Genomic DNA, 57,671 nt, shown 5'->3' on the forward strand with positions numbered 1-57,671 from the left:
ACGACAATCATCAAGTTAGGAAAGTCTATGCTAGTCATCGGAGAGATGAGTTTCATGGGTGGTACTTTGATTCTCAATCTCTCCCGTTCCTTTGTCTAATTCACATTAGACGTCACTTGTAAAAAACTAATGATGAATGACGAATGACAAATAAACGATTGACTACTGACAAAGGACAAAAATGAATCTAGCTGAAGGCGTTCAGATTGTTTCGTTTGGCCTGCTGTCGCTGATGATGATTGGCTCAGCTTTAGGAGTGGTGCTGTTTACTAATATTGTCTACTCAGCCTTCTTACTGGGTGGAGTTTTTGTCAGCATCGCTGGGCTGTATCTTCTTCTCAATGCAGACTTTGTAGCGGCGGCGCAGGTTCTCATTTATGTTGGAGCGATTAACGTCCTGATTTTGTTTGCCATCATGCTGGTAAACAAGCGGGAAGATTTTGCACCCATTCGCAATCGCTGGATTCGCCAAGCATCAACGGCTTTGGTCTGTATCGGCTTGTTTGGGCTTCTGGGTACGATGGTGATCAGAACTCCCTGGACTTTAGCAGTCTTGACCACTCCCATTGAAAGTAGCATTGTGCAGATTGGTCTGCATTTCTTCAGTGACTTTTTGCTACCTTTTGAGTTGGCATCTGTGTTGTTGTTGATGGCAATGGTGGGCGCAATTGTTCTGGCACGTCGTGAGTATATTCCAGAAGAAATTTCACCTCAGCTAACTCAACCAACCTCTTTAACGTTGCCGGAACGTCCTCGCGAACTTTTGACGGTCGGCTCCGAAAGCGGTAAACTCCCCGCAGATACCAACACATAGAAACAAAGAAAACTCATGCACCTAGAACTTCAGTATTTTCTACTGCTAGCCGCTGCCCTCTTCTGCATCGGTATCTATGGCTTGATTACCAGCCGTAATGCTGTTCGCGTGCTGATGTCGATTGAATTGCTGCTGAATTCTGTCAACCTGAATTTAATGGCCTTTTCTAATTTTCTCGATCCTCAAGAAATTAAAGGTCAGGTTTTTTCCGTCTTTGTGATTACTGTTGCAGCCGCTGAAGCCGCTGTGGGTTTGGCGATTGTGCTATCAATCTATCGCAACCGCGAGACGGTGGACATGGAGCAGTTTAATCTGTTGAAGTGGTAATGGTTAATGGGTAATGGGTAATGAGTGTTTTGAGTTGAAGAAAGCTCTTGAATTCAAAATTTAGAGGCGATAATGGCGTCTCTAGAACTGAAAAGTTTTTACCTATACCAATTACCCATTATTCCTTACTCGCAACGTCAGAAAAATCAGTGATTAATATTTAGGGATATAAATGTAGATTGATGAATCTACGAGCGTTTTTAATATTTATATTTATCTTCAGATTTATCTCTAGTAACGTTGAACCCTTATTTTTAGTTTTGCCTGATAAATTTGAGTGGGTAAAATCGTGGAAAGGTTGAGACTAAAACATTTCACGTATCCACCCCACATCTATCCTTAGTATTAGTTGTCTGAAATACATTGTTATAGAATGACAGAGGGCTGGAGAAAATAGGCATTATCAAATAAAAGCGATCGCGTCTTTGCAAGGAAAGAGGAAAATAGCTATGGGGATGACTCTCACCGAAAAAATCTTGGCTCGTGCCTCTGGTCGGGCTATTGTCGAACCGGCGGAGAATATTTGGGTTAACGTTGATTTGTTAATGACCCATGACGTTTGTGGTCCCGGTACAATCGGGGTGTTCAAGCGCGAATTTGGCGCAGATGCCAAAGTCTGGGACAAAGAAAAAATTGTTTTGATTCCAGACCATTACATTTTTACTGCCGACGAACGCGCTAACCGCAACGTTGATATTCTGCGCGACTTTGCCAAAGAGCAAGACATTAAATATTTCTATGACATCACCGACCGAGCCGACTTTAAAGCCAATCCCGATTACAAAGGTGTTTGCCACATTGCCCTGGCACAAGAAGGTCACACCCGTCCTGGGGAAGTGCTGTTTGGTACCGATTCCCACACCTGCAACGCGGGCGCTTTTGGTCAGTTCGCCACCGGCATCGGCAACACGGACGCTGGCTTCATTATGGGAACCGGCAAGCTGCTGATCAAAGTCCCGGCGACGATGCGCTTTGTCTTTGAGGGCGAGATGCCAAATTACCTGTTGGCGAAAGACCTGATCTTGCAAATCATTGGAGATATTGGTGTTGCTGGAGCCACGTATCGGGCGCTGGAATTTGCCGGTACCACCATTAACGGTCTGTCGATGGAAGACCGGATGACGCTGTGTAATATGGCAATTGAGGCGGGTGGCAAAAATGGCACAGTCGCCCCGGATGAGACGACGTTTGAGTACGTCCGCGCCCGGACTGATAAGCCTTTTGAGCCAGTTTATACAGATGCTGATGCTCGTTTCTACTCGGATCGGCATTATGATGTCTCCAAGTTAGAGCCGGTCGTCGCGAAGCCCCATTCTCCAGATAATCGTGCCTTGGCGCGGGAATGCCGGGATGTCAAGATTGACCGAGTTTATATCGGCTCCTGCACTGGCGGCAAAACCTCAGATTTTATGTACGCTGCCCGCATTCTTAAGGGACAGCAGGTGAAGGTTCCTACTTATTTAGTACCGGCAACGCAGAAAGTCTACGAAGACTTGTTCACCCAGAAGTACGAAGGGCAAACTTTGTCTGAGATTTTCTTGGCGGCTGGTTGCATTGAGCCTGCGGCACCTTCCTGCGCGGCTTGTTTGGGTGGTCCCAAGGATACTTTCGGTCGTGTGAATGAGCCGGAAATTTGCGTTTCTACGACTAACCGCAATTTCCCCGGTCGCATGGGCAATAAAGAGGCGGGGATTTATCTAGCTTCACCTTATACGGCTGCGGCTTCGGCGTTGACTGGATATGTAACCGACCCCCGCGATTTTATGTAGAGCAGTAGGAGAGGGGAATTCGGAACCTCACCCCCAACCCCTCTCCGTGGACGGAGAGGGGCAATATTGAATGACTCGACATTCGTGGAGAGGGGCAATATTGAATGGCTCGACCTTTGTAGGAGGGGCAGGGGTGGGGCTATGTACTCCATCCCATAGAGAATTGCTAGAGTGCTAGAGGCTTCAACCCAGGCTGTTAATCAGGTCAATATAATTGATCCAACCTTGAAAGATGTCTTGAATAGTCCCGCTATTTTCCTCAACAAACTGGCTACCTTCTTCTGAAAAAGGCGATGATGCGATCGCATCATCCAATTCGCCTAAAAGATCCGTCAAGACACTTCCTCCGACGCAAGTAGCGGCTGCTTCATCGGCAAGTTCTTCCCATAACGGGGACTCAGCAGAGATATTCGCTTGCGTGTTAATGGTGCTTTCGTTCATAAAAAACCTCTGGGCATCAAAATTATCTGATATCAACTCCATACTAATTGGTTGTCGCGATCGCTCTTTCGAGACTCGCACGCTGAAAGCGATCGCTCCAACTCTCTCGCTATACTCGTAGTCTACGGAATTCAGCAGATGCGAGTATTATGGTGGATTGGTTATTGGTCTGGGGAGTTTCTCAAGCTGTCGGGGGTCTGGTGTACCCCATTGTGCAAGATTTGGCAAAGGAGGGAGCAAAAGACTTTGCTAAAGATTTCTTCAAAGATTCGCTGAAACACGTTGTACTACGGGAGAAAGACCCTCGTCAGGTTGCGGCTGGTAAGGCTATCAATGAATTTCTGCAACTGGTACAACAGGAATTAAAAGATACAGATGTTTCTGATGAGCAATTGCAGCAATATACCAAACCATTAAAGGAATTTCTTCAGAATAAATCGGTTAAAGAGATTTTGGGAAGCGCTTTTAAAGATGACTGTCAAGCTTTAGATACAAAAACCTTAGCTCAAACTTGGAATCAGCTTGATTTATCGCCTTTGCTACCCAAAGAATTTGATTGGGATTTGGTTGGCAAGCTGTACCGGAAGAAAGTTAAAGCGATTATTCGAGAATTGCCTGAATTACGGGTTATCTATGATTCAAAAAATATAGAAGCTATTCAAGAAAACACTAAAGAACTAGCTGGAATTCCTACTGAATTTGACTTAAGGCGATATCAGGAAGGGCTGCGAGAGCAATATAGCAATCTTAATTTAGATAGTTTAGATACGAGTGTTTACGACTATCGAGAAAAACTCAAGGTATGGCAAATTTTCGTAGCACAAGATGTGCGAGAATGCCAGGAATATTTACCCCAAGTTTACGAGATTCCTAAAGAGCATCAAAAACGGCTGAGGGAAAGTAACCAACTCGAAGCAGACGTTAACCCGGAGGAGTGGCAACGATACAAAGAAGTTTATTATCAACAGCCCGTTCGCTCAGTTTTAGATATTGTTAATGATTATCAAACCTATCCTTATGTTGTAATTTTGGGCGATCCGGGTTCGGGAAAGTCCACATTGTTGCAATACATCGCTTTGAATTGGGCAAGAACGCCTCTCAATACTGTCATTGAACAGTCGATTCCGTTGTTGATTGAATTGCGGACTTACATTCGCAATCGCGACTCTGGAGAGTGCAAAGATTTTCTGGAATTCTTCCACAAAGGCCGTGGAATTGTCTGTCGCCTCAATCAGCATGAACTCCACGAACTGCTAAAAGGTGGCAAGGTTTTGGTGATGTTTGATGGGTTGGATGAGGTGTTCGATCCAGGGAAACGTGAAGAGATTATTACTGATATTCATCGCTTTACAAATGATTATCCGAAGGTGCGGGTAATTGTCACCTCTCGCATTATTGGTTATAAACCACAACGGTTGCGAGATGCCCAGTTTCGTCACTTTATGCTGCAAGATTTAGAGACAGAACAAATTGAGGATTTTATCTACAGATGGCATGAATTAACGTTCACGGATGAGACGGATAAAATTAGAAATCGGGAGCGGCTGCAAAGGGCAATTGAGACTTCATCAGCAATTGGAGAACTGGCAAGAAATCCTCTGTTACTGACGATGATGGCAATTTTAAACCTCAATCAAGAATTGCCAAGAGATAGACCAGAACTCTATAACCAAGCCTCGCGGTTACTGCTGCATCAATGGGATGTGAAGCAGAAATTGCTGGAAAATTCGAGGATAGATTCGGTAACGATTGACTATAAAGATAAGCAGGCGATATTGCGTCAGGTTGCCTACCAGATGCAAGCTAGTGAAAAAGGTTTGGCTGGCAACTTGATTAGTGCAGATAATTTAGAAAAAGTATTGACTGGTTATGTGAAAACTATAGAAGTTGAGCAAGCGAGAACTGTTGCTAGGGTACTAATTGAGCAACTGCGACATCGTAACTTTATTTTGTGTTTTTTGGGCGCAGATTACTATGCTTTTGTGCATCGGACGTTTTTGGAGTATTTCTGTGCTAGTGAGTTTGTCTGGCAATTTGAGAAGGAACGCAATCTTTCACTGGAACAGTTGAAAACTGAGGTTTTTGGCAAGCATTGGCAGGATGAATCTTGGCATGAAGTTCTGCGGCTGATTGCGGGAATGATTAATACAAAATTTGCAGGCGAAATTTTAGATTATCTGATGGCGCAGAAGGGCGAGGATGAGAAGTTTATCAATCTATTTTTAGCAGCTGAGTGCCTTTCAGAAGTAAGGAACCGCTCGTCAATTGCAGCAATAACTGACCAACTCCTCAATCAGGTGAAGGGCTTAACTCAGTATGACCTACCTTACTCTTACAAATTCTATGAATATGAGGCAAACTTGGTTAGGGAAATTCGCACTCAAGCCGTTTCATCTGTCGCCACAACTTGGAAAGATGACCCGGATACCTTACCTTGGCTCAAACAACGGGCGCAAGCGGATGACGATTCGGATGTGCGAGAAGCGGCGGTGCAAGAATTAGCCCGTGGTTGGAAAGATGACCCGGATACCTTACCTTGGCTCAAACAACGGGCGCAAGCGGATGACGGTTTGGCTGTGCGATACGCGGCGGTGCGAGAATTAGCCTGTGGATGGAAAGATGACCCGGATACCTTACCTTGGCTCAAACAACGGGCGCAAGCGGATGACGATTGGAGAGTGCGATACGCGGCGGTGCAAGAATTAGCCCGTGGTTGGAAAGATGACCCAGATACCTTACCTATTCTCAAACAACGGGCGCAAGCGGATGACGATTGGAGAGTGCGATACGTGGCGGTGCAAGAATTAGCCCGTGGCTGGAAAGATGACCTGGATACTTTACCTATTCTCAAACAACAGGCGCAAGCAGATGACAATTCGGATGTGCGACAAGCGGCGGTGCAAGAATTAGCCCGTGGTTGGAAAGATGAACCTGGGATGTTTGAATTTTTGTGCAACTGCGCCCTTAAGGACTCATTTAAGCGTGAGTACGACTTTCAAACTAATCCTCGGACAATAGCACTTGAGACAATCATCAAAAATTATCCTGACCATCCCCAGACTCTACCGCTGTTGCGCGATCGCTCTCTTAATGACCCAGACCAGAAGGTGCGCGAGTTCGCAACAGAGAAACTAAAGAATTGGAGTAAAAGTTGCGAGTAAACCGCTCGCGCTGAGAAGGCGATCGCTATCTGATTGACAAATCTTTCCGTGTAGATTGGGTTTCGAGAGTTTTGGAGAGTCTTGCAAGTTTTGCTTCTTGAATTTTGTCAGTCAACCAACGGCTGACCAGTAAGCTTTAGCTTACTTTAGCTTTAAGCCGGAAATAAATTTCCCGGCTTTTTACTTGCTGCGATCGCTTCACAGGCACTTCATAGAAGCTTTACGATCGGGCGAGAATAACCGATTTATTTAAAGGATTGATAAAGATAGCCCTGATTTTATAGCACTTGTCCTTGGAGACTCCTTAAAGTGTAGGGGAGGGTAGTCTATAAGTATATTTACGGGGTTGTGAGAGGTTTGTTCACCATGCGGGTACTCTACTCAATTTAGGAAGCACCCATGAATCCACGAACAAGATCAAAATCAGAAAAGTCATCAGCGGGGCAGAATCTAGTCAAAGGTTTTGTTGGCATCGTTGGATTTCTAGGAATCTGTTATTTGGTCAGTATTCCAGTCATGTCCCAACTCAATCAAAACTCTACTCTCAAGGAAACTGCTTCTGAGGAGACTGGCACGGCTGGGCGTTCTTCACCCAAAAAGACCAAGGCAAAACAGTCTACAACGACCGCCGATCCGACAACCATGTTCGGAGTCTATACAACCCAGCCGGATGCTACAACCCAACCAAATCAGTCTCCCGCCCCCTTGGGTAATACAACCTTGCCAGATGGGACGATAACGGCTCCCGGCACCACCAGGTTGCCGAGTAGCTATCCCACCACTCCCAGTACAAGCAATTCTGGCGGGTTAATCACGACTCCCGGCACCACCAGCTTGCCGAGTAGCTATCCCATCACTCCCAGTACAAGCAATTCTGGCGGGTTAATCACGACTCCTGGCACCACCAGCTTGCCGAACACAGGATTTTCAACTACACCCAATCCAACGATCAACTATAGCGGGTTTTAAACGTTCAACTGGGTGTGTGTCGTCTGATATAGCAATCCTATTTGAGTTGCGTTTCGGCTCTTCAGATCCCCGACTTCTCTCTCGAAGTCGGGGATCTCGCCTTCACGAATCATTTACGACTGCGATACTTGAGGCAAAACTGAGACAAAACGCGATCGCGCTCTCAACCGAAAATACGATCGCCCTTAAACTTCCGGGCGAATTCTGCTACTGCCCAAACTGTTGTTTAGCTTGCTGATAAACTTCCACTGTTATTATTTTTTGCCCTGCTTCTTGTGCAAATTTTTCGATCTTTTTCCGAGCGGCGGGACGGACAAAAAAGGGAATTTCTTTCAACTTGGCTTCAGCTTCGGGTGTCCACTCTACGGCATTGGGTTGGTTCGCCACAGTTCTCTCCAAAAAATCCTTAAAACAGGAGTTTAACAGGGAAGCGATCGCGCTTTCCAGCGTCTCATCAAGAAGGCGATCGCATCCTGAGAGCGATCGCCTTTCCCAACCCTACCAACGAGCTACCACTTTTTATAGGAGAGGAACTTACCCGACATAATAATTTTTACGCGATCGCCTTTGGGATCTTCTTCTTTTTCCACATCCAGAGTAAAGTCAATCGCGCTCATAATCCCGTCCCCAAACTTATCGTGAATGACGCTTTTTAGCGGCATTCCATACACTTGCATGATTTCATAAAAGCGATAAATCAGAGGGTCAGTAGGAACAACTGCTCCCAATCCTTTTAACGGGCATTCTGTTAGTTCTTTAGCATATATCGGGTCAACTCCTAAGGCAAAGACTAGCTTACTTGCCTCGTCTTCAGAAGCACTTGCTTGACGATAAATTACTGCTGCAATCCAGACTTCGTCGCGTCCAACAACCTTTTCTAAATCAGCAAAACTTAGCCCTTTTTCTTTTTTAGCAGCCAAAAGTATTTGAGTAATTTCAGGAATAGTCATTAACAAACCTCAACAAAAAAGTAGCAACGAAATGTAACAACTGTAATGAATATTTGCTCAGTTTGAGAAACAGTTAAACTATCTCCTTTAACCGACAATCGATTCAGTTACATTCGCTACCTATCCGCTGCTACTTTTTAAGTTTCAGACGTTTTATGCAGGCATTTCCTACCCTAATTTTGCCTTTTGCCTTTTGCTTTTTTAGCGGTCTACAGAACCCATGATGATATCGATGCTACCCAAAATCACCACAATATCAGCGAGTTTTACACCCTTGAGAAGACTAGGGAGGATTTGCAGGTTGTTGAAATCGGCTGCACGAATCTTCCAACGCCAAGGGAAGACATTATCATCGCCAATAATATAGATTCCTAGCTCACCTTTCCCACTCTCGACACGGACGTAATGTTCGCCCTTAGGAATTTTAAAAGTGGGAGCGATTTTCTTACCAATGTACTGGTAGTCAAAGCCATTCCATTCGGACTTTGGCCCTTCTGCCATACGCTTGGCTTCCAAGTTCTCGTAGGGACCACCGGGAAGTGCTTTGATAGCTTGGTAAATAATTTTGACAGATTCGCGCATCTCCCGAATCCGCACCAAGTAACGGGCAAAACAATCACCGCCAGTTTCCGAATGCACTTGCCAGTCGAAGTCGTCGTAACATTCGTAGTGGTCAACTTTCCGCAAGTCCCACTTGACACCAGAACCCCGCAGCATCGGGCCAGAAAGTCCCCAGTTGATCGCTTCTTCGCGGCTGATGGTGCCCACGCCTTCCACGCGACGGCGGAAGATGGGGTTGTCTGTAATCAAGCGCTCGTATTCGTCAACTTTTGGCAGGAAGTAGTCGCAAAAGTCTAAGCACTTGTCAACCCACCCGTAAGGCAAATCAACAGCAACTCCCCCAATACGGAAGTAGTTGTTATTGACCATCCGATAACCAGTGGCGGCTTCCCACAGGTCATAAATCATCTCCCGTTCGCGGAAGATATAAAAGAAGGGAGTCTGAGCGCCCGTATCAGCCAAAAATGGTCCCAACCACAGCAGGTGATTGGCGATACGGTTCAATTCCAGCATGATGACGCGGATGTAGCTGGCGCGTTTGGGAACTGAGATACCGGCTAGTTTTTCCGGCGCATTAACGGTGACAGCCTCGTTAAACATTCCCGCTGCATAGTCCCACCGGCTGACGTAGGGGACGTACATGATGTTGGTGCGGTTTTCGGCAATTTTTTCCATGCCACGATGCAGGTAGCCGATCACGGGTTCGCAATCCACGACATCTTCCCCATCCAGGGTAACGATGAGTCGCAGCACTCCGTGCATAGAGGGATGGTGCGGACCCATGTTCAGCACCATCGGTTCTGTTCTAGTTTCTATCTTTGCCATAGTTCAGCCATCTCTCCTTGAAGCCGATTTGGGCAGCCGCACCTGAAATTTCGTAAACACGCCAAAATCACTCCGACTGGCACTGTCTGTTTACTACTGAGTGTTGATTTTTGTTTCGCTTCCTTAATTATATGGAGCTTTGTCCGAAGGATACGTCGGAATTCGAGCTGCATTTAACCAAGGGGAATTTTGGCACAACTTGCACAACTTAGAGAATCCGGCGTTGCTGAAATACGTCATGATTTCGGCAACGCCATCAAAGGTTACTGGTAAGCGTTCAGCGCCAAGTTGGATGGAGATGGCTTTGCACTTGGAAAAGGGTGTTGTGTCGCAAAAAGCTGTGCAACCATTTCCGTACGAGACGAAACCTCAAGCTTACGGAACATTCGCTTCAAAGCCTGCTTGACAGAATTCTCGGTAATCCAAAGTTCAGTTCCGATTTCTGTGTTGGTTCGACCCAGCGCCACCAAGTTGGCAATTTCCAACTCACGAGACGTTAAGCGATGGGTCTTTAAGGGTTGGTGCTGAGGTTCCAAAACAGTGCTTGGCGCGAATCGCACGCTGGCGATCCAAACCGATAGGTGTAAACAAATGGCACTCAAATCAGCGATATCTTGGGCATCAAAGGCAGGCATTGATTTGTCACGGGTGCAACCCACTGAGCCGATTAATTGACCCCGATCGATAATTGGTCCTGCCATCACGTGCCAATGATCGGGACGAGGACAAATGATTGCCCAGGCTTTTGGGGATGTCACTAATCCTTCATGGACAGGCGTATGGCGCTCTGCTATGTAACGCGCCACAGGATTATGTTCAATAGATAAGACAACATTCAGCACTTTTTGAAACTTGCGGTCGCCTAAAAGCTGGTCGAAGAAAAAAATTCCCGAACGCTTAGCAGCAAAGTACTCACCAATTTTTGGCATGAGTTGCGATCGCAGGTCTTGTTCATCTTTTACCTGACTAATGGCTTCAAATAAAAGCTGTAAGGAAATCATCTTGGATTGGGTGTTGTGCCTTAAAGAGTACTCAATCGAGGACTAGGCGCGGTGGGTTGCCATTCCTAGTATAAGGATAGATTTCATTGCAAGCCCTATTAGTAGGATTGATGTATGACGGACTCACAAAAGCAGATTATTGGTTTGGTTATCTATCCCGGCATGACCGCACTGGATATTGTGGGACCCCAGCAAGTTTTTAGTGCGCTTCCCAATGTCCAGATTCATCGAATCTGGAAAACGCTAGACCCGATCGAAACCGATGACGGCATGGTGATTTTGCCGGATACCACCTTTGACCATTGCCCGCCCCTGGATGTGCTCTGTGTCGGTGGCGGCTTAAAACAGATGGCAATCATAGACGATCCAGAGATCCTTGGATTTCTGCGTCGGCAAGGAAGCACTGCAAAGTTTATTACCTCTGTGTGTGGCGGCTCTATGTTTTTGGCGAAGGCAGGACTGCTGCAAGGCTATCGAGCTGCGACTCACTGGATGATGCGGGAACACCTAGCCGCGTTGGGGGTTGAAGTCGGAACAGAGCGAGTCGTGATTGACCGAAATCGCATGACAGGGGGAGGTGTGACAGCAGGCATTGATTTTGGTCTCGTGGTTGCTAAAGCGCTTTGTGGTGAGGAAGCCGCCAAGATAGCTCAACTCTTGATGGAGTACGATCCAGCCCCGCCCTTCGATGCCGGTTCACCCGAAAAAGCGGGGCCTGATTTAGTGAACAAGGCGACGTCATACGCGATGGGGACATTGGGTTTACAAGTAGAATAGGCAGCTTGACATGACTAGCCAATTCGGAAATTGACGGCGGTACAGCTTGGTTTTTCTGCGACTTCGATCGTCTTCAAAAAGAGCTTGATTACTCAGGTATTCAATTGAGAAGGCGATCGCTATCAATGCAGACCAGCTCCTTTCAGGGTGCGAGTTAATTGGCGCTTTTCTCAAACAAGGGCAAATCCAGGCGGCAAACGTTTACCAAAAGCGTGCCCAAAATCACTACCGGCTACTATTGAAAGCAAGGCAAGAGCGCTCGACAATTAGCAACGGCGATAAATTTTGACTCTGAATAAACTGGTTTCTGAAATCTAGCTTCCCGGTCAAAGTTATGCGCTGATCCTGAACGAGCGGAATGAGAAGCATGGGTACAACCAGAAAATCGGAAAAATTATAGGCAAAATAGAGGGTGCGCCTATTTATCGTCGCTAAGTTTTTTTGATGGATGAAATTGACAAGAGTTTGACGAATCAGACGGAAGCACCGGCATTTTTTCATCTGTCGGTACTGAGTCGGGAGTTAATTGCCGGGTTGGAAAGCCGTCCGGGGGGACACTACCTGGATGCGACGGTGGGGGGTGGCGGACACAGTCGGTTAATTCTGGAAGCGGCACCGGATGTTCGGGTGACGGCGATTGACCAGGATGAACAAGCGATCGCTGCGGCTAAAACCCAATTGCACAATTTTAGGGAACGCATCCAATTTTGGCATGGCAATTTCACCAAATATCAACCGAATGGTCTAATATTTGACGGAATTATTGCGGATTTAGGCGTGAGTTCTGCTCAGTTCGATGTTCCAGAGCGAGGCTTTAGTTTTCGCCACCAAGCTGACTTAGATATGCGAATGAATCAGCAGGAATCGCTGACTGCCGCAGAAGTCATTAATCACTGGAAAGAAGCGGAACTGGCGGATATTTTCTTTAAATACGGGGAAGAGCGGCTGTCGCGGCGAATTGCTAGAGCGATTGTGGAAAAGCGTCCGTTTCAGACAACAACCGAGTTAGCAGAGGCGATCGCCTATAGCGTTCCCCGTCAGTACCGCTACGGCAGAATTCACCCTGCCACACGGGTATTTCAAGCGCTACGAATTGTCGTCAACGATGAGTTAAAGTCTCTAGAAACCTTCCTGAATCAAGCCCCCACCTGGCTCAAACCAAGCGGTAGGATTGGCATCATCAGTTTTCACAGTTTAGAAGATCGCTTGGTAAAGCATGGTTTCAGAGAATCGCCGATATTGCAGGTGTTAACCAAAAAACCGATTACACCGCAAGACGATGAACTGGAAAATAATCCTCGCTCTCGCTCCGCTAAACTGCGAATCGCAGAACGAAAATGATAGCAAACGACTCGCCGCCTTAGCCGAAAGCTATAGCAGTGAGTCGTTCCTAAATAAATCATCGTAGATTGTTAAAGTTCAACAGATTAATTAACTTAAATTGACTGGTAACTGCTGTATCCTAATCAAGAATTTTGAGGCAAGTGCGATGTCTTGGTTGCGTCCTGATGGTCGGCAATTTTACCAACTGCGTCCGGTTCGGTTTGAACGAATGTTCACCCGATTTGCAGCGGGTTCGGTTTTAACGAGCTGCGGCGACACTCATGTTCTGTGTAGTGCGACGATTCAAAAAGGTGTCCCCAAGTTTTTAGAAGGCACCGGCAAAGGGTGGCTAACGGCTGAATATCGGATGCTACCGGGTGCGACACCCCAACGCCAAGCACGGGAATTTATGAAGCTGTCTGGACGCACTCAAGAGATTCAGCGATTGATTGGGCGCAGCTTGCGGGCGTCGCTAGATTTAGAGGTACTCGGAGAACGCACGATAACGATAGATGCCGATGTTTTACAAGCGGATGCGGGAACCCGCACAACCTCGATTTTCGGCGGGTTTGTGGCACTTGCAGACGCGATAGAAAAGCTGATACAGCAGGGAGAGTTAGAGCGATCGCCAATTCGCCATCAAATTGCCGCAGTTTCGGTAGGACTGTTGCAGGGAGAGCCAGTTTTAGATTTGAATTACGTTGAGGATGTGGCGGCTGAGGTGGATTTCAACGTAGTGATGGATGACCAATTGAACATCATTGAAGTTCAAGGAACGGCTGAGGAAGGCACCTTTAACCGGACTCAGCTCAATCAAATCTTAGATTTAGCCGAAAAAGGGATTCAAGAACTGCTAGATGCACAGCGCAAAGCATTGAGTTCCTCGACCCATTAAATAAAGGAATATCCCTAAAAATTAAGAATCGTTTCAGATCGACCAGAGTGCGATCGCTCTTATACCAGCCTGGATTATATAGATGAAGGGCATTCCAGGCACTTTTGCCAGTTCACCAGAACCCTAACTGCTCATGAGATCGGGGTTGGTGGATGTTTGAGACAATCTGAGACAATTAGCCTTTGAAATCAACTGTTTCAGCTCATTCCAGATAGATTGATAGTCATCAGCACGAAGGGAGAACTCTATGAAATTGGCTTACTGGATGTATGCAGGCCCCGCGCACATTGGTACTCTGCGGGTCTCCAGTTCCTTTAAGAACGTCCATGCGATCATGCACGCGCCAATTGGCGATGACTACTTCAACGTCATGCGCTCGATGCTAGAACGCGATCGCAACTTCACCCCAGTTACCATCAGTTCCGTTGACCGGAACGTTTTGGCGCGTGGTTCCCAAGAAAAGGTGGTGGACAATATCACCCGCAAAGACGTTGAGGAACATCCAGACCTAATTGTTTTAACTCCTACCTGTACCAGCAGCATTCTCCAAGAAGACCTGGAAAACTTTGTGGAACGAGCTTCCATAGAAACCAAGTCAGACGTAATGCTGGCGGACGTGAACCACTACCGCGTCAATGAACTGCAAGCAGCCGACATTACCCTGCGGCAAATTGTCCAGCTTTACATCGAGAAAGCCCGGAAAAAAGGCGATTTACCCGAAGGCAAAACTGAAAAGCCCTCGGTTAACATTCTCGGAATTTCCAGCCTCGGATTTCACAATCACCACGACTGCACCGAGTTGAAGCGGTTGATGGCTGACTTGGGGATTCAAGTCAATGAAGTAATTCCCGAAGGCGCATCAGTTCACAACCTCAAGAATTTGCCAAAGGCTTGGTTTAACCTGGTTCCTTACCGCGAAATCGGGCCAATGGCAGCTCAGTATCTGGAGAAAGAATTTGGGATGCCTTTTGTAGACATTACGCCGATGGGTGTGGTGGAAACTGCACGTTGCATCCGCAAAATTCAGGAAATCATTAATGCTCAAGGCGCAGATGTTAACTACGAAGACTACATCAACGAGCAAACCTTGCACGTTTCTCAAGCCGCTTGGTTCTCCCGTTCTATTGACTGCCAAAACTTGACAGGGAAGAAAGCTGTGGTGTTTGGCGACAGCACTCACGCCGCCGCCATCACAAAAATTCTGTCAAGAGAAATGGGGATTCACGTTGTTTGGGCGGGAACATACTGCAAGTACGACGCTGAGTGGTTCAAAGAGCAGGTAGGCGAATACTGCGATGAAGTGATCGTCACCGAAGACCACGGTCAAATTGGGGATGCGATCGCTCGTGTGGAACCTTCTGCCATTTTTGGCACCCAAATGGAACGTCACGTCGGTAAGCGTCTAAATATTCCCTGCGGCGTCATTGCAGCACCGATTCACGTTCAAAATTTCCCCATTGGTTACAAGCCGTTCTGCGGTTATGAAGGCACGAATCAAATTACAGATTTGATCTACAATTCCTTCACTTTGGGAATGGAAGATCACTTGTTAGAAATCTTTGGTGGTCACGATACTAAGGAAGTGATTACCAAGGGGATTTCTGCTGATTCTGACCTCGGTTGGAACAAGGAAGCGCAAGCAGAACTCAACAAAGTTCCCGGTTTTGTGCGCGGCAAAGTGAAGCGCAACACTGAGAAATTTGCACGCGATCGCGGTTTCAACGTCATCACTTTAGAAGTGATGTATGCAGCTAAAGAAGCAGTCGGCGCGTAATTCAGCAGTTAGCCATTAACATTTAGCCGTCAGCCCTAAAAGCTGGCTGCTAGTCTCAAAAATCGGGAGCGATCGCTCCCGATTTTAAATCAACAATAAACAGCTTATCTGCAACCGCTCTCGATGAATTGAGCGAGGCTTTATTAGACTTTTCGGATAAAACAGAGCTAGCGACTTGGCTAGCACAGCATCAAGCATAAACGTTTTGGAGTTTGAGAGCGATCGCGCTTCACTGGGATTAGTTTAGAAGTACTGTACACCGCTAAGGGAGTTGTCAGCGTGTAGATTAGCCCTTAACTGTCAGCGCCTAGTAAAAGAAGTGAGGAATGAAGGGAGGAGTATTCCTAATCTCATACTCCTCACTACTTTTTGTTGAAAAATGGCTGAAGTGCAATCGCAGTTCAGCCATTTTTCTCTAGGGTTCGCTTTGATGTTAGAAAGGAATATCAGGAAACTTGTAACCGTGACGAGCAATTTTCCGGACATCTGCCAGAGGTACAGGCAACCCGATAGTACAGTAGCCTTGATTTTGCACTGTTTTCTTTTCGAGTATCGCCAGATGTTCCAAAACTAACCACCTGAACTTTCCTGGTTCAACGACCAAAATCTCTTGTCTGGGAATTAAAAAAATCCAGAGGTCAGCTTGGGAAGTCAAACCCCAACCGATAATATTGCGATGCTCAACGGATACAATCTCGAAAAATAGGTTTCCAGTTTGCTTGGCTTTTAGATCAGTCTTGTATTCAGCCTTAGCAATAGAACTGTCCGGTCGAGTTAATAAACGGTCAATTCCAGCCTTCTGGTATTCTGGCACCTCTGAAACATCATTAATGCCATAACCAAGAAACTGTAGCCAATGATCTATAGCTAACTCTCCTGCCTTGCCCACTTTGTTTTGAGTGTTGAAGTCGTATCCTGTTGTTTGGGCGAATGGGCGTGAAGGCTGGATAAGTCCAGCCCCATTGTACTGAGTCTGATTCATAATGATTTGCCAACGATTTTACAAAATTGGCTTCCCTTGGTTCGTCAGAACTAGGGGATTTCTCTTAAGGCAAAGCACCCGGTCTGAAATTCCCGTTTGAGTTCTTGAACTATAGGAAAAACCTCGTAATTAAGGCTAAACAAAAATATACGCCAGCAATTAGGGCAGCAGAGAACGCTTATCTGTGTATGGATTGAAGTAAACTGCCGTAGTCTTCGCCCCAGAGAGCATTTCTAATTTTGTAGCAGTGTTTCTACAATTTTTATATGTTAGCCGTTTTGCAAAAGCGATTAACAAAAAAATGTTAGCCACTTCTACTTTGTTAGCCTTTTTGTCTCTGCTCTATTAACTGTTTACGTTTCTTTACAGATAAATTTGTCTTAGTATCATCAACATAACGATCGCCCTTCATAAGCCATGTGGCTACTTTCCGCCCTAGCTCAGTCAGTTTTACATATGTAGTGCGTTTGGGCGGAGGAGTCTCAATAGATGTCCGAGGTGTATTTTTGTGATTATTCCGGATAATTAAGCCGCGATTTTCTAACCTCTTGAGAGAGCGGGAAAAGTCAGCCCGGTCGGATGCTGTCCATTCTTTAGGCTTCTCGCCGCTTTTCTCATAAAACTTTGACGGACACCACCAGAGTCCCCATCTGTATATATCCGAATTATCGAAGTCGTCGTCTTCTAGCTCTTGTTCTAGTTGCATCCAAAACTCCCAAATCATTAAAATGCTTTTTTGTTGGGAACTGAGTTTTTGAGCAGCTTTTCTAAGTTCTGAAATTTCCAAATCTTTGTTTATTTCTTGGATACTCAGTGCAGATTCATCCCTCCTGTGAAAATGCCCTAGTGTGAATTCGGAGTATCGTTTATAAAGCAGTTTTGCTACCCCGCGGCCTAGGGCAGTGAACTTTACCGTTGTGGTACGTTTAGGCGCAGGTGTCTCAACAGACATCCGAGGTTCATGTTTATGGTTGTCCCGAATAATTAAGCCACGTTGTTCTAGCCTAGCGATTGACTTGGATAATGAAGCTCGCCTAGATGGTGTCCATTCTCCTCCAGGTGGCCAACAGAGTTTATTCTTACCTGGTGTCCAGGCAAATCCCCAAGGAAATTCAAGAATTCTTTGAGTAGATTCTTCCTGTGAATTCTCTGCTATCTGCATTAAATTTTCATAAGTCAGCAAAATAAAATTTTGCTGGGGACTAAGTTTTTGAGCAGCTATTTTTACTTCTGGACTTTCTGGATCAATCTTCCACTCATGTGTTTCCAAGGCAGATTTACCTCCATTTTGTCAGCGATGACAGAATTTATTTTCTCCAAGCTCGATATCATCATTGAAAACGTGAGCGCATTACATTGTCACTTTCACTAGCCGCACTCATAGGCTTTTGTATTCGTTTGGAATAAGCGTAGGAGAGGCGCAATCGATACTATGCTCTTAACTCACTAACCTCAAATTTAACATCATTATAAACATCTGATAATAGAATTTTAAATTGGAAAGAAGTTAAACATAGCATCATCTTTTTATTTTTATATTTAAAAAACTATCTTTTAGAAGCTTGGATAAATTTTCAAAATAGTTCCATATTAAAGAAAGAATCATAATTTTAAACATGAATATTTGAAACAAACATAATATCTAGATTTTTATTTTAAACTTCAGGATTTTTATAAATGATTAAATATTAATTAATTTAAAATTGGTAATTGTATTATTATAAGGTTATGAGCAAGCCCAAAATTAGAATTAAAATAGAGAATAAGGATTAAGGCGATTCCTGGGGATTAGTAAGCGCAAATTATTAATCAAAACTTCACGATTCTGTTTTTTGAAAGAAATGCTTAAGAATTCTCAAATTAAGTGCTAAGCAATTATGATTAGTAGAGAGACTTAGCAATGACAGGATATTACGATAGTAATATTCAATTTTATAGTTTGCCGCTTCCTGTAGTTACAAATATTATTCTGGTGGTAAGTAATAGCGCTGTTCCTAAGCTTGCATCTTTTGTGAGAGGATTTGCTTTTATACTAAATTCATAAATCTGTGAGTATGAAGGAAGCGATCGCTCGTGAATTTAGGAAAACTCCTGCAAGCGCATCAACCCTTAAGCTTAATTCTCACAGAACAAGTACGTGATGGAAGAGGAAATTTTTAACCAACAGATTGAGGCGGCACAACAGCGCCTGCACGAGCTGTGGCAGCGTACTAGGGAATCCTCATCCCTTCCGCATCCGCAGGAAACACTGACAATGGAGGCTTTGCAGGAACTCTCCACGGTTTTGGAAGAGTTGCAGGTGGCTACAGAGGAGTTACAGCAACGCAACGAACAACTTGCGATCGCCTGCGAGACTGTAAAAGCAGAACGCCAGCGCTACCAAGAGCTATTTGAGTTTGCCCCAGACGGGTACATCGTGACGAATACCTCTGGAATCGTTCAGGAGGCTAACCGCACGGCGGCGTCTTTGCTGAACCGATCCCAGAATTCTCTAATCGGCAAACCGATGGCGATTTTTGTGGCTAAGGAAGATCGCAAAACTTTTAGGGATATATTGACTGAATTGAATCACTTCCCGCAGTTGCACGACTGGGAAGTGCGCTTACAACCCTCAAAAGGTCAGCCGTTCCCAGCTGCACTGAACGTGGCTGCTATACGCGATCGCTGCGGCAATTTAATCGGTTTGCGCTGGCTAGTGCGTGACATCACCGAACGCCACAAACAGGCGGAACAAACCCGAAAAGCACTAGAACAAGAAAAAGAACTTAGCAATCTCAAATCTCGCTTCATCAGGGCTGCATCTCATGAATTCCGCACGCCGCTGACAATTATCTCTATGTCTGCTGAATTACTGGAACGCTACAAACACAAATTATCTGACGTACAAAAAGACTCGCATTTCCAGAAAATAAGAGCTGCTAGCAAACAAATGGCTCGGTTGTTAAACGACATCCTCCTTCTGGATAAAACAGAGGCTGGCAAGTTAGAGCTTAATCCCATACCAGTAGACTTAGTAGAGTTTAGCCGCGAGTTGGTGGAAGAATTGCAACTTAGCATAGGCTCCCAACACGCGATTACTTTTATTCATCAAGGGCAGTGTGCTAACGCCTACCTGGATAAAAAGCTGCTGCGACAAATTATTGACCATTTGCTTTCAAATGCAATTAAATATTCTCCTAGAGGTGGCAAAGTTCATTTTGAACTTATCTGTCAGGATCGTGAGGCAATCTTCCAAATTCAGGACGAGGGAATAGGAATCCCAAAAGAGGACCAACGACGCTTGTTTGAGCGATTCCATCGAGGAACGAATGTCGGCACAATCTCTGGTACAGGGCTGGGATTGACAATCGTTAAAGAGTGTGTTGATTTACACGATGGTGCGATCGCTGTCGAAAGTGAAGTTGGCAGCGGCACGACTTTTACTGTTAAGTTGCCGCTCAATCAACTGAATCAAAACCGATAAGTAAAGATTATTTGATGTGCTTCATCATCGATTTTTTATCCTATTAGCTTAATTAGTGTTTCCAGGTAGCTCTGGAGGCTCGTTTGGTAAAGACTGAGCCGTCGTATCAATTGTTTTTATCGTCTCATTTGTTTGAGAAGTTTCTTGTCGCTGCGTCGCCTCAGAAAACTTGTCTTTAGCAATCCCAGTCACCGTTTCAGTTGTGTCTTTGACTTGCTCAGCAATATTTTGAGCGCTGCGCTTTAGCGCTTCTAAATCATCCTGAGTTTTCTTATAGTCTTCTCTCAGTAACTCTGCGGCTTGACTCATTTTTTGATTAAGTCCCTGGGTGTACTGTTGCGGAGTTTGGACGATGGCATCCGCGACAAGCGCTCGTTTACTACCCGTGCTAGAAATAGCTTCTACCGGGAGCAAATAAACACCATTCAAAACACCACGCCAACCACTAGAAACAAATAAGTAATTAACAACAGCGCCGGTTTTAGGATTGAAGAGATAGTCTATAATTTTGCCAGCTTTGTTGCCAGCGTCAGTCCACACCTCATGTCCAATTAAAGAAATTTTCTGAATTGGCGTTTCGGGTTCAATAACTTCTGGAGTGTTGTTGACAATAATACTATCGGTGCCAATCGTAGTAATTTGCTCCCACCTAAACACCTGTTTCAGACTACCCAAAAATCCTGACTTGCAGCTAAACCCTACGACTTGGTGAGATTGAGAATTTAGCCACAATTGCTCTACCCGACCCACTTCTTCTGCTGTACTGCGATCGAGTACCAGCCGATTGAGTAAGTCACTTTGTCTAATTATCTGTGGTTGCGCGTTCATGACCAAAATCCTTAGAGATTCATTCAATTGGCAATATATGCTGCTTTAGATTAACAAGAGTCGGGAAGCGATCGCCTCAAACTTAGCTTTCTTGTAAACGTTTCCTAATCAAAGTGTGAGTTGAGGTTAAGCCAAGATAAACCAACTTAATAAAGCAAAAGTTGGGCGGAGCGTCAGCTCCACCCAACCTAAGATCATTCTTAACTAAGATCATTCTCAACTGAACGAGATTGTCACCAGAGCGATCGCTCTTTACGCTCTTCAGTGACCCAGCTAGTTTTCCCATGCCCCAACGGTCTCTACAGCCTTATCTCGCGGCAGCAGGCGGCAACGCTAAGCGTGGTGATGTTGGGGGATAAGTACGTGGCGTGTGACCGTTCTGGGAGGCTTTTGGGGGCGCATCCTGAAGTAAAACGTCCCGAATCAATCGCGCCGCCACTCGCTGCACCAAACCCCCGGCAATTTTTTGACCCATGCGCTGAGTTTCTGGCTTCATCAGCAATTGGGGAATCACGGGTAGCAGTTGCATCGCGTCAAATCCGCTCGTTTCCTGGAGAATATCCCAGATCCGTTTAATATGCTCCAGACTGGCGGGCGTTTCTGCCGACGGCGGTGCTTCATTCACTGTCATCCCCACCCGTTCGCGTAGCGAATACGTGACATTTTGGAAGGTGCGGCGTCCCAGCGAATCGATACCCTTCACAATTTCATCCGTTAGGTGTTCCCGGATAAATGCACCCCGCTCTGAGAACAGAAAATCTAGAGTCTGGTTCAGCACCTGAGTCAGGTCATAATCGTCACTGAAACGGGCATTTTTTAACAGATTTTCCAGACGATTCCAGCGGAAACTGCCGTCTTTGAACAGGAGGTCGCGCAGAGATGCCCGCAATTCCGGGGAAGGGTCTGTCAAGAGGCGCTTGGCAACGTAGGGATACGCTTTACTGAGAACTTTAAAATTGGGATCGACATTAATCGCAATCCCCTCTAACGTTACCAGAGACCGGATAATCAGCGCGTAGTAGGCTGGAACGCGGAAGGGATACTCATACATCAACGCCGACATATCATCGGTGATGCTCTTAAAGTTCATCTCCGCGACACTAGCTCCCAGCGCGTTGCTGAAGACCTTGGAAAGGGCTGGGATGATGGGAGCCAGGTCAGTGTCTGGGGTTAAAAACTCTAGATTCACGTAGTCGCGAGCTAAGCCCTCAAAGTCCCGGTTGACCATGTGAACCACGGCTTCAATTAAGCCATACCGCTGATAAGGTTTGACATCGCTCATCATGCCAAAATCCAGATAAGCAAGTTGACCGTCAGTCGTCGCTAACAAGTTACCTGGATGGGGGTCAGCGTGGAAAAAGCCATGTTCTAGCAATTGCCGCAACGAACACTGAACGCCAACCTCGATTAAATGAACGGCATCAATTCCCTGAGCGCGGAGTGCCTCTGGCTGGGTCAATTTGGTGCCGTTAATCCACTCCATTGTCAGGACGCGACGCTGGGTGTATTCCCAGTAAATCTTGGGAATGTAAATATCTTGTAAGTGACCGTATAGAGAGGCAAAGCGCTCGGCGTTGTGACCCTCTTGGGTATAGTCCATCTCTTCATAGATGCGGGTGCCAAATTCATCCATGATGGAGACGAGGTCGCTCCGCACCTGTTTGAGATTTCTCTGCGCCCACCCGGCAAGGGTACGCAGGATGTAAATATCTAGGGCAATGTTTTCTCTTAAGCCGGGACGCTGCACCTTCACAGCGACGGTTTCGCCAGTCTTGAGCTTGCCTTTGTAGACTTGTCCCAAGGAGGCAGCGGCTACCGGGGTGGGGGAGAGTTCGGCGTAAATTTGTTCGGGGCGATCGCCTAATTCTTCCTCAATAAACCGATAAGCTAATTCATTGGGAAAAGGTGGCAGTTGGTCTTGCAGGTGACTTAGTTCGTCTAAATAAGTCGTCGGAACTAAGTCTGGTCGGGTCGAGAGCGCTTGCCCCACCTTAATATAGGCGGGTCCCAGTCTCGTGATGATTGTCCGCAATCGAATTGCCCGTTTCCGCTCGTTCTTGGGAACGCTACCTGTTTGCTTGTCCCACCACAAACTCAGTCCAAAGCGGAGTATCGGCACCAGAATATTGAACAATCGCCCCCAAACTTGGAATGGACGCCTCCGGTAGTAATCGGTAATGGCGACGGGGTCGTAGCGCAGTTCTTCTGCTTGGATATAGGCGGTTTGGGCATCTACGGCTGCTGGATATTGCTCTGCTGTCGGCGTCAGCTCATACTCCACCACGACCGCCTCTCCTGGCGCGGCGGACGCTGTCTGGGCAGGTTTCATCACACCTGTTGTAGAAATGCGATCGCTTGCGTCTGTCCGATGTGACATAGGGGAGACTCTTTTAACATTCATAAGCTTGGGAACCGACTCAGAGCAACTCTGTTAAGTATTGTAACAATAAGTAGAGGAAGCGCCAGGACAAGGTATTCCGGCTCTAGCTGGGGACAATGCCAGTTAGGTCAATTTCCCGCTACCCTGAAAAAGTTTCGGGACTTAAAACTAAACACTAAACTAAGTTTGGTAGCCCAGTACCTTTTTTAAATAACTCGCACAGCATCAAATGCTTCGCACTTGCCATTGTTCATTGGGTTGCCACTGCCTGCCCTCTTCCCTCAAGGTGAATTTTGCTCCATGCTCCTGTCCCTACGGATTGAAAACTTTGCCTTGATTGACCATCTGGAGCTTGAATTTGGCTCTGGATTGAATGTTCTGACCGGCGAAACCGGCGCGGGAAAGTCGATTATCCTGGATGCGATTGACGCCGCCTTGGGCGGAAAAGTCAGCAAATGGTCGATTCGCACGGGTAGCGATCGCGCTTTGGTTGAAGCCACCTTCAAGGTTGACCGAGTTGTGACCGAGTGGCTCTCCGAACAAGAGATCGAGCTGCTGGATGATACAGCAGTGGTTTGTTGTCGGGAGATAGCCTGCCTGCAAGGAAGCCTCCGCAGCCGCTCTCGCGTCAATGGCGTTCTGGTCAACCGGCAATTAATGGATCGCCTGCGCGATCGCTTAGTAGAAATTACTGCCCAAGGTCAAACCGTGCAACTCGTGGCACCCGCGCTTCAGCGAGAGTTACTGGATGTCTATGGCGGCGAGGCGGTGCTACAGCAACGCTCAGTCGTTCAAGCTGCCTATCTCGACTGCCAACAAGCACGAGATCGCTTAGACAAACGCCGTCAGTCCGAGCAGCAACGCTTGCAACGGCTCGATTTGCTACAGTATCAAGCCCAAGAATTAACTGCCGCTAATTTGAGCGAACCGGATGAGCCAGAACAGCTCGAACAAGAACGCCAGCGCTTAAGTCATGTGGTGGAGTTACAACAGCTGAGTTATCAGGTTTATCAAGCTCTTTATCAAAATGATGCGGGGGAGTCAGCGGGTGCAGACTTATTAGGTCAAGCTGAAGCCACGCTGATTGATATGGTAACGTATGATGCCACGCTGCAACCCGTTCTGGATATGGTGAGTACGGCTCTGGCGCAAGTGGTGGAAGCCGGACAGCAAATTAATGCTTACGGTGCTTCTTTAGAAGCCGATCCCCAGCGACTGGCGGAAGTGGAAGAGCGCATCCGCACCCTGAAGCAGATTTGCCGTAAGTATGGCCCGACGTTAGGGGAAGCGATCGCCTACAGTCAGAGCATCCAAGCTGAACTCGCTCTCCTCACCGATAGCGGTCACTCCCTCGAAGAACTGGAAAAAATCTATTCTCAATGTCATGAAACTTTGACATCTACGGCTGACCAGTTGACCGCTTTGCGCGGCGTTGCTGCCAACAAACTAGAAAGCAGGCTCGTGGCAGAACTCAAGCCTTTAGCGATGGAAAAGGTGCAGTTTCAAGTCAAAATTACCCCTTGTCCCCCAACCGCAACAGGTGCCGACGCGATCGCCTTTTATTTTAGTCCCAACCCAGGCGAACCCCTGCAACCGCTGTCTGCTACTGCCTCTGGGGGGGAAATGAGCCGCTTCCTGCTGGCGCTGAAAGCTTGTTTCTCGCAACTGGAAGCTGCCGGAACCCTAATTTTTGACGAAATCGATGTCGGGGTGTCCGGACGGGTTGCCCAAGCGATCGCTGAGAAACTCCACCAACTTTCTCAGGGACATCAAGTTCTTTGCGTCACTCACCAACCCCTCGTCGCCGCAATGGCTGACCGCCATTTCCGCGTCGATAAACACGTCGTTGAAGGAAGCCAGAAGCCAGATCCCTCCAAGAAGGCTGGGAAAAAGGGCGAAGTCTCGACAACCAACGCCGAAGCAATTCATCCAACCCTCCCCTTAGAGAGAGCAATTCAAGGACTCCGGGAAGAAGACCCGACATCTTACATCCTTCAGGCTTCCGAACGCACGGTTGTCCGAGTCAGCGTGCTTGACAATCACCAGACTCGCCGCCAAGAATTAGCAACACTAGCTGGGGGACATTCTGCCAAAGATGCGATCGCTTTTGCAGAGTCCTTGCTAGCTCAAGCCGCAGTCAAACATAATGGACGCAAGACCAAGAACAACAAATAAATAACCTGCCCTCTATCCAACCCCAAAACAAAGAGTAAACTGTTGAGTAAGTAGTATGGCATTTGCTCACTAGGCACAAAAAGTTTGGCTGTTAAATTTGTAGGATAATTCCACCGCCTCGTACCTCGCTCAAATTCAGGCATCTGAAAAAATCTATGACACCTTCATCTACCAAAATGCATGGTTGGAACGATACAGACAGGGTGATTGATGTTGTTCCCCACGATGAAAATCAAACAGGAAATCAAATTCCCCAAACCCCTACAAATATTCCTACTGGTACGGGTGGTGCATTAGCCACAAAAGAAGGCAGTTTTACGGCACTTCTTGCCCCACTGAATAAGGAAACTTTCAAAGAAGTCGTCACAGGTGTCGAAGAAAAGCTCCAGGTAGTCAATCAAACCCTGTCGATGTTGACTGATAGTCAGGGGTTTGATGCCATTCTTCAAGAAATGTTGAATGCCATTACCTTAAAAACCGGAGAATTACTCGGCGCAGATCGCACAACCATCTATTTACTGGATGAAGAAAAGAACCAACTCTGGTCAATTCTTGCTGAAGGCGCTGAGGGGCGACCTTTAGAGTTGCGGATTCCGGCCGATAAAGGCATTGCCGGTGAGGTAGCAACCCATAAAAAAAGTATTAATATTCCCTTTGATTTTTACGAAGATCCGCGCTCTGCGTTCGCCAAAAAGAAAGACCAAGAAAATGGCTATCGCACCTATACGATGTTGACTTTACCTCTGGTAAACGAAGAGGGAAATTTAGTCGCTGTCGTTCAATTAATTAATAAATTAAATTTACCAAATCAGCCAGGAAAGCCGTTAGGGGAAAGAATCGATCTCAATGGTTTTACTTCAAAAGATGAAAGAATTTTTGCAGAATTTGCGCCTTCCATTCGCCTGATTCTAGAAAGTTCCCGCTCTTTTTACATGGCAACGCAGAGACAGCGGGCTTCTGATGCCTTGATGAAGGCGACTCGATCCTTAAGCCAAAGCAATCTCGACTTAGAAGATACCCTGAACCGGGTGATGCATGAAGCCCAGGAGCTGATGAATGCAGATCGTAGCACCCTGTGGCTGTTAGATAGCGATCGCCATGACTTGTGGACAAGAATCCCTCTTTCCGACGGTTCCATGCGAGAACTGCGAGTGCCAGTCGGAAAAGGTTATGTCGGGAAAGTTGCTGAATCCGGCAAACCCCTGAATATCTCCTTTGACCTCTATGCCGATCCAGATTCTGAAGTGTCTAAACAAGTCGATCAGGCAAATGGCTATCGTACTTGTAGCTTATTATGTATGCCAATCTTTAACGCTGACAAAGCGTTGATTGGTGTCACCCAACTTGTAAATAAGAAAAAACAGGGAGAATTTCCCCCTTATAATCCGGAAACTTGGCCCGAACCTCCCGAATGCTGGAAGGCAAGCTTTAATCAAAGTGATGAAGCTTTCATGGAAGCATTTAATATTCAAGCCGGTGTAGCGCTGCAAAATGCCAAATTGTTTGCTACGGTCAAACAGCAAGAACAAATGCAGCGTGACATTCTCCGCAGCCTGTCTAATGGAGTTCTCTCTACTGATAAATCCGGTCAGATTATTGCAGCAAATGAAAGCGCCAAGCGACTCTTAGGATTTAAAAATGAAGACCATATAGAAGGTAGAAAAATTGCCGATCTAATCCGCATCAAAGAAGGTGACTTTTCTAAATGGTTTAAAGCTGCGATAGACGCCGCTGAAGAAAAAAGCCGCCAGCAATACTACCCCGATCAAACTCTGCTCTCTACAGAAGAAGAACAACATAGCGTTCACCTGTCAATTAACTCCATTGCAGATGCCAGCGACAATAACAACGTCTACGGTGCCTTGGTAGTGATGGATGACATCTCTCAGGAGAAACGGCTCAAGAGTACGATGTACCGCTATATGACGCAAGAATTGGCAGAACAGTTAATCAATAGCGGTGATGCCAAACTAGGGGGCGATAAAAAAGAAGTTTCCATCTTGTTCTCAGATATTCGCAGCTACACCACCTTAACTGAAAGTATGAATGCAGAAGACGTGGTGCAGATGCTCAATGAATATTTTGAGTCGATGGTAGACGCTGTTTTTACACACAAAGGCACCCTCGATAAATATATTGGCGATGCCATTATGGCAGTCTTTGGTTCTCCCTTACCCTTGCCGGATCATGCCTGGATGTCGGTACAAACAGCCGTCGAAATGCGTCATCGTTTGACAGAATTTAATGCCTGTCGCCAAGACATCGGATTCCCAACGTTTAAGATTGGGATTGGGATTAATTCCGGTACGGTAATTAGCGGTAATATTGGCTCCAGTAAGCGCATGGAGTTCACCGCAATTGGTGACGAAGTGAATTTGGGATCTCGCTTAGAAGGTGCTAGCAAACAATATGGTTGCGATATTGTGATTAGCGAAAGCACTTATCAGCCTTGCAAGAATCTGATTTGGGCAAGAGAACTTGATTGTATTCGAGTCAAAGGTAAGACTACGCCAGTGAATATCTATGAACTGGTGGGACTGCGGGAAGAGAAAATCTCAGATCAAAAGCAAATGACGATCGAGCTTTACCATAAAGGACGCGAGTATTACCTAAATCGCAAGTTTACTCGCGCAATGGGTGAGTTTGGCACGATTCTGGAAGAAATTGACAAAAACGACAAAGCGGCTGCTTTGCACCTGAAACGCTGTCAGTTGTTTCTCCAAGAACCGCCTCCTGATAACTGGGATGGGGTTTTCACGTTGACGGAAAAGTAGGAATGGCTAATGGCTAATCTCAAGCCTCTATTTTTGCGATTAGCTATCAGCAAAATCACCCTGGAATCGGATAACTGTAACCGTCTTAAATGATTCCTGAAGGCGAGATCCCCGACTTCGAGAGAGAAGTTGGGGATGTGAACCAATGGCATCGTGTTGGTAACTAATTTTAACCAACAAGTATTCGCTACGCTAACACTTCTAGTTTGAGGGAGTGGAAATTAAATTTCAGTTGAACAATTTGAATTAATAAAATTGCCAACAATCTGGCGCAGTTGCTCAGCCTCAAAGGGTTTTGTCAAATATTCAGTTGCACCCGCCAGACGCCCTTGTACTTTATCAAAAACTCCGTCTCGCGCTGTCAGCATGATGATGGGTAGCTCGCTAAATTGCGGTAAACTCCGGACTGTGCGGCAGAGTTCTAAGCCGTCTACCCCTGGCATGGAAACATCCAGTAATAAAATTGAAATCTGCTGGTGGTAAATCACCGATAAGGCATCCACTGCATTATCTGCCACCAAAACTCTGTAGTCTCTTTCTAGGGCACGTTTGATCAGCGTCTGCATGACGCTACTATCATCCACTGCTAGGATAGTCGGTATATCACTTAAAGTTGAAGACATCTTCTTTACCCAATTTTTAGTATACAAAAACCTACAATCGTTGAATTTGGTTCAAAGGCGATTAAAAAGCCCAATCCAAATTATTTTAACGTCAGCCCCAGTAGCTAAGAGAGCATCGCTTTCCTTTGTCAGAATACATCTATCCTGTCCAGCTATTCTTAATTTAAGGCTTTTCTAGTTTCGTTGAGTTTTTTAGGACTCCTTATTAATAAATGTTTGTTCAATGTTTGTCTATCTCAAAATGCTTTACAAAAATTGAATTTTATTAAAATAAACATTCTACTATATGCACTATAGCTTGAGGATTATTGCTCAGTGAATAGAAGAATTACGGGAATATAGTTAAATAATTGTAACAAGAAAACAAACTGAAGCTGCATTTGTTTTGTAAAGATAAAAATACTAAAAGAGCGGATGGGGTGTTTGTTAATCAAAAAATATCAGTCTGTGATAGAAATATATCCTCGACGGGAATCCTAGATAGAGAAGGTTCTGCCAAGTTGCTCTAGAAAGGCTTCGTTAGCAGGCTGCAAGCAGAAGCGCGATCGCATTTCTGCTTGCAGCCAAAAACCTAGCTTTCCCTAAAGACGGATGGTGGCTTGGCAATTGCGGTGAAGAGGGTATTGCCTACCTAAACTTTACACTGTTGTTTCTTTTAGTCTGTGGCTGGCATCAACTAACCTAACTTGAGCGATGCAGTATCAAAGATTAAGTTCAGTAACTAAATAAGGGAACATCTACATCATATAACTTTCAATAAAGCTTCTCATAGAGGCAAAGGGAAAGTAAGTCTCAAAGAGTGCCTTCATCATCCGGTTTTAATAAAAGTAAACATTTATACAGCTAGCTCCTAAAAAGTGCAGCATTCGCAGAAAAGGGCGCTTAACATGAACGCAAGAATACTTGGAAACGGAGCAATCCCGCTCGATGCTCTGGGATGGTGTCCGCTACTCAACTCTATCCCCGATCGCATCAGCGTTACGGCTCCTCCGGAGCTAGCGTATCTTCAAATATCTGTAGCTGCTTTCGACGATGTGACCCGTTTAGCAGCCTATATTTGCCAGACAAAGATGGCTTTGCTCAGCTTTATGGATGGCAAACAACATTGGCTTCAGTCAAAATTGGGCATTTCCACCCCAGACACTGACGCCTATGTTGCTTTCTGCACTTATGCCATCCTGCAACCAGAAATCTGCGAATGCGAGTTGATGCTCGTTCGGGATACCCTGTCTGATAAACGGTTTGCTAGCCATGCCTTGGTGAAATCCGATCCAAAAATCCGATTTTATGCGGGTGTGCCCTTAGTCACGTCTGAGGGCGTGATGGTAGGGGTGCTATCTGCCCTCGATGATGTGCCGCGAGATTTAAGCAGGGAACAGCAGGAAGCAGTGGGGACATTAGGAAGGCAAGCGATCGCTCACTTACAACTGGGAAAAAACTTAACAAACCTCGAACAAATTATCATCAATCAACAGCAAACTGAAGCAGCACTTCAGGAGAAAGAAACCCGATTTCAGTTGGGACGAGCAGCTTCTGGCACTAACATTGAGGATTTTAATCTTTTGACAGGTGAAGGAATCGCTCCAACAGGATCTGATAATTTAGAGGGGCTATTGGGTTTAGTTCCGGGCACTGACGCAACTCAGGAATGCTTCCTAAAATGGGTTCATCCTGAAGATCGGGAACTTGTCGCTGGGGCGATCGCTGCCTCTATTCAGGGTAAAACAGACCACGAGATTGAATTCCGCATTGTCTGTCCTGATGGCAGTATCCGCTGGCTAGCGGGAAAAGGCAAAGTTCTTTACAGCGAAACGGCAACAACGGTTCGCACGATCGGCACAGTCATGGATATCACCAAACGTCAGCAAACTGAAGATGCCTTGCGTCGAGCCGCCGCAGAAAATCTGAAACTGGCACAAGCTGTAAAGTCAGTTTCAGATGGCGTTGTCATCGTCGATCCCCATCAACTAGATTGCCCGATTGTATACGCGAATCCAGCTTTCACCCGAATTACTGGGTATCAGCCAGCGGAAGCGATTGGTCGTAACTGCCGGTTTTTGCAAGGTGCCGATACCGATCCAGAAGCGATCGCAAAAATTAGGAATGCGATCGCTCAAGCGAAAGAAGTTAAAGTCACGCTGCTAAACTATCGCAAAGATGGTCAACCTTTCTGGAACCAATTAAAAATTTCGCCCGTGTTCTCAGATAATGGCGATTTACTTTACTTGGTTGGCATTCAGACAGACATCACGCTCTCCAAGCGAGCCGAGACAGCGCTTCTGAAGAGCAAAACTCGTCTTCAGTTGCTTAACAGCATCTCGACTAAAACCCGATCTGGTTTGTCGATAGAGCAAATAATTGAGCGCACGCTCAAACAAATTAGCGAATATTTCCCTTATCTGCGAATAGCTTACTCAACGATTAATCACCAAGGTATCTTGACGGTAATTTCCTCCATCGAGCCGCTAGGAATGCCGAAACTCTCAGGAGCGGTGGTTGACCTCACTGCGGCTCCGGAATATCTCAATGCCTTGCAGATGGGCGAATCATTCATCTGTAACGATGTTACCCAAGACTTCCGGCTAGCACCTCTCGCTGATGTCCTGCTGGCAGTCCAAACTCAGTCTATGCTTGACGTACCGTTTCCGTATTCCGACCAGTTAGTAGGCTTGCTGTGCTTTGACTCGCCGCAACCATACAAATGGAGCGAACATGAGCTAGCCACCTTAACTGATATTGCCGGATACTTGATGATTACCATCAAAGACGCTCATGCACAACAAGAGCGTCAGCGAGCTGAATTTGCACTGTCTGAATCTCTCAAAGAAGTGGCAGACATCAAGTTTGCACTCGCTCAATCTTCAATCGTGGCAGTTACTGACTCCACCGGAAAGATTAACTATGTAAACGATAAATTCTGCGAAATTTCTCAATACTCCAAAGAGGAACTGCTCGGACAAAATCACCGCATCGTCAATTCTGACTATCACCCCAAGGAATTTTTTCAGCAGATGTGGGCAACCATCAGTAGTGGCGGCGTCTGGCATGGCGAAATCAGAAATCGAGCCAAAGACGGAACTTGTTACTGGGTAGATACCACCATTGTGCCCGTCTTAAATTCCGATGGAAAACCCGTTGAATATGTAGCAATCCGTCAAGACATCACTGAGCGCAAAAGGGCAGAAGAATTACGACGGCAGAGCGAACAGCGCTTTCGCGCTTTAGCTGAAGTGATTCCGCAACAGGTATGGACGGCACAGCCAGATGGCGCACTCGATTATGTGAACCAGCGCGTTCTAGAATATTTCGGACGCACCTTCGAGGAAATGGTGGGCTGGGGATGGCAAGATGTGCTGCATCCGGAGGATGTGCCGGGGTGTATTGCCCGTTGGAGTCATTCTCTCTCTACGGGAGAGCCTTACGAAGTTGAATTTCGCCTGCTGAATGCGGCTGAGGGAAACTATCGCTGGCACTTGGGACGGGCGGTACCCGTGCATGATAACGAAGGTAAAATCGTTAGTTGGTTTGGGACGAACACGGATATCGACGAGCGCAAGCGGCAAGAGGAGGAGCGCATCCAGCTTTTGGCGAGAGAACAGGCGGCACGCGAGGCGGCTGTCAACAGCGAGAACCGCACTCGGAGCATTTTGGAAAGTATTACCGATGCTTTCTTTACTTTAGATACCGAGTGGCGATTCACCTATTTGAACTCGCGGGCAGAGCAGCTTTTATTTAGAAGCAAAGATGAGTTGATTAATCAGTGTATTTGGGATGAGTTTCCAGAAGCAGTCACTTCTAATTTTTATCAGGAGTACCAGCGGGCAGTTGCCAATCAAGTAACGGTTCACTTTGAGGTGTTCTACGAGCCGCTGGAGTCGTGGTTTGAAGTGCGGGGCTATCCCTATCAAGATGGTCTATCGGTTTATTTCCGGGATGTTACAGGTCGCAAACAGTCAGAAGCAGCACTGATGGAGCGATCGCGCCTCTCGACCCTAGAAGCAGAAATCGGTACTGCTTTGGGTGCGGCTGGGTCTTTATCGGAAAGTCTCAATCACTGTACGGAAGCAATGGTGCAGCATCTCGATGCAACTTTTGCTTGTATCTGGACATTTAACCAAAAACTCAATCGCTTGGAATTGCAAGCAACGACAAGGGTTGATCGAGACAGCGAATTGTATTGGCAAGATTTGTTGGCTCAGCGTCACCAGGTTCTAGACGGTACCCTCGTCGGCTTCGTCGCTCAAACTCGTCAACCCTACCTGACTCAGGATAGTAATTATCGGTCTGGGGGCGGGTTGGAAGCCCGCTTGTACGATGATTTTGTCGCTGAAAGCTGTTTGCGAATTCCCGAAAGCTATTTAGCAACCTATCCCCTGATTGTCGAAGAGCGACTGGTGGGCGTCATGGCTGTATGCAGCAGCCAACGTTTTACCGAAGCCGTTCATCAAGTCTTAGGGTGGGTCGTCAACGCGATCGCGATCGCCATCGATCGGTCTTGGGCGAAAGAAGCCCTCTCCGCACGTCGGGAAGCCTTGCTGTTTCGCTTAGCAAGCCAGATTCGAGATTCCCTCGACCTAGATACCATTCTGGGAACCGCCGTAAATGAGATTCGCGGTTTGTTGCAAGTTGACCAATGTCAGTATTTGTGGTGCTGGGCGCAGTCCAATCAGGCGAGTCTGACCGTAACTCACGAAGCGACAGCAGAAGACAGTAGACCGAGTTTGCTCTCCGAGTGTCCCCCAGAAAAACTCGATCCCCTAAGCGACAAAATCCGCAAACTTCAGACGTTGCGGGTTGACGATCTGACAAGCGATCGCAGCCTAAATGCCGAGGATGGAGAAATGCAAATCGCACCTCTACTGAGCAATTTGGGCGTTCGTTCGGTGCTGCTGCTACCTTTGAAAACCCACGCCGGTCATTTAGGCGCGATTGTCTGTAGTCATAGCAGTGGATCTCGTCCCTGGCTTGACAGCGAAATTGAGTTACTGCAAGGCGTCGTGGATCAGCTAGCGATCGCCATTGACCAAGCCGAACTCTACGCCCAAAGCCGTGCCGCCGCCCGTGCCGCGCAAACCCAGACGCAACAACTAGAGCAAGCATTGCACAATCTCAAACAAGCCCAATCTCAGCTGATTCAGACCGAAAAAATGTCCAGCTTGGGTCAAATGGTCGCTGGGATTGCTCACGAAATCAACAACCCAGTCAATTTCATCACCGGCAACCTCAGCCACACCAGCGACTACATTCAAGACCTACTCGATCTCGTACACCTCTATCAACAGCACTACACCAATCCCGTTCCCGCAATTCAAGCGCAAGAAGAAGAGATTGATTTAGAGTTCATCATTGATGACTTGCCCAAAATGCTATCTTCCATGCAAATGGGCGCTGACCGCATCCGTCAGATTGTCTTGTCATTGCGGAACTTCTCTCGTCTGGATGAAGCTGAAATGAAGCCGGTCGATATCCACGAGGGAATCGACAATAGTTTGCTAATTCTCCATAGCCGTCTGAAACCCAATGGCGCTTACGGCGGGATTCAAGTCTTGAAGGAGTACGGCAATCTTCCCTTAGTCGATTGCTACGCCGGTCAGCTCAATCAAGTGTTCATGAACATTCTCAGCAATGCGATTGATGCCCTCGACAGCCAACCCGAACCAAGGAAAATTACTATCGCCACCGAAATCCGTAATCGTCTAACGGGTAATGAGGAAGAGACTGGAAGCCCTAACACGTCGCTGACGCCAATCACCGAAGATCCATTACCAATGACCAAGAACCAAGTCGTTGTGATTCGGATTCGAGACAATGGCCCAGGAATGCCAGAGAACGTTATCAAGCGTCTGTTTGACCCCTTCTTTACCACCAAGCCAGTCGGCAAGGGAACTGGTTTGGGGCTATCCATTAGCTACCAAATTGTGGTGGAGAAACATGGCGGAATGCTCAAGTGCGTGTCAGAACCAGGACAGGGAGCAGAGTTTTGGATTGAAATTCCTATGATTCCTTGCCTGTAACCACTCAACACGACTAAGCGTTGCCCTTGCCGAGGAATGCATCTGCCGCTAAAGCGATCGCCCTCTTGTATTCAGTAAGCTATTTACTCGTCCTACCAGGGAAGTTTAATGAGAAGGAGATTCCGTGTCATTTCAAAGACAATTTAATGAAGCTCTCATACAGCGTTTTATACAACTCATTGGGACTCATACAGGCTTACAGATTCGTTTGCAAGAGCGAGAAGCTTTATGTGAAAAAATTTGCTTCCGGATGAACGTCATTTCTATCTATCTTCCTGAGGCTTATTACCAATTATTAGAAACCGATACTTATCAAAGTCAGGGCGAATGGCAAGAACTAGCGAATTTGTTAACAATTGGCGAAAGTTATTTCTTTCGAGATAAAGGTCAGTTTTCTCTATTAAGATATCAAATTTTACCGCGATTGATAGCCGCTAAGAAGGAAACGAAAACCCTGCGAATTTGGAGCGCGGGATGCTCAACTGGCGAAGAACCGTATTCTCTAGCTATTCTCCTCACCGAACTCATTCCAGATTGGGAAAGCTGGAATCTGTATATTTTAGGAACAGATATCAATCAAGAGTCTATCAATAAAGCAAAACAAGGAGTTTATAGTTCTTGGTCATTTCGATTGTTAGACCAGAAACTACAAAACTGCTACTTTGAGCCACATGGGACGGAATGGAAAATTAACAACAACATTCAAGACATAGTTGATTTCAAAACTGTCAATTTAATTAAAACGCCCTTTCCTAATTTATTGTTAGATGTTCAAAATATTGATTTAATTCTTTGTCGAAATGTCTTTGTTTATTTTGATAAACCTGCTATTTCACTTGTTGTCAATAAATTTTACAATACTTTACAAACAGAAGGATATCTTTTGACGGCTCATGCTGAACTTCAGGGGATAGATATCAGCTTATTTCACACGGAGTCGTTTCCCGAATCAACGATCTATCAACGCCCTAAAGAGACGGTTGGAGGGAAGCTTTCAAGGAAGAAAGCAAAAGTTTATTCTGACACTGAAGAACCAATACTTTGCCCATCTTCCCTAGCAGCAAATAAGGTGAAAATAGAACTAGCACACTTAGTTTCTAAAAATTATTCTCTGGTGCCAATAAAAGACAAAATTAGTAACGAAGTCAATGAATGCAGACGCTTATCCAATCTTGAAATCAGCGAGAAATCGGCGAATAATTCAAGCTTTCAGACATTTCTCTGTGAAGCTGAAACCCTTTTTAAACAGAAGTATTATCCCTCAGCAATTCAAAAAACAGAGCAAGCGATCGCTTTGGCACCTAAAAACTTTGACTCTTACTATCTGATGGCTCAAATATATGCCAACTTAGGTGAATATGGCAAGGCAGTTCACTACTGCCAACAAGCACTTAAAATCGATTCTCTTTCTGAAAAACCTTTATACCTACTCGCCCATATTGCGGAAGAACGAGGGGATGTTGAAGAAGCTAAAAGTTTATTAAAAAAAATCATTTACTTAGTGCCTTCCTCTATCTTGGCATATCTGGAAATTAGCGGCATTTACGAACTAGAAGGAAATCTTTCTAGAGCTTTAAAAATGCGAACAGTTGCTTTAGGAATTTTAAAAAAATTACCTCAAGAATCGATAGTTGAATCCCAAGAAAAAATGACCGTTGGAGAATTGATCGTACACATCCAAAAAATGTTCCAACCACAGTTATAATCTCTATGGAATATAAACAATATATTATTTTCAGCTTGAATGCTTCCCTTTATGGAGTAGAAGCATTTTCAGTACAAGAGATTTTCTTTCTCCCAGAGTTAACGCCAATCGTAGAAGCACCGCCTGAAATGGTAGGAGTGCTTAATCTCCGGGGTGAAATCTTACCAGTCATGGATCTTCATTTTCGCCTGGGGTACGGATTCCCAGAATATCGCCTTACGGATAGTGTAATTGTTCTGGTATGTCAGGGATTTAGATTTGGCATTATTGTCAATGAAGTTCATGACGTGCAGAAGATTTACACTAATGCGATCGCGGCAGATTTTTCCTATAAACGAAAAATCGCGAATCAACCCCATTTTGTTACGGGGATTGCCAATCTAGAGGCAGATATCGTGATGTTACTAAACCCGGAAAGGCTCCTCCAATCTACAGAACAAATTGAAACATTAATTACAGGAAAAACATCGCTAAATCCAGAAACAAAAGCTGATATTGCCTTTGGTTCTCCCAAAGAGAGACGCCTATTTTTCTCCAATAAAACCTCAGAAGAAATAGCGATTTTCCAGGAACGGGCAGAAAATTTAAGGCGACAAGCGGAGAACCAAGATTTTACGGGAAGCCGCCCGATGGCAGTGATTAATTTAAATGGTGAATATTTTGGGGTAGATTTGGGGAACGTGCGCGAATTTACTGATATTCGCAAAGTTACTCCGATTCCTTGTTGCCCAGCTTATATTGTCGGCAATATGAATTTGCGGGGTGAGATTTTGACATTAATCGATATTCGTGGGGTATTAAATTTACCATTGGGTAATTTAGAGAATACCGCGAAGGCGATGGTTGCTTGCATTGACGATCTGGTGGCTGGTTTGATAGTTGATGAGGTATTGGATGTGATGTATTTGCACCTAACGGAGATGATGCCAGTACCTGCCGCAGCCCGTTCTGTTAATGAAGAATACCTCCGAGGAACGGTTGCTTACGGCGAAAAGATGATAGCTATTTTAGATTTACCCAAAATCCTGATGCAAGCAGGGTTGATGGTTGATGAAGAAGTGTGATTAGTTGTTAAATTCCATTGCCCAGAAAGCTTTAATGCTGGCTGAGAAAGCAACCCAGGCGGCATCGCTAACATTAGAAGGGGCAGCGATGCTGAGAAGAGAAGAGCGAAAGCCGCTATCTAACAGGTTGTTGGAGCGCTGAAGGCTCCCAATCAGCAAGCCAAAGACACCGCTTGCGGCATTACTCAACTGATTGGCACTTAAAACCTCAACAAAGCTGCGTTGAGATTCAAGGCAGTCATTTGGTTAATCTGTACGCGGCTGGTTGGCAACGTGAATAAATATCATTTCTATATTTTAAGTTTTTTAAACTCTTAACACTCCTAGAGCAAAAGAGGGATTAATAATAAGAGCCGTTCTAACACAGGACTAAGTATGTATAGATTTTTAAAAAAATTCCAAAGAGTATTTTCTTGGTGGATTATAGAGATGTTAGGGGCAAGTTTGACTAAGAAATTTTACATTTCCTAAACAATCCTCTCTTTGGCAATTCAATTTTTTAGGAGAACCTACCCTAAGAAGAATTTATCGCCAGTATTTATACTAATCCTCTAGGTGTATTAAATTTAAAAACGAAAAGTCATAAAACGGGTAAATTAGCTACAGTATTTTGAGTTACTGGCTTTCTCTCACTCCTTGTATCGCCCTAAGCGATCGCTATCCAGCGAGTCATGGTGGCTTGACTGAGGAAACAAAAAAATACTAGTACGAGCAAAATCAAACTTAGCGACAAAATCTAAAGAAAGCTGACTTCAATCTTTACCCAATCATCGAATTTAATAATGCAGGATAAGTCTGATGTTTAAAAGTTTATCTTTACAATCTCGATTAATCGGCTCATTTTTACTAATGGGTCTAATTGTATTAGTGGTTGCTCTCGTAGGTTGGAGCGGAGCTACTCGGCTGGGCGACCATATTAATACACTGGGGAATAATACTTTGCCTAGCGTAACTGGATTGTGGAAAATCAATGAAGGACAGACCCAAATCCAGTCATCGGAACGAGCGCTACTCAATACATTTTTGAAAACCGAAAATCGCCAGTTTGAATTGAATAGAATTAAAAATGCTAAAGCGCAGATTGATGAAGGGTTTAAACAATATGAGTCAGTTTCACAGACTGCCGACGAAAAAAAGCTCTATCAAAAATTTCTTGGGGACTGGAAAAGGTGGCAGCAAGACCATGAAAGATTCCTGGGTATTTATCAACAATTTGCCAAACTGGGCGTCTTAGATCCTGCGAATCGGCTGGCTGAGCTTGTAAGTCAGGAGAGGCAGACTTCACCAGAATTTGCACGGGCAAAAGCGGCGGATGCCCTGCTGGACGAACTTAGCGAACTGGCAGCAAATGAAGAACTAAACTCATTTAACACAGCCACAGAATCGGTGCTAGCAGTTGTGGAATACAACCAGAACTTTGGGGAAGCAGCCCAGAAGGTAGCAGAAACAGATGTGGCTCAAACCTCTTTTTGGGTGTTTGTTGGGATGATTCTTGGCCCCCTGACTGCGATTATTTTTGGTGTTTTCTTCAGCATCACGATTGCTAAGCCGCTGGGTGCCAAAATATCTGGCATTGTCAACACGATTGTCACTTCTTCATCAGAAATCGCTGCCACGGTAGAGCAACAAGAACGCACGGCAGCTCAACAAGCGGCGTCTGTAAATCAAACCACGATCACGATGGATGAGTTGGGTGCTTCATCCCAGCAATCAGCAGAGCAAGCCGAGGCAGCAGCAACTGGATCGCGGCAAGTGCTGTCGCTGACGGAGGGTGGAAGCCAAGCCGTCGGGCGAACTTTGGAGGAAATGGCGCTGCTCAAGGATAGAGTGGGAGCGATCGCTTCTCAAATTCTCCGTCTATCCGAGCAAACGAATCAAATCGGTAATATCTCTGGCTTGGTGAGTGACTTAGCCAACCAGACGAATATGCTGGCACTGAATGCAGCCGTTGAAGCTGTTCGAGCTGGCGAACACGGCAAAGGCTTTGCGGTAGTGGCGGCAGAAATTCGCAAACTGGCAGAACAAAGTAAGAAATCTGCCGGAAAGATTAACGTCCTCGTTAGCGATATTCAAAACGCGATCAATGTCACGGTGATGGTGACGGATGAAGGGACGAAAACGGTGGAAGCTGGGGTGAAAACCGCTCAGGGCACAGCACAAGCATTCACCGGCGTAGCTGATGCCATCGAAAATATCGCCATAAACAGTCAACAAATTTCGCTTTCTGCCAAACAACAAGCGATCGCGATTCAACAAGTCGTTGATGCAATGAGCAGCCTTAATGTCGCAGCTAAAGAAAATGCCAGTGGCATTACTCAAACTAAAATCGGCATCCAAAGATTGAATGAAGCGGCTCTGAGCCTCAAGTCAGTGGTGTAGCGAATCCTATAGCAATCCGTGCAAGAGTCGTAAAATTATCTGCTCCTTTTTCTCTCTTACTTGGCGTCCTGATCTTCCCCCTGCTTTGCTAGAGCGTCTAAGCGCTAAGGCACAGGCTCCGCCAACGCGGTTCGTTAACAAAAGAAAATTTCACTATTCAATCAGGATTGCTATATTCGCTTAAAAATATCCCAAAAAATTACGGCTAATTATCTCTAAAACTAAGAATCGAAAGCTAAAAGCTTCTCAGTTAACCATGATGATAGAAGACGACGAACTCCGAGATTTATTCAAAATTGCCAGCGAAGAACATTTGCAGAAACTTGATGATGGGTTGCTGCATTTAGAAAAGTACCCCAACGACGAAGCTCGACTAGAAGAATTATTGCGGGAAGCCCACAGTCTCAAAGGTGATGCTCGAATGCTGGGCGTGCGCGATGTGGAAACTCTCACCCATCAGCTGGAACATATTTTGGGAGGTGTCAAACGTGGCGAGACACAACTGGTATCTGCAATATGCGATCGCCTCTATCAAGGCTTAGATGCCATTCGCAAACTGGTCTGCGAAGCCGTCACCGGGGAACCCACAGGTATCAACACCTTTCTCGTCCTCGCCCACATGATGGGAGCTGAATTTACAACTCCAGCGAATCAGAATAATCAGAATTATTTAGACCCAGAAGGCATTCAGCCAGAAGAGGAGGAAGCAGTTCAGCCAGAACATGAGGAAGCAATTGAGCAAGAAACCCTTTCCCCGGATATAACTTCCGAACTGCCCGAAACATCCGCCAACATAGAAGTATTACAGACAACCTTTCTCCAAACACCCGCATCCCTCACACCAGTGGAGGTGGGTGTCAAACCTGCCCCTGATGCTCCCAACAGTAAGGACAGTCCACCCAACTTTTCGCACAACGGCTCTCAACACCCAAACTCCCCCCCCGTTGCCCTCGGCGAACCCTACCGCATCGAAACGATTCGCGTCGAAACCCGCAATCTTGATGCATTGCTGACCCAAGCAGGCGAACTCACCGTTACCAAAATCCGCATTGCCCATCGACTCGCTGAAATTGAGGAAATCGTGACGCTATGGGAGGAGTCGAGCCGTCTAAGCGTGCAGAAAACTTCAGCCCTGGCCCTACACAAAGAAAAGATAACAGGTGACAGGCAAGCAGTAAGTGTCACCTCTGCCGCTCAGAACGGGCGGAGGAAGCCCATCTCTACAGCGTCGGTGGGGGGGCAATCCTACAGTATGAATGGAGGAAGCCAGCCTCTACAGGACTTCGATGAGCGCCTGGGAGTTCTGATCAACCAGTTAAGAGATGCCATCTATGAAGATACCGCCAGACTGGACACCATTGCCGGTGACTTGGAAGAAGGCATTCGCACTCTCCGCCTGTTGCCCCTATCCACCATTTTTCAGTTATTTCCCCGGATGGTACGGGATTTAGCCAGACAGCAAAATAAAGAAGTCAATCTGGTCATTGAAGGCGGCGAAACCAAAGCGGACAAGCGCATCTTGGAAGAAATGAAAGACCCCTTGATGCATATCCTTCGCAACTGCGTCGATCATGGTATTGAGACACCAGCAGAGCGGGAAGCGCAGGGAAAGCCGCGTACCGCTACTATTCAGATCAAAAGCTACCAAACTGCCACAAATATTGCGATCGCCATTAAGGATGATGGGCAAGGATTAGACATCGAAAAGATTAAGCAGACAGCTCTCAAACGCGGACTCTGCCGGGAAGAAGAACTTGCAGCCATGACACCGGCTCAAATTCACTCGTTGATTTTTGCCCCTGGTTTCTCAACGCGGACTTTTGTGACCGAGGTTTCAGGCAGAGGCGTAGGGTTAGACGTGGTTCGCACCAATGTAGAACGTCTCAAAGGCAGCATTGAGGTTGAATCAACACCTGGAAAAGGCTGCACGCTTCGGCTCTGTTTAGGCACGACCCTGGCAACCGCGCCGGTACTGATTGTGGAAGTGAGCGGAAAAGCTTACGCCCTTCCAGTGGAGTTTGTGCAAACAATGCGGTTGATTTCCCAGAATCAAATTTTTACGATTGAAGGCAGAGAAACCATTGTTGTGAATGGACACCCGGTTTCCGTCGCGCGACTGGCAGATTTGCTGGAATTTCCAGTCGCCAGTAGCAACGGACAACGAACGACTTCTACCGATTTAGAACAACTGCCCTGCATTATTTTGAAAGTGGGAGATGACCAACTGGGACTATTCGTTGATGGCTGGGTAGATCAACAGGATGTGGTACTCAAATCTCAAAGTAAATTGCTCAAACGAGTTCGCAATGTGATTGGCGCAACTATCCTCGGTACCGGGGAAGTTTGCATGATTTTAAATCCTTCAGATTTAATTAAATCTGTGCGAAAACGAAACCCGCTTGTGAAATCGTTTGCACCCATTACAGAAGAGACCAGAAAACCCGTAATCTTGTTGACAGAAGATTCCATTGCCATTCGCACTCAAGAAAAACGCATTCTGGAGGGTGCCGGTTATGAAGTGGTAACAGCAGTGGACGGATTGGACGGTTTCAACAAACTTAAAACTCGTTCTTTTGATGCGGTGGTTTCCGACGTGCAAATGCCGAATTTGGACGGTCTGAGTTTTGCTGCAAAGATTCGCCAGAATAAGGAATATAATGAAATTCCAATCATTCTGGTGACATCTCTGGCTTCAGATGAAGATAAACGCAGAGGTGCAGAAGCTGGTGCGAATGCTTACATTACCAAAGGCACTTTTAACCAAGAAATATTATTAGAAACCTTAAGAAGACTTGTGTAGTTAATCGCTAATCGCTAATGGCTTTTGAATAATTAGCAATTAGCAATGAACAAAATGCCAATTCGAGTTTTATTAGTAGACGATTCTGCGATCGCAATGGCAGTGCTGAAACGAATTCTGTCATCCTCACCAGAAATTGAAGTGGTGGGAATGGCTCAAACGGGTCGGGAAGCATTGGCATTGATTCCTTCTTGTTTGCCACAGGTGATTTGCACAGACCTACATATGCCACAGATGGACGGTCTGGAATTTATCTCTGAGGTTATGGCAACTTATCCTCGTCCGATTCTGGTGATTAGCACTTCGGTACAGGAAGAGGATAGGCAAAATGTTTTCCGGCTTTTAGAGGCGGGGGCAGTGGATATTTTTCCCAAGCCTCGTGGTGGTGCGGGATCGGATTATGAGTTGGTAAAACAGGAGTTAATTGGCAAGATTAAAATCCTCGCTGGCGTGAGTGTCTTTACCCAGTATCGAAAGAAGCCAGTTTTAGATTTTAAATTTTCGACGATAAATTCTCAAGGTAAAATCCCCCATCAAAAATCCAAAATCGTGGTGATTGGCGCGTCTACTGGAGGGCCGCAAGCTTTATACAACATTCTTATCCATCTGCCAGCGAATTTCCCCCTCCCAGTGATTTGTATTCAACACATCAGTGAGGGGTTTTTGCAAGGAATGGTGGATTGGTTAGGGTTGGAATGTCGTTTGCCGGTCAAAATTGCCCGTGCTGGGGAAATACCAAAAGCGAGAACGATTTATTTTCCACCGGAACGGCTGCATTTAGAATTGGATACTCAAGGCAGATTTTGTCATTCTGCCGCCCTGCCAGTGGGGGGACATCGCCCCTCTGTCACAGTCACTTTTAAGTCAGTGGCGAGTTTCTACGGTCAAGGAACGGTGGGGATATTGTTGACTGGGATGGGTAGAGACGGTGCGGAAGGCATGGAAACGATCGCTCGTGCCGGTGGCATTACCATTGCCCAAGATGAGAAAAGCTGTGTGGTGTTTGGAATGCCAAAAGAAGCGATCGCTCTCGGTGCAGCACAGTATGTTTTGCCCGTCACCGAGATCGCGCCCATGTTACTCGCCAGAATTATGGGTAGCGATTAATGATTTAATCGCTAATTAGAAATGAGACAAAAGTTTTAAGTAATGAGTTTTGAATTAAAAAACTCTCTGATAACTCAAAACTCACCACTCACTTTACAAACGGGGTTAGGTTGTAATCGCCGTTTTCAAACTCCGGCAAAACTCAGCGATCGCATCGAGTCCCTGTTCGGGTGTTCCTTCTGCCAAACGTTTCACCAAGGCACTCCCGACAATTGCAGCATCTGCCCCCCAGTCTTTCACCTGACGGGCGTGTTCTGGCTCGGAGATGCCAAACCCAATGCCGATGGGCTTATCCGTAACGCTTCGGATCTGCTTGAGGATATCTTGCACCCGCGAGTCCAGTCCAGAGCGCATTCCCGTTACGCCAGTGACACTCACCAAGTAAATGAATCCCTGAGACTGACGCGCGATCGCTTCTATTCGCTCTGGGGAACTGGTAGGCGCTACCAATAAAACTACATCAATTCCCATACTGGCAGCAGTTTGCAGCAGATTGGAAGACTCCTCCAAGGGCAAATCTGGCACGACCAATCCCCGCACCCCAGCATTCGCAATCTGCTTGAAGAACGGTTCAATGCCTCGGTTTAGAATCGGGTTGTAGTAGGTAAATAGGACGATAGGCGATCGCACCTCTTTGCTAACCCCGGATACCATCTCTATTACCTGTTCCAAGCGGGTTCCCCGTTGCAAGGCGCGAGTCGCGGCAGCTTGAATCGTGGGTCCATCTGCCAACGGATCTGAATAGGGAACGCCCAGTTCAATCATGTCAGCACCGGCGGCATCAAGAACTTTTAACGCCTTAGCCGTGGTCTCCAGATCCGGATCTCCCGCTGTGATAAAGGGAATTAAGGCACATTCAGAGCGACGCGCGAGAGACTCAAAGCACTCGGAAATTGAAGTCATTTGTCAAAAATCAGTGGTCAGTGGTCAGTGGCACTTCGGGCGTTAGCAATTCACGGATCAGCAGTCAGGGGCAAACAAGAAACTACAGGCTCTTATACGGGCACAGCATTACCGTGCCCCTACACACCTGACCGCTAACGGCTATCAGCTATTTTTTTAATTTGTTTTCCCGTTCGATTTCAGCTTGCAGCTGAGCCAGTTCTTCTGGCGTCAATTCTTCCAGTCGCTTTTGTAAAACGGCTTCTTCATAGTCTTTGAGCTGCTGGTTATAGGTCATCCGTTTCGTTCCGACTCGGAACAGGTAGGTCAGCAGCCAGCCAACCAACCCGCCCACTAGGAAAACTTGACTCCAAATCCCCGCTTCCAGGCTATCTAGCCCAGCCACCAGCAACAGCAAATACACAATTCCACCGGCGGCAAAGACGCCGATGCCAATTCCAATGATGTCAATTCGTCGCATTTAGCGCTTACCCAACGACAAACTTTAACTCTGAACTTGCCGCCGCTTGGGTCGAAAATTCAAAAATGGGCTGAGGAGCAACAAACCTGGGAAGAAAAAGAAAACCAGGAAATACATGAAACTCCGTTCAAAGGAGCTAGCCACATACCAACGCTGTTGCAGGTAGGCATACAGGGCGAAGGGAATCACTACCAGGTAGGCTCCACTCAAAACTAGATACAATATCGCAACCATCATAATTTTTTCTGGCGGTAGAAGAACGAGCGCGAGTACCGGCGTCCCGGCGCGGACATCAACACAAAAAGTCTCCCAACAGAGAACTATCCGTTTAGACACCCGACGAACTGTCCATATTTTACCGTTTGCTGGAATCAGCCGCTTAATTAGTGAGACTACTAAAGGAATAGTTGCATAAAGTCCCCATTTAATGGTGCAATAGACAATGAAGTTAGTTTTGTAGAAGATACGTAACGACACTTCTCCCCATCGGGGGGGCATGGCGGAATGGCAGACGCTACGGACTTAGAAAACTGAGCCTTGATGGAGAAATCTGTCAAGTGACGGCTCTCAAATTCAGGGAAACCTAAATCTGGCAACAGACATGGCAATCCTGAGCCAAGCCAAAGTCAGTGCTTGAAGATTGAAAACTGAGGACTGAGTGAATTTAAAACTCAAAACTCAAAAACCAAACTTCAAAACTCTTTGGAAGGTGCAGAGACTCGACGGGAGCTACCCTAACGTCAAGCCGAGGGTAAAGGGAGAGTCCAATTCTCAAAGTCGTAAAAGACAGTAGCGAAAGCTGCGAGAGAATGAAAATCCGTTGACCGTAAAAGGTCGTGAGGGTTCAAGTCCCTCTGCCCCCATTTCAATTCAAGCCAAAATCAATGCTATCTCCAGATCGGCAATCCGTTGCTGTCTGAGAGATAGCATTGTGGTGAGATAGGCATTTTACTGGCATTTTCGCTTATTGCTAGCTCAATACCTGTTTATAGCGTTTCTTAAGTTGAGTGGAAGATATCGCGGCTCTACGTTTTAACCGCGCCCATTAGGTAGGGGCTTTTTGATTGCCATGCCCCTACGGATGTATTCCATACAACCCTTGAATTGCGATGGTAAAGACCTAGGACAAAATCTTGGCAACCCTAGGGTGATTTTTTAGATTTACCAAGATTTTCCAAAGCAGCTACCAGCTTCACGTTTGGTTGATTCTTTTCATCTGGTTCAAGCGAACGGGCATCTATGAAAGTCTCTCTATCTCTAGATTTCTCTTCAGACTTTCGAGTGACCGATTGCTTACCTGCAACCGTATTTAGCCTTGCCTTAGTTTCTGCCGAGCCAATCCGAATTTGAATTTGGGGGCCGGAGCTGGCGAGGCGAATAATCATCCCATCGACCACCGGCACTTGGTCGATGCGTTTTCCATCAAGATAGGTGCCGTTGGCACCTAAACTAACAACTTCCCAATCGGAACCACTACGCCGAATCTCGACGTGGTGTCGAGAAACAACCGCACTGTAAAGAATGACATCATTCTCGGTTGACCGTCCAATCCGAATTACTACTGATTCGGGTTCAAAAGTCCAATTCTGAACTGGTATAGATTGGATAGGATGCAGCAGGGTCAGGGTAATCACCGATGTTACATATTCTAAAGATTTCCGTCTCTAGGCTTGGGACTCGTAACACTGTCAACTGACGTGACTTCCTCCATTCAATGAATTGAAATGAATCCCCCAATGACTGGAGTCAGACCGCGAATGGGTAGAACGTGGGTAGATGGAATTGTAAACCCTTTTGACCTCGTTCCACCTGGGTTTCGCGTTTTTAGTTCCAAGGCACCCACGGGTGTTACCAATGGCATCGTATCATGAGGGGGTCAAGTCGGTGTATCCCCCGAATTGATTCGCCGGGATTCCCAATTTCTCCCATCACAGGTTTATATAACTGTTGAATTTACATAAACCTGAGTCCGATGCCGAATTGTTTCCCTCAAGCCTATCACTTAAAAAAACAGTCTGCAATTGCCATGACCCCTCACCCCAAGAGGCGATGCAGCAGGCTTTTCAGGCTTTGCGATCGCATCGAACAGCCTCTGGGATTAAGAGAGTTGGAACAAGAAGGTCATCTTGTCGCCTTTGCCTAGGCCAATGCGATCGCCGGTTCTTAAACGGTGCCGATTGCCGCTAGGCAGGGGGTTATGGTTAATGTAGGTGCCATTCGCACTCCCAACGTCTTCTATGTAGAAGGCGTCTCCCTCCACGCGGATATCCGCATGAATCCGAGAAACAATCTCGGAATTGGGGAATCCTGAAACATCAATATCAGGTGGAATCTGGTCGTTTGGCTTGCCGATGTGAATCACCGACAGTTGTGCTGGCAATTCAATCATCGTATCCGTTTGGACGTGCAGCAAACGGGCATTCTGCTGCTGTAGCTGCGTTTTTGAGCTACCAGAAGTTGCTGCGGACGCGGGTGGAGTGCTGCTAGAAGCCGCCGGGGGGGTAACGCTTGCTTGCTCCTGTGCGGGTGGCTGACTGACCACTGTAGCTGGAACGGGTGCCACCGGAGCGGGTACATCCGGGCTAGAGCTGGGCATTGATGATTGAGGGCTAGCCACTAAAGGATCGGGTGCCACCAGCGGATCGGGTGCCATTAAGTCTGGTACGCCGGGGAACGGGTCTAGTCCTGTCGATGCCCCTACCTCACCTGGACTGCTCGGTCGCAGGTTAGAACCACACTGACCGCAGAAGGTAGCGTCGGTTTGGACGGGTGCGCCACAGTTGGGACAAGCGGTGGTGGCGGGTAAGGGGGTGTAGCAAGCCTCACACTGGGCTGCTCCATCAGGATTTTGGTGATTGCAATTCGGGCAGACAATCATAAAACCTCCTTGCAGGCTGTATCCCTCCTAGAGATGGGAGTGGAAGGTGGAAATTCAAATATAGTCTGAATGGCGAGGCGTCTTAACTTTTTAGTTTAAGACCGGCTAGTTCAAGACCGGCTTAATTCAAGACCGGCAGCCTCATCAAAAAGCCACCAAAGTTCGCCTTGGGGCTGGATTAACCGACTGGGATAGGTTTGGTCGTCAGCGGTAGGAGCAAAAACCTGAGCGAGAGCAGGTCGTTTACTCGCACCGGCAACCACAAATATGACACACCGAGCATGGTTAATTAGGGGTGCCGTGAAGGTGATCCGGGGTTGCCCATCTTTGTTGCCGACGGTAATCAGGCGATCGCGTACATTCAATGCTTCTGTGTGGGGAAACAGAGAAGCTGTGTGTCCGTCGTCTCCTATCCCTAACAAAATGAGATCGAACGCTGGAAATTCACCGGGTTGAACTTGAAAAAACTCCCTGATGTGTTGTTCGTGCTTATCCGCTGCAACAGATGGATCGGCTTCATCGGTTGGCATGGGGTGGATGTTGGCGGCTGGGATATTCACTTTATCCAGCCATGCACTCCGCGCCATCCCTTGGTTACTATCGGGATGGTCTGGCGGCACGTAGCGTTCGTCGCCCCAAAATATGTGAATTTTATCCCAAGGCAGATTTTGGATCGCGATCGCTTCATACAACGGCTTGGGGGTGCTACCACCGGACAAGGCGATAGTACAGAGCGATCGCTGTTCGATTGTGGCGTGAATTTGCTCGACGCACACTTGGAGCGATCGCTCAATCAGCGCCGTTTTATCTGGTAAGACTTCAACGATTTTGTTCATCTATGGGGATGAATTGATGATTTCCAGCTCTACCATACCGAAAATCTTACAGTTTCTTCTTCTTAGTACCCATTAATATATGTGTCTGGAACAATTTATTCGCTGTTCTCACACAGGAAGCGTTAAGTTGGACTAGCCGTAGCACCCGGAAATCCTTATCGTGGTTGATTAATATAGATTACTTTTAGCGCTGGGGGAATCCTTCAAGATGGGACGAATTTTTATTTCAGCCGGTCATGGTGCTGGAGAGCCAGGAGGGCAAGCAGGTGGCACCACAGAGGCTCAAGAGATGATTCTGCTGCGCGACCAGATTGTACCCGAACTTCGATCGCGGGGTTTTGAAGTTCTTTCTGTCCCAGACGATCAGAACTCAACGCAGTCGATTTCCTGGATCAACGCCCGCTCTCGGAGCGGCGACGTGGCGCTAGAAATCCATGCCGATGCCTATTCTAACCCGGCGACTCGTGGCGCTACGGTCTTCTACATTTCCAGCAACGAGGAACGCAAGCAGAATGCCGAACTGCTACTTTTGGCGCTTTTGCGCCGCGTTCCCCAGCTGCCCAGCCGGGGAGTCAAGCCAGACACCGCCACCGGCGTCGGACGTTTGAGCTTCTGCCGCGATACTTTTATTCCCTCCCTGCTGATGGAAGTTGGCTATCTCACCAATCCGGATGACCGATTCTTAATTCAGAATCGCCGCCGCGACATCGCGCTAGGAATTGCAGACGGCTTGGCATCTTGGAGCCGAGGCGGTACTCCCACCCCCGATCCTGGCACTTCCCCCACCTATCCTTCCATCAATATCAACATTAATAACCAGGTCTATGGGGAGAAGGGCGTTCTCATCAATAGCAACGCCTACATCCCTATTGACCTGGTGGACAGGCTCGCAATTGACTTGACAAATAACACCTCAGTCCGCCGCGTGTCCTACCGAGGTGTCGTCTATGTCAAAGCCATTGAACTTCGACCTTTTAATATCTCGGTTGGTTGGGATAGCGCCACCCGCACCCTGTCTTTGCGCTCCATTTTACCCATCTGTCCCGGTCAACTAGATCGGATTATGGGATATGGAAATACCTCTGAGGTACAGATGATTATGTTCCTCAAAGCCAATAACGAGAACGCCCTCGCCCAGTTTCCCGACTTACCCAAACTTTACCGGGAAGAAGCCACAATTGAGGGCGTCAACTATGACATTGCTTTCTGTCAAATGTGTGTAGAAACCGGCTTTTTGCGCTTTGGGGGTGACATTAAGCCCAGCCAAAATAATTTTGCCGCTTTGGGATCGATCGGCGGAGCTTCTGAGAGCGCGACCTTCCCCAGCGCCAGAATTGGTGTCCGCGCCCATATCCAACACTTGAAAGCTTACGCGAGTTTAGAGCCTTTGGTGCAGGAACTGGTCGATCCGCGCTTTCGCTTTGTGACGCGGGGCGTCGCGCCGCTGATTTCTCAGTTGAGCGGACGGTGGGCAGCAGATCCGCAGTACGGTACCAAGATTGAGGCAACTCTCAGAAGGCTGTATGAGTCAGCGGGATTCTTGTAAGGACTGAGTAAGGGAGAGGGGAGAGGACTGAGGACTGAGGGCTGAGGACTGAGGGCTGAGGAGGGGAGAGGCTCCAGTTCACAAAAAACCCCTAGATAAGGGCGTGAATGAGGGAGCTGAGGGCTGAGGTATTAACAAGGGATAAGGGAGAGACAACAAAACTCCAGATTCAACACTTTAGCCTTGGGCGCAATAAGTTAACTTCAACTCTCTTACTGTTTCATATCTCGCGTGCTTCTACTCGCCCTCAAACCTCTCCCCCTTCTCAGTCCTCACCCCTAGCCCTCAGCCCTCAGCCCTCAGTCCTCAGTCCTCAGCCCTCTCCCCTCTCTTCTGATTAGGCAGTTTTGAAAAAGCGGATAATTTCGCGGACGTGGTCGAGAAATTGCCCATCTGCGCTGAGTTGAGCGATCGCATTTTTCGCTTCTCTGGATAAGCGCTCGTGATCGGCTTGGTTTGTGGCTCGCAGTTCTTCGATTGTGGCATTCACACGAGCTAATTCTTTGCGAGTTTCATCGCCTGACCGCTGTTGAGTGGCGACAAAAGAATATGGATCTTCAGGATTCATTTGCGCTTCTAATTGCCTGACGGCATACTCTAAATTATCAAAGCGGCTACGCAGTTCCCAAATATCTTGGCGGGGATACTGAAATTCTTGGCGAATCATCGACAACCGGGCGGCTAAATATTCGTAGGTTCGCACGGCCGGACGCAAAGCCGTTAATAGTAAAGCGGCACCGGAACTGACGTATCCAACGGCACTGATGCCTGTTACAGCTAGAGTATAAAGACCGGCAGCGGAGAGAAAATGGAGCGCGATCGCTACCCAAAATGACCGATTTGCGATCGCTTTGGCATACTTAACTTGTTTCTCATCAATCGCAATTCCCTTTTCGGTTGACAGTGCTGCTTCTGCGATGACTTCTTTCGCGTCAAAGTGGATATTCCACGGAACTGTCACAATCACCAGCAGCCACCAAAAACTCGCCGCACCAATTACCCAATCGATAAAATTACCTGCTGGTACATTTAAGCCTTGCACTACACCAAAAGCGACCAGCACTAAAACCACTAATCCCACGCTGAAACCAATAAAGTTGAAATACATCTCAGTCATCTCTGCCTGAAGGAATTGCCTCAATCGTGGCTGGAGATAGCTGCGGTAATAGAGCGGTTTGTGATAGTTTGGCAACTTTCACATGAGTTGGATTTTTTAACCGCGAAGACGCAAAGAACGCGAAGGAAAGAAAATGAAGGATGAGATTGGTGAATTTGTGAAGTTTCAAGTAAATAAGCGGGACCGATTCGATGCCCTTTGTCGAGTTTTTTATGAGATTAAGAAAGACAAAGATGCAAATTTATGGCGCGATGACAAAGATTGGCTGACCTTTTTTGATGATGAAGCATTATCCCATTTTTGGTGGCCTACTGAAGACGAACGGGTTGAACATTACCGTCGCTGGTTTGCCACTCCTGTGGAACAGAGGTGGACTGACCCTAGCCTAGAAACTCCGTGGGATTTTGAGTCTATGATTTATGCCTTCAAAGATGGTGAGTACCAACTAACTGCCTGTCGGATGATTTCTGCGGATAAAGCTAGGCTTGAATTTTACTCTTACGCCTATCCCTATGGCAGTACAGGCTGTATGGAAGCGTTAATTGAAGCATTTGGTTTTTTTGTTATTGCAGAAAACGATGGGACCGGATAAACAGAAATTTATTAAATATTGATGGCTCAAAATCAGTTTATTGAATCAACCAAGTGCGCCAAGTCGGTTCAGTGTTTGTGCTAGTAGATTGGGGAATCGCCAGACGCCAAGTTTTACCTTCGATTTGGCGTTGCAAGTAGATATCAAAGTGGTTTTGTTGTTGAGTTACCTGATGGTTGGAACGTTGCAGGGTAAAGTTGTAGGTGCCTTGGATGTGGTAGGCAGGTAACTTTTGAATCAACAAAGGTTCCTCGTGAGTCACTCGTATTTGAGCAATTTCAAAGCTAGAGGGTTGCTGGAATAACTGCTGACTCAGCTGCTTTTGGGTTTGGCTGACTTGAAGCGCGATCGCTTTCTGTACCAGTTGACCACCTGGTGCGGGTACACCAATGCCGCAAGCTGTCAGCAGTCCCAGCAAAATCACTGTCAAAATAATTCGCAGCATGGCGTTTAACTTCTCCTCTATTTCCTACGTATCACAACCAGAACGATAGGATAGGCTGTGTGCGTTCTTCGAGTTCTAAATCCATCATGTCAAAAAAGGCCCTAGGGTTAGATGACCAGCTTTACGATTACCTACTTTCTTCATCCTTGCGAGAACCAGAGATTCTTCGCCGTCTGCGGGAAGAAACGGCAAATCATCCCTACGCCAGGATGCAGATTTCCCCAGAACAAGGGCAATTTATGGCGCTGTTGGTTCAGCTAATGGGGGCAAAGAAAACCCTGGAAGTGGGCGTATTTACTGGCTACAGTTCTTTGTGCGTAGCTTTTGCACTTCCCCCAGACGGCAAGATTATTGCTTGCGATGTCAGTGAAGAGTTTACCTCGGTAGCGCGGCGCTATTGGCAGGAAGCTGGGGTAGCGGACAAGATCGATCTGCGAATCGCACCGGCGCTGGAAACGCTGGATCGGCTATTGGCACAGGGGGAGGCACAAACGTTTGATTTTGCGTTCATCGATGCTGATAAGAGTAATTATGACGGGTATTATGAGCGATCGCTCCATCTGGTGCGTCCCGGTGGTTTAATTGCCATCGATAATGTCTTGTGGAGTGGACGAGTTGCCGCTCCTCAAGATCGGGATAACAGTACCCAGAATATCCGAGCTTTGAACGAAAAATTGCACCGCGACGAACGAGTTTCTATCAGTCTCGTCCCCATAGCAGATGGATTGACCTTAGCGGTTAAGCGATAACGAGATCGAAGATACTTCGCAAAAAGAACGCTTATGACAGATGAGAAACTGACTCCCCAAAATGAGCAAGCTAATCTAGATAACTCAACTCTGAAACCGGAAGAGAACGATAAACCTAAGCTGCTAGTCGAAGGTCAAAACGAAAATATCACCACTCCTCCTCCCGATATTGCCGAAGAACACGCCGCTGTTGCTCGTGCGACTCTAGATTTGACGATGGGAATTGAAGACGATTCATAACCGCCAGAAATAAATTCAGTTGGGGTGAGAGGGAGCGATCGCTTCCACCAAAAACCCCCAGCATTAGCTAGGGGTTGTGCAATATGTCGAGAAGATTTTCCTGGTGTGTTACTCTTTTTGTTTCGCTTTAAAAGCGCTTCCCCAGAAAATCTAGCTGGAAGATAAAAGTCCCCGGATTCAAATGTTTTGCTTTTCTTTAAAACATTGACTTATTGTTTCCATAGTACCTTTTTTCAACCCATTCCAGCATATCAACTTCACAACCAAAAGTTGCAGATCTGCCGCTAAAAGGATCGTAAACTTCCCACCAGATATTTCCAAAGCGGTCGGACTTCTTCCAAACTTTTATCTCTGGCTCTTGAGTCAAGAATGTAACTAAACGCTGCCAAACACTATTCAGAACAGAAAATACTTTAGTCTCCTGAACAGGCTTCTGCTCCTTTTGGGTGTAAATAGTTTCTAACCTTTTTTTTTCAAAACAATTCTCAGAAGTTTCCATAATAATTTTCTCCCGCTTCAAGATAGAATAAATTTCAGATTGTGCTGCAAAAAAGTAGGATAGACAAACTTATTTGCTTGCAGCAGTTATCAATATTGATTCCGCCGCAACTGATGAAGGTTAATTACAGAGTAAAGTTGAAGATTAGAAGTTTACTTCCTCCAGTAGAATCACCTGAATGGGTGATGTGGAACTAGAGAGGAGCTTGTAAAATCTCGACTAATTCAACCAAGAAATCTAGATTGCACAACCTAAATTCGCTGACAAATTCAATGTAACTTTTGGTTATTTGATAGACAAAGCAATATTTGTATAGCTAGTATGAATAAAATTCATATATAAAAGAAGAAATGATTTGACTGCGTTTGCGACAATGCATACACCGCTTGCATAACCGCCATGAATGAAATAAATAAAAGCCGGATGAAGCTTTCCCAGATTCGTGCTTTAGTCGCAGTGGCAGACTACGGCAACTTCAGCGAAGCCGCCTTGCAGTTGGAGGTATCGCAGTCAGCAATCAGTCATGCGATCGCAAGTTTTGAAGAAGAATTGGGAGTCGTCTTGCTGGCTCGCGGACGTTATGGAGCGCGTCTTACCCCGGTCGGAGAGCGGGTTACGGCTCATGCTCGTAAATTGCTACAGCTTTTGGAAGCAATGGAGAAGGAAGCCAATTTAGAAAAAGGCTTACAGGGTGGAAACGTGCGAGTTGCCTGTTTTCGGAGTGTGGCGACTCATATACTCCCGACAGCGATCGCTCGATTTCGCGCTTGCTTCCCGAATATCACTGTAAGCATCGTTGATGGTGATGATTACTCGCGTGTAGGAGATGCATTGCGAGCCGGTTATGCCGATATTGGGTTTATCTACTTACCCGCTGGTAATGAATTTGAAACTTGGGAAATTTTGCGGGATGATTACGTTCTCCTACTCCCGCCTACAACTAATTTAAGTAGTGCCAAAGTCACTTGGAAGCAGTTAGCCACTTATCCTTTGATTATTAGTTCCTGCATTCCCTGCAATGAGTGGATTCGCAAATACTTGGTAATCGCAGAATACGCGCTCAACATTGCTTATGAAATCAAAGAAGATTCAACTATCGTCAGCATGGTGGAACAGGGTTTAGGGGCAGCAATTCTCCCTCGTCTGGCTGCCGAACCTGTTCCCACTGGGGTGCGCGTGTGCAGCTTGCCAGCACCTCTAGAGCGAGTAATTGGGGTAGCGCTTCTCGCAAATGCCCTTCATACTCCAGCCGTCTATGCATTTCTAGATGCTATCCGGAATACAGGACGCTTTGCGGCTAAAGCAGCAGTTTGATTTAAGTTAAGGAGAGAGTGCGATCGCAAATCAGAAGGGCGCTCTTTTTGGTTGGAGATACGGTAATCACTGCATTCTCAGCTCCCTTACTGCCAAAAAATTTGGTCAAGATGAAAGTAGACTTACATTAAGGATGAACGCTATGTTTCCGTTTTGGGGTAGTACCTGTTGGGGATCTCAACCAGTTTCCGGTAGAGATTATCAGGAACGCAGACTTCGGTTCCTGAAATGGATGCGAAACGATCTAGAGGCGAGATTGGCAGGACTTAACGCTGCGATCGAAACGATTGAGCGCCAGATGGATCGGGAAAATACAACAATTTAGTCTATCGACTGCCGATCGCAAATTATTGTGGCTTCTGACAAAGTGATAGAACTGGGTTAAAGATTCCTCAGCTGAGAGCGCCTACTTCTGAAGTAGGCGCTATGTTTTTAGGGGTTAAACATAGCCTCAGACTTTATTAATCGAGCAATCTCCCTTTCTAAAACTACTTGTGTAATGGTGCGATCGCTATTTTCTGTTCAAGGCACTTCCCCACCAAATCCCTACCGAAGGCTAAACAGCACCGCCACTCCACCCAAGGCAACTAAAACACCTAAGATAGCTCGAAAACTGACAACATCGCCCATCCAAATCGCTAGGGGTAAGACAAACAACGGGCTAGTAGAACTTAGCGTTTGGGCAATTCCAGCGGGGGCGAATTTCAGAGAAATTTGTTGCAGCCAGATGCCGAGATAGGTGCTGAAAAAAGCGGTTATGGCAATGACTCCCACAATGTGCCAAGACTGCAACGGTTTAAGCCAGTCATTGGCTTGACGCCGCCCCAGCAACTTCCACAGCAGTAGCACCAGTACCCCCGCCCCCAAGCGCAACAAGGTACTCCACAAGGGGCTGATACTCGATTGGATGAGGGCTGTCCGCGAGAGGACGGCACCTGTTGCCTGTGCTACTGCTGCCAGTAAACCCCAACTAATTCCCCGCATCGTCAGATGCTTGCTTTCAGCGGTGGAATTAGGCACCCGTTCCGTCACCACCCAGACGACGCCCAGAATGGTTAATAAAATTCCGCACCAAGCAGCAGCCGTCAGTTGTTCTTGTAAAAAGACTAGCGCTAACACGGCTGTTAAGGGGGGTGCTAGGGTTTCTAATATCAAGGTACGCCTTGCACCCAGGCAGTTGATGGCTGCAAAATAAGCCGTATCTCCCAATCCAATGCCAAGGACGCCACTTAGTAGCAATAGTGTCAGTGCAGTCGGGTTGATTTCAGGTAGCAGCTGTCCTTGCAAAAGTAGGGTGAGAACAAGGAACGCGATCGCAATTATCCCTTTAAACAAATTCAGTTCTAGGGGTGGGATTTGCCGTCCCAAGCGGCTGTAAACCAGCGAAGCGATCGCCCATAAAAAGGCGGCACTGAGTGCCGCCAGTTCTCCTTTAAAATTTGTAATCCAATTAAAAAAATTTGTTAAAAAGATCATTCCTGTTTTTTGAATCGGTCATTCTGATGTAAATTTTACCGAAGGGCATACTCCTCAGTTCAGGCTGCACACTTCTTCTGGCGGATATTTCTCGCTTATCAAACATTGTATAAATTTACTTAAGCCGGATGCCAAAGATGTTAGCAATGTAACCATACTATTCTTTAACAATTGGTAGGATTCAGCAAGAAAGAAAATTTTGAGGAGACTGCGATGAACTATACCTTTGAAATTTTAGGGGTATCTCCCATTCTTTATTTCTTTAACCATCAACAGGAAATTATTCAAACAGATCCACACAGAGCCGAATACTTAGGAAGTCCTAAATGCACCCTGGATGCTTTTCTGGAATCCGTTGAAGCGGTTCCACCCAAGCGAGGCTGGAATTTAGAAGAGATTCTGCATACAATGGTAGACTTTTGGCTGAACAATTCTGACAATATCCAATATTGGAACAAGCGTCTTAAGGATGCTGGCAAAGAGAATTTGTTAGTCGCTAGAGTTGCCGATCTAAAGGCATTACGGGCGGAGTTTGACTCCCTATTAGGTCAAAATTTTTAATTGATTCAGCATCATTGCACCTAGACGTAGGCGCGAGTCAGGATTATTCGCGCTAACTGCTTGCGGCAGCGCCAATAAAGGTCGCATCATTGAGGCATTCAGGGGAAACAGCGAAGAAAGCCTAGACGTTACGCGATCGCACTCTAACATGAGACACGATTGGGCAGCCGCAAA

46 protein-coding genes and 1 pseudogene are annotated in these 57,671 nt (G+C 46.5%); 26 read left to right on the forward strand and 21 right to left on the reverse strand.

Annotation, left to right across the window (positions count from 1 at the left end; genetic code table 11):
• The first annotated feature begins 181 nt into the window (after positions 1-181).
• From NC996_RS00005 to NC996_RS00015, 3 genes are all read left to right on the forward strand, one after another.
• Complete coding sequence (locus tag NC996_RS00005) at positions 182-814, forward strand: NADH-quinone oxidoreductase subunit J (RefSeq protein ID WP_190413503.1); 633 nt, start codon at positions 182-184, stop codon at positions 812-814.
• A gap of 15 nt (positions 815-829) precedes the next feature.
• Positions 830-1,141: an NADH-quinone oxidoreductase subunit NuoK gene (nuoK, locus tag NC996_RS00010; protein ID WP_190413505.1), complete on the forward strand. Its 312-nt coding sequence runs from the start codon at positions 830-832 to the stop codon at positions 1,139-1,141.
• Positions 1,142-1,590: 449 nt separating this feature from the next.
• Positions 1,591-2,910, forward strand: a complete 1,320-nt coding sequence (locus tag NC996_RS00015; RefSeq protein WP_190413508.1) for a 3-isopropylmalate dehydratase large subunit — start codon at positions 1,591-1,593, stop codon at positions 2,908-2,910.
• A 183-nt stretch (positions 2,911-3,093) separates the two neighbouring features.
• Here NC996_RS00015 and NC996_RS00020 read toward each other — a convergent pair whose 3' ends face one another.
• Positions 3,094-3,351 carry a hypothetical protein gene (locus NC996_RS00020; RefSeq protein ID WP_190435729.1) on the reverse strand — a complete coding sequence of 86 codons (258 nt, stop codon included), beginning with the start codon at positions 3,349-3,351 and terminating at the stop codon, positions 3,094-3,096.
• Positions 3,352-3,500: 149 nt separating this feature from the next.
• On the opposite strand from NC996_RS00020, the gene NC996_RS00025 reads away from it, so the two are divergent.
• Positions 3,501-6,512 (forward strand): HEAT repeat domain-containing protein, encoded by a 3,012-nt coding sequence (locus tag NC996_RS00025; RefSeq protein WP_190683061.1) that lies wholly within the window; start codon positions 3,501-3,503, stop codon positions 6,510-6,512.
• A 399-nt stretch (positions 6,513-6,911) separates the two neighbouring features.
• Positions 6,912-7,481, forward strand: coding sequence for a hypothetical protein (locus NC996_RS00030; protein WP_190683065.1), 570 nt, complete (start codon positions 6,912-6,914; stop codon positions 7,479-7,481).
• A gap of 207 nt (positions 7,482-7,688) precedes the next feature.
• Here NC996_RS00030 and NC996_RS00035 read toward each other — a convergent pair whose 3' ends face one another.
• The 4 genes from NC996_RS00035 to NC996_RS00050 all read right to left on the reverse strand — a co-directional run bounded on the left by NC996_RS00035 (position 7,689) and on the right by NC996_RS00050 (position 10,818).
• Positions 7,689-7,868, reverse strand: coding sequence for a PCP reductase family protein (locus tag NC996_RS00035; RefSeq protein ID WP_190413517.1), 180 nt, complete (start codon positions 7,866-7,868; stop codon positions 7,689-7,691).
• Positions 7,869-7,990: 122 nt separating this feature from the next.
• Positions 7,991-8,431, reverse strand: a complete 441-nt coding sequence (cynS, locus tag NC996_RS00040) for a cyanase (RefSeq protein WP_190683069.1) — start codon at positions 8,429-8,431, stop codon at positions 7,991-7,993.
• 201 nt (positions 8,432-8,632) lie between these two features.
• Positions 8,633-9,817: an NAD(P)H-quinone oxidoreductase subunit H gene (locus tag NC996_RS00045; protein ID WP_190683073.1), complete on the reverse strand. Its 1,185-nt coding sequence runs from the start codon at positions 9,815-9,817 to the stop codon at positions 8,633-8,635.
• A 263-nt stretch (positions 9,818-10,080) separates the two neighbouring features.
• On the reverse strand, positions 10,081-10,818 hold the full coding sequence (locus tag NC996_RS00050) for a LuxR C-terminal-related transcriptional regulator (RefSeq protein WP_190683076.1): 738 nt from the start codon (positions 10,816-10,818) through the stop codon (positions 10,081-10,083).
• Between the two features lie 114 nt (positions 10,819-10,932).
• Here NC996_RS00050 and NC996_RS00055 point away from each other — a divergent pair, with 114 nt between their 5' ends.
• The 5 genes and pseudogenes from NC996_RS00055 to NC996_RS00075 all read left to right on the forward strand — a co-directional run.
• Entirely contained in the window at positions 10,933-11,595 is a 663-nt protein-coding gene (locus NC996_RS00055) for a DJ-1/PfpI family protein (protein ID WP_190683078.1), read from the forward strand.
• A gap of 444 nt (positions 11,596-12,039) precedes the next feature.
• Positions 12,040-12,936: a 16S rRNA (cytosine(1402)-N(4))-methyltransferase RsmH gene (rsmH, locus tag NC996_RS00060; RefSeq protein WP_190532981.1), complete on the forward strand. Its 897-nt coding sequence runs from the start codon at positions 12,040-12,042 to the stop codon at positions 12,934-12,936.
• Between the two features lie 148 nt (positions 12,937-13,084).
• Positions 13,085-13,813: a ribonuclease PH gene (gene rph, locus NC996_RS00065; RefSeq protein ID WP_277878912.1), complete on the forward strand. Its 729-nt coding sequence runs from the start codon at positions 13,085-13,087 to the stop codon at positions 13,811-13,813.
• A gap of 247 nt (positions 13,814-14,060) precedes the next feature.
• Positions 14,061-15,587 (forward strand): ferredoxin:protochlorophyllide reductase (ATP-dependent) subunit B, encoded by a 1,527-nt coding sequence (gene bchB / locus NC996_RS00070; protein ID WP_190526583.1) that lies wholly within the window; start codon positions 14,061-14,063, stop codon positions 15,585-15,587.
• 68 nt (positions 15,588-15,655) lie between these two features.
• Positions 15,656-15,787 (forward strand): annotated as a pseudogene (locus tag NC996_RS00075) (DUF4351 domain-containing protein); the annotation flags it as partial.
• A gap of 233 nt (positions 15,788-16,020) precedes the next feature.
• On the opposite strand, the gene NC996_RS00080 reads toward NC996_RS00075, so the two are convergent.
• Both NC996_RS00080 and NC996_RS00085 read right to left on the reverse strand, forming a co-directional pair.
• Positions 16,021-16,569 carry a hypothetical protein gene (locus tag NC996_RS00080; protein WP_199292090.1) on the reverse strand — a complete coding sequence of 183 codons (549 nt, stop codon included), beginning with the start codon at positions 16,567-16,569 and terminating at the stop codon, positions 16,021-16,023.
• Positions 16,570-16,891: 322 nt separating this feature from the next.
• Positions 16,892-17,839: a hypothetical protein gene (locus NC996_RS00085; protein WP_190428708.1), complete on the reverse strand. Its 948-nt coding sequence runs from the start codon at positions 17,837-17,839 to the stop codon at positions 16,892-16,894.
• Positions 17,840-18,709: 870 nt separating this feature from the next.
• Here NC996_RS00085 and NC996_RS00090 point away from each other — a divergent pair.
• The gene (locus NC996_RS00090; protein WP_190532977.1) at positions 18,710-20,032 is read left to right on the forward strand and encodes an ATP-binding protein; all 1,323 of its coding nucleotides are present in this window, start codon (positions 18,710-18,712) and stop codon (positions 20,030-20,032) included.
• 48 nt (positions 20,033-20,080) lie between these two features.
• Here the strand turns inward: NC996_RS00090 and NC996_RS00095 are convergent, their stop codons facing one another.
• Together NC996_RS00095 and NC996_RS00100 are read right to left on the reverse strand one after the other, a co-directional pair.
• The gene (locus NC996_RS00095) at positions 20,081-20,860 is read right to left on the reverse strand and encodes a PRC-barrel domain-containing protein (protein WP_190428706.1); all 780 of its coding nucleotides are present in this window, start codon (positions 20,858-20,860) and stop codon (positions 20,081-20,083) included.
• Between the two features lie 307 nt (positions 20,861-21,167).
• Positions 21,168-23,261: an AarF/ABC1/UbiB kinase family protein gene (locus NC996_RS00100; protein ID WP_190532972.1), complete on the reverse strand. Its 2,094-nt coding sequence runs from the start codon at positions 23,259-23,261 to the stop codon at positions 21,168-21,170.
• 279 nt (positions 23,262-23,540) lie between these two features.
• Between NC996_RS00100 and recN the strand changes: the two genes are divergently transcribed.
• Both recN and NC996_RS00110 read left to right on the forward strand, forming a co-directional pair.
• Positions 23,541-25,415, forward strand: coding sequence for a DNA repair protein RecN (gene recN / locus NC996_RS00105; protein WP_190413543.1), 1,875 nt, complete (start codon positions 23,541-23,543; stop codon positions 25,413-25,415).
• 155 nt (positions 25,416-25,570) lie between these two features.
• Positions 25,571-28,189 (forward strand): adenylate/guanylate cyclase domain-containing protein, encoded by a 2,619-nt coding sequence (locus NC996_RS00110; RefSeq protein WP_242028979.1) that lies wholly within the window; start codon positions 25,571-25,573, stop codon positions 28,187-28,189.
• A gap of 221 nt (positions 28,190-28,410) precedes the next feature.
• Here the strand turns inward: NC996_RS00110 and NC996_RS00115 are convergent, their stop codons facing one another.
• Positions 28,411-28,812, reverse strand: coding sequence for a response regulator (locus tag NC996_RS00115; RefSeq protein WP_190683081.1), 402 nt, complete (start codon positions 28,810-28,812; stop codon positions 28,411-28,413).
• An 887-nt stretch (positions 28,813-29,699) separates the two neighbouring features.
• Here NC996_RS00115 and NC996_RS00120 point away from each other — a divergent pair.
• From NC996_RS00120 to NC996_RS00130, 3 genes are all read left to right on the forward strand, one after another.
• Entirely contained in the window at positions 29,700-34,826 is a 5,127-nt protein-coding gene (locus NC996_RS00120; protein WP_190683084.1) for a PAS domain S-box protein, read from the forward strand.
• Positions 34,827-34,950: 124 nt separating this feature from the next.
• Positions 34,951-36,531, forward strand: coding sequence for a CheR family methyltransferase (locus NC996_RS00125; RefSeq protein ID WP_190683087.1), 1,581 nt, complete (start codon positions 34,951-34,953; stop codon positions 36,529-36,531).
• A 5-nt stretch (positions 36,532-36,536) separates the two neighbouring features.
• Entirely contained in the window at positions 36,537-37,595 is a 1,059-nt protein-coding gene (locus NC996_RS00130; RefSeq protein ID WP_190683089.1) for a chemotaxis protein CheW, read from the forward strand.
• On the opposite strand, the gene NC996_RS00135 is transcribed toward NC996_RS00130, so the two are convergent.
• Positions 37,596-37,784 carry a hypothetical protein gene (locus NC996_RS00135; protein WP_190532961.1) on the reverse strand — a complete coding sequence of 63 codons (189 nt, stop codon included), beginning with the start codon at positions 37,782-37,784 and terminating at the stop codon, positions 37,596-37,598.
• 609 nt (positions 37,785-38,393) lie between these two features.
• Between NC996_RS00135 and NC996_RS00140 the strand changes: the two genes are divergently transcribed.
• From NC996_RS00140 to cheB, 3 genes are all read left to right on the forward strand, one after another.
• On the forward strand, positions 38,394-39,974 hold the full coding sequence (locus tag NC996_RS00140) for a methyl-accepting chemotaxis protein (RefSeq protein WP_190683092.1): 1,581 nt from the start codon (positions 38,394-38,396) through the stop codon (positions 39,972-39,974).
• Between the two features lie 259 nt (positions 39,975-40,233).
• Positions 40,234-42,774 (forward strand): hybrid sensor histidine kinase/response regulator, encoded by a 2,541-nt coding sequence (locus NC996_RS00145; RefSeq protein ID WP_190683451.1) that lies wholly within the window; start codon positions 40,234-40,236, stop codon positions 42,772-42,774.
• Between the two features lie 54 nt (positions 42,775-42,828).
• On the forward strand, positions 42,829-43,881 hold the full coding sequence (gene cheB, locus NC996_RS00150; RefSeq protein WP_190683454.1) for a chemotaxis-specific protein-glutamate methyltransferase CheB: 1,053 nt from the start codon (positions 42,829-42,831) through the stop codon (positions 43,879-43,881).
• A 105-nt stretch (positions 43,882-43,986) separates the two neighbouring features.
• On the opposite strand, the gene trpA is transcribed toward cheB, so the two are convergent.
• The 6 genes from trpA to pgl all read right to left on the reverse strand — a co-directional run bounded on the left by trpA (position 43,987) and on the right by pgl (position 48,958).
• Entirely contained in the window at positions 43,987-44,784 is a 798-nt protein-coding gene (trpA, locus tag NC996_RS00155) for a tryptophan synthase subunit alpha (protein WP_190428699.1), read from the reverse strand.
• 148 nt (positions 44,785-44,932) lie between these two features.
• Positions 44,933-45,244 carry a DUF3007 family protein gene (locus tag NC996_RS00160; RefSeq protein WP_190413560.1) on the reverse strand — a complete coding sequence of 104 codons (312 nt, stop codon included), beginning with the start codon at positions 45,242-45,244 and terminating at the stop codon, positions 44,933-44,935.
• A gap of 24 nt (positions 45,245-45,268) precedes the next feature.
• Positions 45,269-45,481 carry an NAD(P)H-quinone oxidoreductase subunit L gene (gene ndhL, locus NC996_RS00165; protein WP_190413562.1) on the reverse strand — a complete coding sequence of 71 codons (213 nt, stop codon included), beginning with the start codon at positions 45,479-45,481 and terminating at the stop codon, positions 45,269-45,271.
• A 905-nt stretch (positions 45,482-46,386) separates the two neighbouring features.
• Positions 46,387-46,878: an FHA domain-containing protein gene (locus tag NC996_RS00170; protein WP_190683093.1), complete on the reverse strand. Its 492-nt coding sequence runs from the start codon at positions 46,876-46,878 to the stop codon at positions 46,387-46,389.
• A gap of 464 nt (positions 46,879-47,342) precedes the next feature.
• Positions 47,343-48,122: an FHA domain-containing protein gene (locus tag NC996_RS00175; protein WP_190413566.1), complete on the reverse strand. Its 780-nt coding sequence runs from the start codon at positions 48,120-48,122 to the stop codon at positions 47,343-47,345.
• Positions 48,123-48,232: 110 nt separating this feature from the next.
• On the reverse strand, positions 48,233-48,958 hold the full coding sequence (pgl, locus tag NC996_RS00180; protein WP_190683094.1) for a 6-phosphogluconolactonase: 726 nt from the start codon (positions 48,956-48,958) through the stop codon (positions 48,233-48,235).
• A 208-nt stretch (positions 48,959-49,166) separates the two neighbouring features.
• Between pgl and NC996_RS00185 the strand changes: the two genes are divergently transcribed.
• Positions 49,167-50,504: an N-acetylmuramoyl-L-alanine amidase gene (locus tag NC996_RS00185; RefSeq protein WP_190428696.1), complete on the forward strand. Its 1,338-nt coding sequence runs from the start codon at positions 49,167-49,169 to the stop codon at positions 50,502-50,504.
• Between the two features lie 337 nt (positions 50,505-50,841).
• On the opposite strand, the gene NC996_RS00190 is transcribed toward NC996_RS00185, so the two are convergent.
• Positions 50,842-51,612 (reverse strand): hypothetical protein, encoded by a 771-nt coding sequence (locus NC996_RS00190; protein ID WP_190438936.1) that lies wholly within the window; start codon positions 51,610-51,612, stop codon positions 50,842-50,844.
• Between the two features lie 142 nt (positions 51,613-51,754).
• Here NC996_RS00190 and NC996_RS00195 point away from each other — a divergent pair, with 142 nt between their 5' ends.
• The gene (locus tag NC996_RS00195; protein ID WP_199302907.1) at positions 51,755-52,213 is read left to right on the forward strand and encodes a hypothetical protein; all 459 of its coding nucleotides are present in this window, start codon (positions 51,755-51,757) and stop codon (positions 52,211-52,213) included.
• Between the two features lie 37 nt (positions 52,214-52,250).
• Here NC996_RS00195 and NC996_RS00200 read toward each other — a convergent pair whose 3' ends face one another.
• On the reverse strand, positions 52,251-52,658 hold the full coding sequence (locus NC996_RS00200) for a hypothetical protein (RefSeq protein ID WP_190438906.1): 408 nt from the start codon (positions 52,656-52,658) through the stop codon (positions 52,251-52,253).
• A gap of 86 nt (positions 52,659-52,744) precedes the next feature.
• Between NC996_RS00200 and NC996_RS00205 the strand changes: the two genes are divergently transcribed.
• Positions 52,745-53,407 (forward strand): class I SAM-dependent methyltransferase, encoded by a 663-nt coding sequence (locus tag NC996_RS00205; RefSeq protein ID WP_190683095.1) that lies wholly within the window; start codon positions 52,745-52,747, stop codon positions 53,405-53,407.
• 33 nt (positions 53,408-53,440) lie between these two features.
• Complete coding sequence (locus NC996_RS00210; protein WP_190683097.1) at positions 53,441-53,647, forward strand: hypothetical protein; 207 nt, start codon at positions 53,441-53,443, stop codon at positions 53,645-53,647.
• 196 nt (positions 53,648-53,843) lie between these two features.
• Here the strand turns inward: NC996_RS00210 and NC996_RS00215 are convergent, their stop codons facing one another.
• On the reverse strand, positions 53,844-54,146 hold the full coding sequence (locus tag NC996_RS00215) for a hypothetical protein (RefSeq protein ID WP_199302909.1): 303 nt from the start codon (positions 54,144-54,146) through the stop codon (positions 53,844-53,846).
• Positions 54,147-54,545: 399 nt separating this feature from the next.
• Between NC996_RS00215 and NC996_RS00220 the strand changes: the two genes are divergently transcribed.
• Together NC996_RS00220 and NC996_RS00225 are read left to right on the forward strand one after the other, a co-directional pair.
• Complete coding sequence (locus NC996_RS00220) at positions 54,546-55,460, forward strand: LysR family transcriptional regulator (protein ID WP_190683100.1); 915 nt, start codon at positions 54,546-54,548, stop codon at positions 55,458-55,460.
• A 142-nt stretch (positions 55,461-55,602) separates the two neighbouring features.
• Positions 55,603-55,785 carry a hypothetical protein gene (locus NC996_RS00225; RefSeq protein ID WP_190413584.1) on the forward strand — a complete coding sequence of 61 codons (183 nt, stop codon included), beginning with the start codon at positions 55,603-55,605 and terminating at the stop codon, positions 55,783-55,785.
• Positions 55,786-56,006: 221 nt separating this feature from the next.
• Here the strand turns inward: NC996_RS00225 and NC996_RS00230 are convergent, their stop codons facing one another.
• Positions 56,007-56,936, reverse strand: a complete 930-nt coding sequence (locus tag NC996_RS00230) for a DMT family transporter (RefSeq protein WP_190683106.1) — start codon at positions 56,934-56,936, stop codon at positions 56,007-56,009.
• 213 nt (positions 56,937-57,149) lie between these two features.
• On the opposite strand from NC996_RS00230, the gene NC996_RS00235 reads away from it, so the two are divergent.
• Entirely contained in the window at positions 57,150-57,497 is a 348-nt protein-coding gene (locus NC996_RS00235) for a hypothetical protein (protein ID WP_190683109.1), read from the forward strand.
• Positions 57,498-57,671: the final 174 nt, after the last annotated feature.

Origin of the sequence: Trichocoleus sp. ST-U2 (assembly GCF_039961875.1) — a bacterium.
In the GTDB taxonomy this organism is placed as follows: Bacteria; Cyanobacteriota; Cyanobacteriia; order Cyanobacteriales; family FACHB-T130; genus FACHB-T130.

What these genes read in the sequence shown, in the direction of transcription:
- NC996_RS00140 (WP_190683092.1), top strand. Translation starts at nt 38,394, where the DNA reads ATGTTTAAAAGTTTATCTTTACAATCTCGATTAATCGGCTCATTTTTA.
- NC996_RS00120 (WP_190683084.1), top strand. Translation starts at nt 29,700, where the DNA reads ATGAACGCAAGAATACTTGGAAACGGAGCAATCCCGCTCGATGCTCTG.
- NC996_RS00200 (WP_190438906.1), bottom strand. Translation starts at nt 52,658, where the DNA reads ATGCTGCGAATTATTTTGACAGTGATTTTGCTGGGACTGCTGACAGCT.
- NC996_RS00110 (WP_242028979.1), top strand. Translation starts at nt 25,571, where the DNA reads ATGACACCTTCATCTACCAAAATGCATGGTTGGAACGATACAGACAGG.
- NC996_RS00160 (WP_190413560.1), bottom strand. Translation starts at nt 45,244, where the DNA reads ATGCGACGAATTGACATCATTGGAATTGGCATCGGCGTCTTTGCCGCC.
- NC996_RS00185 (WP_190428696.1), top strand. Translation starts at nt 49,167, where the DNA reads ATGGGACGAATTTTTATTTCAGCCGGTCATGGTGCTGGAGAGCCAGGA.
- NC996_RS00230 (WP_190683106.1), bottom strand. Translation starts at nt 56,936, where the DNA reads ATGATCTTTTTAACAAATTTTTTTAATTGGATTACAAATTTTAAAGGA.
- trpA (WP_190428699.1), bottom strand. Translation starts at nt 44,784, where the DNA reads ATGACTTCAATTTCCGAGTGCTTTGAGTCTCTCGCGCGTCGCTCTGAA.
- NC996_RS00130 (WP_190683089.1), top strand. Translation starts at nt 36,537, where the DNA reads ATGGAATATAAACAATATATTATTTTCAGCTTGAATGCTTCCCTTTAT.
- NC996_RS00225 (WP_190413584.1), top strand. Translation starts at nt 55,603, where the DNA reads ATGTTTCCGTTTTGGGGTAGTACCTGTTGGGGATCTCAACCAGTTTCC.
- cynS (WP_190683069.1), bottom strand. Translation starts at nt 8,431, where the DNA reads ATGACTATTCCTGAAATTACTCAAATACTTTTGGCTGCTAAAAAAGAA.
- rsmH (WP_190532981.1), top strand. Translation starts at nt 12,040, where the DNA reads ATGGATGAAATTGACAAGAGTTTGACGAATCAGACGGAAGCACCGGCA.
- NC996_RS00145 (WP_190683451.1), top strand. Translation starts at nt 40,234, where the DNA reads ATGATAGAAGACGACGAACTCCGAGATTTATTCAAAATTGCCAGCGAA.
- NC996_RS00025 (WP_190683061.1), top strand. Translation starts at nt 3,501, where the DNA reads ATGGTGGATTGGTTATTGGTCTGGGGAGTTTCTCAAGCTGTCGGGGGT.
- ndhL (WP_190413562.1), bottom strand. Translation starts at nt 45,481, where the DNA reads ATGATGGTTGCGATATTGTATCTAGTTTTGAGTGGAGCCTACCTGGTA.
- NC996_RS00195 (WP_199302907.1), top strand. Translation starts at nt 51,755, where the DNA reads ATGAAGGATGAGATTGGTGAATTTGTGAAGTTTCAAGTAAATAAGCGG.
- NC996_RS00100 (WP_190532972.1), bottom strand. Translation starts at nt 23,261, where the DNA reads ATGAATGTTAAAAGAGTCTCCCCTATGTCACATCGGACAGACGCAAGC.
- NC996_RS00020 (WP_190435729.1), bottom strand. Translation starts at nt 3,351, where the DNA reads ATGAACGAAAGCACCATTAACACGCAAGCGAATATCTCTGCTGAGTCC.
- NC996_RS00220 (WP_190683100.1), top strand. Translation starts at nt 54,546, where the DNA reads ATGAATGAAATAAATAAAAGCCGGATGAAGCTTTCCCAGATTCGTGCT.
- NC996_RS00090 (WP_190532977.1), top strand. Translation starts at nt 18,710, where the DNA reads ATGGAAGAGGAAATTTTTAACCAACAGATTGAGGCGGCACAACAGCGC.
- cheB (WP_190683454.1), top strand. Translation starts at nt 42,829, where the DNA reads ATGCCAATTCGAGTTTTATTAGTAGACGATTCTGCGATCGCAATGGCA.
- NC996_RS00095 (WP_190428706.1), bottom strand. Translation starts at nt 20,860, where the DNA reads ATGAACGCGCAACCACAGATAATTAGACAAAGTGACTTACTCAATCGG.
- pgl (WP_190683094.1), bottom strand. Translation starts at nt 48,958, where the DNA reads ATGAACAAAATCGTTGAAGTCTTACCAGATAAAACGGCGCTGATTGAG.
- NC996_RS00205 (WP_190683095.1), top strand. Translation starts at nt 52,745, where the DNA reads ATGTCAAAAAAGGCCCTAGGGTTAGATGACCAGCTTTACGATTACCTA.
- NC996_RS00080 (WP_199292090.1), bottom strand. Translation starts at nt 16,569, where the DNA reads ATGAATCAGACTCAGTACAATGGGGCTGGACTTATCCAGCCTTCACGC.
- nuoK (WP_190413505.1), top strand. Translation starts at nt 830, where the DNA reads ATGCACCTAGAACTTCAGTATTTTCTACTGCTAGCCGCTGCCCTCTTC.
- NC996_RS00045 (WP_190683073.1), bottom strand. Translation starts at nt 9,817, where the DNA reads ATGGCAAAGATAGAAACTAGAACAGAACCGATGGTGCTGAACATGGGT.
- rph (WP_277878912.1), top strand. Translation starts at nt 13,085, where the DNA reads ATGTCTTGGTTGCGTCCTGATGGTCGGCAATTTTACCAACTGCGTCCG.
- NC996_RS00030 (WP_190683065.1), top strand. Translation starts at nt 6,912, where the DNA reads ATGAATCCACGAACAAGATCAAAATCAGAAAAGTCATCAGCGGGGCAG.
- NC996_RS00235 (WP_190683109.1), top strand. Translation starts at nt 57,150, where the DNA reads ATGAACTATACCTTTGAAATTTTAGGGGTATCTCCCATTCTTTATTTC.
- bchB (WP_190526583.1), top strand. Translation starts at nt 14,061, where the DNA reads ATGAAATTGGCTTACTGGATGTATGCAGGCCCCGCGCACATTGGTACT.
- NC996_RS00055 (WP_190683078.1), top strand. Translation starts at nt 10,933, where the DNA reads ATGACGGACTCACAAAAGCAGATTATTGGTTTGGTTATCTATCCCGGC.
- NC996_RS00210 (WP_190683097.1), top strand. Translation starts at nt 53,441, where the DNA reads ATGACAGATGAGAAACTGACTCCCCAAAATGAGCAAGCTAATCTAGAT.
- NC996_RS00115 (WP_190683081.1), bottom strand. Translation starts at nt 28,812, where the DNA reads ATGTCTTCAACTTTAAGTGATATACCGACTATCCTAGCAGTGGATGAT.
- NC996_RS00015 (WP_190413508.1), top strand. Translation starts at nt 1,591, where the DNA reads ATGGGGATGACTCTCACCGAAAAAATCTTGGCTCGTGCCTCTGGTCGG.
- NC996_RS00050 (WP_190683076.1), bottom strand. Translation starts at nt 10,818, where the DNA reads ATGATTTCCTTACAGCTTTTATTTGAAGCCATTAGTCAGGTAAAAGAT.
- NC996_RS00175 (WP_190413566.1), bottom strand. Translation starts at nt 48,122, where the DNA reads ATGATTGTCTGCCCGAATTGCAATCACCAAAATCCTGATGGAGCAGCC.
- recN (WP_190413543.1), top strand. Translation starts at nt 23,541, where the DNA reads ATGCTCCTGTCCCTACGGATTGAAAACTTTGCCTTGATTGACCATCTG.
- NC996_RS00215 (WP_199302909.1), bottom strand. Translation starts at nt 54,146, where the DNA reads ATGGAAACTTCTGAGAATTGTTTTGAAAAAAAAAGGTTAGAAACTATT.
- NC996_RS00005 (WP_190413503.1), top strand. Translation starts at nt 182, where the DNA reads ATGAATCTAGCTGAAGGCGTTCAGATTGTTTCGTTTGGCCTGCTGTCG.
- NC996_RS00190 (WP_190438936.1), bottom strand. Translation starts at nt 51,612, where the DNA reads ATGTATTTCAACTTTATTGGTTTCAGCGTGGGATTAGTGGTTTTAGTG.